Raw genomic sequence first — 57671 nt, forward strand, 5'->3', positions numbered from 1 at the left:
CCTGATAGTTGTCCTGCACGTACTGGATGGCCCGTTCCATGATGGCCTTGGTGGAATCCGCCCGCTCCCGGCGGATGGCGTGGCGCACCTTCATACAGATGTCCAGCATCCAGCTGCCCACCGCCTCCGGGGAATCCAGCTGATACAGGTTCTCGTACAGGTTCGTCTTCGGCGGGAAAATCTGGTTCATGTCGATCTCGTAATTGCGCCCCAGCTTGTAGATCTCCGCCACCAGCTCCATGAGGAAAATCTGGTACTGAGACAGGGCCATCTTGGAGTTTTTCAGATTTTTGACAAACACATGGATGACGCCCTCCAGGTCTTCCCGGGTGCCCAGCTTCATTTCCCGCAAAATATCCTGCACGCTCGTCTGCTCGATATCCGGCATCGCCTCCGCTTTGGGCTCCACATCCTTGATGTAAATGGCCTGGTTGGCGTCCACCAGTACCCGGTAATCCAGCGCACTCTTGGCCTCCCGGTAGGAAATACCCAGCTTGGAGCGCTTGTCGCAGGGACTGCCGATGCCGATGGACGTGTTGGCATCCAGCACCCGTCTGGCGATCTTGCACACCTGATCCATCAGGTAAACAAAATAGGGGAACTTTTCCTCATCGTCAAACAGGGCGATGGTCACCACCCGATCCAGATAGAGGAAGGTGCGGTGGCCGATGGTGCCCGCCATATTTTCATCCAGAATCTGTTTCAGCGAAATGTTCAGAAGTCGCGCATCCGATACCGGCCCCTGGTGTTCCTTCCCGGCCGCTTCCGCATCCGCTCCGGCGCCCTCTCCTGCCCTTCCGGCAGCCTCCTCCGTGCGCTCCACCGTTCCCACGGCCACGGCGTAATGGCCCGCCTTGAATTCCATCTCATAGGAGGCCATCGTCTTGTCGATCTCCTCGTCCGGGATCCGGCCCTCCAGAAGGCCGATGAGAAACTGCTCCCGCATGATGGGTAAGCTCTCCTGATAGTAGGCGTTGAGGCGGCTCTCATTGCGCTTCTGATCGATTTCCCGGTCCAGATTTTCCCGGATCCGTTTGAATACCGTCTCCAGCTCCGCCGCGTTCAGCGGTTTTAAAAGGTATTCCTCCGCCTCCAGCTTGATGGCCTCTTTCGCATACTCAAACTCATCAAAGCCGGAAAAAATAATGACTTTGATATTTTTCAGCCGTTTTTTCAGCGCACGGCCCAGCGTCAGCCCGTCCATAAACGGCATCTTGATGTCTGTCATGACCACATCCGGGTGCAGACGCTCCGCCAGCTCCAGCGCCTCCTGCCCGTTCTCCGCAGAAGCCACCACCTGAAAGCCGATCTCCTCCCAGTTGATCTTGCGTGCGATCGCCTGGCGCACGTCTTCCTCGTCATCCACCAGCATTACCCTGTATAAGCCCATTCTCTCTTCTCTCCTGTTATTTCAGCACTGCGTAATAGACAAAAATAGCGATCAGCACGCCGATCAGTACCTTGCAGAAAATATCCACCTGCCGGTATGTGAAAGGCAGCCGGTCGTAGAAATTCTCCTTCGCCACCGTGATCGGATCGCGGTCGTCGATGTCCTCTGTGTCAGCCGTATCGTCGCCGCTTTCCATCTCTTCCTTTGGATCTGTGGGTGCTTCCATCTCCCGATCTGCCAGCGCCTCGGCCCTGTCGTTCGGTGCTGCCGCATCCTGTTTCTGTGTCATCTCTTCCTGTTCTTTTTCCATTGTGTACCCCGTTATATGAAAAATTAATTTGTTCGTTTGCTGCTTTTCAATCTCACGAACCCGCACTGTCGTGCTCTACTGCCTGCTATCGCAGGCTGTTCGTTCGATGATGGAGCAAGAAAAGTAAATGCCGCCTTCGGCGTCGCTTCCTTTTCTTTTGCTCTCATCATAGTATACCATGATTCCTCTGATCATTGCAAAAAAAACAGCCCAGACATACAATTTCTGCATGTCCGGACTGTTTTATTTCTATGATGGAATTTCGTATGAAGCAAATCTTATTTCTTAGCCAGGTATTTCCGAAGGTCAAGTGCTACTGCAACGATGATGACGAGACCCTGTACAATGTACTGGAAGGAAGTATCGATACCAAGGAACTGCATGGATACTTTCAGAAGCTCGAACACCAGCACACCGATGAGGATACCGGAGATCTTACCAACACCACCGTTGGTGGATACACCGCCGATGGTACAAGCTGCGATTGCCTCCAGCTCGTAGCCCTGTCCTGCATTTACGGTTGCGCCGCCGGCCTTTGCTGCGTACATGAAGCCGCCCAGTGCGTACAGTGCTGCTGCCAGTGTGTAGATGATGATCTTTGCTTTCTTTACGTTGACACCGGATACCTCAGCTGCGTTCTCATTACCGCCGATGGCATACATGTATTTGCCGTGTCTTGTGTAGTTGTACAGGAACCACATGCCAAAACCGATGACAAATGCGATAACGAAGAAATACGGAATGCCCAGAAGTTTACCGCTGGCTACGTTGGTGAAGCTCTTCTTGAAGCCGCCCAGCGGGGATGCACCGGTGTACACCAGGCAGATACCATATACGATAGTCTGCATACCCAGGGTGGTGATGAACGGCGGTACCTGGAAATAAGAGATTACCAGGCCGTTCAGGCATCCGAAGATGGCACAGATCACAACAGCGATGAGCAGGGCTGCCACTACCGGCACATTGCCCAGGTTCGGGAAAAACTTATCGGAATAGTCTGCCTTCTGCAGCAGGGTTCCGGAAATACAAGCGCCCAGTCCTACGATACGTCCTGCGGACAGGTCAGTACCTTTGGTGATCAGACAGCCGGATACGCCCAGGGCGATGATGAAACGAAGGGCGGTGTTGATGGAAACGTTGGAAAAGTTGTTCCATGTAAAGAAATTATCTTTCGTGATTCCCACATATAATGCCATCAGAAGAAGAATAACGATGATGGCATTGTCTAACAAAAATTTCTTGATATCAAAATTTTTGGTCTTATTCATGATGATTTCCTCCTTAATTAAACTGTGTAGCGTAATGCATGATATTTTCCTGCGTGGCTTCTTCGCCGGATACTTCGCCGGTCACACGGCCGTCGCACATGACGACGATCCGGTCAGACATTCCGATCAGCTCGGCCATCTCGGAGGAAATCATGACGATTGCCTTGCCCTGCTTTGCCAGCTCAATCATAATCTGGTAAATCTCATATTTCGCACCTACGTCGATACCACGGGTAGGCTCATCCATGATCAGGATATCCGGATCGTTGGCCAGCCATCTGGAAATGATAACCTTCTGCTGGTTACCACCGGATAAAGACTGGATCAGCGTCTTGGAGCTGGGTGTCTTGATGCTCAGCTTTGCCACGTTCTCCTGTACCAGATTTTCGATCTTTTTCAGATTCAGCTTTACGCCGTACTCCACGTATTTGTCCAGAGATGCGATGGATACGTTGTCCGCGATGGACAGCACACCGAAAATACCGGTGCCGCGGCGGTCCTCTGTGATGAGGCCGATGCCGTTGCGGATCGCATCCTGGGGTCTCTTGATTTTCAGCGGTTTTCCTTTATATATTATCTCGCCGCTGGCAACATGACGGATACCGAAGATTGCTTCCATCAGCTCGGTACGCTGTGCGCCTACCAGACCGCCCAGTCCGAGGATTTCTCCCTTTCGCAGCGTCAGGTTGACGTCCTTGAAGGATTTCGGCAGAATGCTAGTCAGTCCTTTGACTTCCAGGATCACGTCTCCCGGTACATTATCCTTCGGCGGATATACGTTCGTCAGTTCCCGTCCTACCATCTTGGCGATGATCATGTCCGTAGTCAGGTCTTTGGATTTCCATGTTCCGACGTACTGTCCGTCACGCATGATCGTTACCTCGTCGGAAATTCTTAAAATCTCATCCATCTTGTGGGAAATATAAATGATGGATACTCCCTTATCTCTTAAATCATTGATAATCCGGAATAATGCCTCTACTTCATTATCCGTCAGTGAGGATGTGGGCTCATCCATGATCACGACCTTCGCATTCATGGAAACTGCCTTTGCGATTTCTACCGACTGCATCTGGGAAATAGAAAGGGTTCCCAGCTTCGCCTTGGGATCATAAGGCATCTTGACTTCCTTCAGAAGACGATCCGCTTCCTCATACATTTTCTTGTGATCGATGACCTTCACAGGTCCGACCTTCTTCATCGGATACCGGCCGCAGAAAATATTCTCCGCGATACTTCTCTCCGGAATCGGCTGAAGCTCCTGATGCACCATGGCGATTCCCTTGTGCAGCGCATCATCCGCATTGATGATGTTCACTTTCTCACCCTGATAAATGACCTCGCCCGCATCCATCTTGTAAATACCAAACAGGCACTTCATCAGTGTGGATTTTCCCGCACCATTTTCTCCCATGAGTGCATGAACGGTGCCTGGTCTTACTTTCAGAGAAACATTGTCCAGTGCTTTTACGCCCGGGAAGCTTTTACATATCCCGCGCAGTTCCAACATGTACTCTTGTGCCATCCCTGTAACCTCCCTTATTCTCTCTCATCAAAACCGGGTGTGCGCACTGCACACCCGGTAAGCTTGCTTATTTGTGTCCCGAAGGACGGGCCTTTCCGGTAATGATTACTGGAGAAGAGCCAGGATATCAGCTGCGTTGTCCTTGGTAACTTTGATGTAATCAACCATGTTTACAGTCTCAACGGACTCGCCTGCTGCCATCTTACCAGCGATCTCAGCTGCTGCATGAGACTGGCCGATGTGGTCGTTGAATACAGTACCGGTCATCTTGCCGTCCTGTACGTTCTGCAGAGCCTCTGTCAGAGCGTCAACACCGAGTAAGAGGATATCTTCGCCAACTTTTCTGCCAGCGGTCTCGATTGCCTGAAGAGCACCAAGAGCCATTGCATCGTTGTTGCAGAATACAACCTCTACAGCATCGCCGTGAGCGGTCAGAGCGTTAGCAACGATCTCCTGACCTTTTGCCTGATCCCAGTCACCACGCTGCTCGTCAAGCTTCTCAACTTCCATACCGCCGTTGGTCAGAGCCTCGATGGAGTACTGTGTTCTGTATTTTGCGTCAACGTTCTCAGGATCGCCCATTACCATAACGTAGCTAACCTTGCCGTCGCCGTTGAAGTCACCCTTGTTGTCTGTAGCCAGAACGATCTCGCCCTGGTAAGTTCCGGACTGTCTTGCATCTGCGCCTACATATGTAGCTGCGATGCCGTCAGCTGCCCATCTGTCTTCCTCTGTTGCATCGGGCTCACGGTTGATGAATACTACCGGGATGTTTGCTGCTGCACACTGGTCAGTTACCTGCTCAGCTGCAGAAGACTGTACCAGGTTGATGATCAGGACGTCAACACCCTGTGTGATGAAGTTCTGGATCTGGTTGGTCTGCTCTGCCTGGTCGTTCTTTCCGTCCATAACAGTTACAGTAGCGCCGCCTGCTTCCAGATATTTCTGAAGCTCGGTTCTGTAAAGGGTCATAAAGTTATCATCGAATTTGTAAATGCAGATACCGATGTTTAATCCATCAACACCCGGGCAAGCCTCTGTGGATGCATCTGCAGTATCAGCAGCCTCTGTGGTCTCCTCAGCTGCGTCAGTTGTCTCTTCTTCTGTGGTCTCCTCTTCAGCAGCCGGTGCAGCAGTCTCTTCCTGCTTGCTTCCGCAGCCTGCCAGAAGGCCGGATACCATTGTTGCGCACAGTAATACGCTTAACAGTTTCTTTTTCATATTCCTATTCCTCCTTTTTTTCTCTTGAAGCACTTTCGCACTTCATGATCTGATTATAACAACGGGTTTTGTGAAAATACATACGAAATTCTTCTCAAAGTCTTTGAAAATCTTCACTCTTTTTTTACAGAGTCAAAAAACGACCGGATTTTTTGTGTATGTTGCACAAAAAAAGAATCGCTCCGCATGTTACAGATCGATTCTTTCCAGACATATTCCTATATACATATTTAATTTAACGCTCCCAACGAAGCGCTCCGTGCTGCGCACTCCCACGCTTCTCCCCCCATTCGCATATCGCGAAGCTAACGCTTCTCTTTTATGCTCATAGTGGGGCAGGTCATGAAGCTATCCGCCCACAGATACGCCAGCGTATCGTGGTCTGTAGCTTATGACCTTGGGAGCTATACGATGAACTCCAGGGCCTGCTTCCGGTCTTCGATGACCGCTGCCCTGTGGTCGCCGCCATACTCGCCGTCCAGTGTCCAGGGCACTTCGCCCTCGGCCTCCACCTCCAGCCGGTTCGTCCGGAAAGAATACATGTACCGCTCGTCGATCTCCGCCAGCAGAAGTGCCGTCAGCGTCTCGTTCAGCTCCAGAAGGTTTTTCGGGCGTTTGATGAACGTCACCTCGAACACACCGTCATCCAGCACCACCTCGGTGCCGATGATGGACTTGAAGCCGCCGACGGAGCGGGAGTTGGTCACCATGCCGAAGAGGAAATCATCCTCCACCTCCCGGTCTTCCCAGCGAAGCTTCATTTTGTAGGAAACGATGTTGGTGAGCCGCTTCATCCCCTCCAGGATATAGGCCATATGTCCCAGCACGTTTTTCATCTGCTGGTCAGTCTGGTAGGACACATCGGTAAAAATACCGAAGGCCGCGATGTATACAAAATAGTCCCCGTTAAAAGCGCCGATATCGCAGGGGAACCGCTTTCCCGCCATGATCCGGGCCGCCGCATCCTCCATCTTCTGGGGCAGTCCCAGACTTTTTGCGAAATCGTTGGTGGAACCCGCCGGGATATAACCGATGGGAATCCGTTTTTCCTCCGGGCGGCGCATCATGCCGGTCACCACCTCATCCAGGGTGCCGTCCCCGCCGCTGCACACCACCAGCTCATAACCGTCCTCCAGCGCTTCGATCCGCAGCACCGCCTCCCCGGCGTACTGGGTCGGGTAAGCCGTCACCTCATATCCTTTTTCCGTAAAGATATTCAGAATATCTGAAAGCTTTGTCTTGATACGGGCTTTTCCCGCATGCATATTAAACACAAAGAAAATTCTCTTTTTCATCTGCATCCAACCTCCCTTTAACAAAACTTCCCCTCAAAAGTTTTTATCTCTCTTTTTTGTTCGCACCGCTTACCCGATCAACCAGGGATTCTTCTTTCCGTCTGCCTCCAGACGGCAGCTTTTCAATGAAGAATATACCATATCCCGGATTGCCTCGTTGGTGTAAAATGCCATATGAGGCGTTACCACCACATTATGGAAGCTTTTCAGAATGGCCAGCTCCCGGTTGTCCATCACATCGGTTTTCTTATCATAATAATACATGCCGAACTCATTTTCCACAACATCCAGTCCCGCGGCGCCGATTTTTCCACTTTCGATGTGATCGATGAGCGCCCGGCTGTCGATGAGGGAGCCCCGGGCCGTGTTGATGAGGATGACGCCGTCCTTCATGGTGTCCATGACCTCCCCCGAGATCATGTGGTAATCCTTCTCACTGGCCGGAATATGCAGGGAAATGATATCACTCTCCCGATACAGTGTCTCCAGGGTCACATAAGATGCATACTGCTTCACTGCATCCTTCTCATACAGATCGTAAGCCAGAAGCCGGCATCCAAAGCCGGACAGATGGCGGATGAGTGTCTCGCCGATCCGGCCGGTGCCCACGATACCCACGGTCATGTCCGGCAGCTCCTTGCCGATGTTGCCCGGCAGGGAGAAATCCTGGATCGCCGCCTTGTTCATGATCATCTTCATTCGGCGGGTGGTCATGAGCATCAGCATCAGCGCATAGTCCGCCACGCTGTTGGGAGAATAGGTGGCATTGCTGATCTTCACGCCCAGCTCCTTCGCTTTTTTCAGATCGATGTGATCATAGCCGATGGTCCGGGTGGAGATCATTTTCACGCCCAGATCATGAAACCGCTCCACCAGGGCTGCGTCGATCTTCGTTGTGATGACGCTTAAGTAGTCGCACCCTTCCGCCAGCGCCGCATTTTCCATGTCCGGCGCATCGGGGCAGAGCACCAGCTCCATCCCCAGCTCCTTTGCGATTTTTTCAAAATACAGGCCCTCATCGAACGCCCGATAACTGTATACTGCAACTTTCATTTTCTCGTCTCCCCATGTAACTTTTCTTACTTACTGCTGTACTTCACCCGCCGTCACCTGGCCGCTCCTTAAAAGCTCCAGTGCTTTCTGCAGCTGGGCATCCTCGTCCTCGGTGACTACACCGTCGTCATATGCCTCCGTCGGGATCTCCACCTCCACATCCGGCTCAATGCCGATGCCGTGGATATTGTTGCCCGCAGGGGTGTAATACTTGGAAATGGTGATCTTTGCCGCGGTACCGTCGCCCAGATCAAAGATCCGCTGCACGATGCCCTTGCCGTAGGTAGTGGTACCCACCAGCGTTGCCCAGTGATAATCCTTCACCGCACCGGCAAAGATTTCCGAAGCACTGGCACTGTTGCCGTTGACCAGCACCGTCATGGGCAGGGAAAGATAATTTTCTGCATCGGAGGTTGCCTCTTCCCGGTTGCCGTATTTATCCTCCGTGTATACCAGCAGTCCCTCCGGCAGGATCTCATCCAGCATCTGGATCACCGTGTCCAGGCTGCCGCCCGGATTATCCCGCAGGTCGATGACCAGCTGCTCCATGCCCTGGCTCTTCAGATCCTCCAGCGCATCGTGGAACTGATCTGCCGTTACCTCGTCGAATTCCATCACATAGATATAGCCGATCTTGTCGTCCAGCATTTTGCTGTTCACAGTAGGCACCTGGATATCCGCCCGCTCCACGGTGAAATCCAGCTCCTCCCGGTCACGGTATACGGTGATGTCCACCGTTGTCCCGGCTTCGCCCTTGATCATGGCCACCACCTCGGACAGCTCCATGCTTCCCACGTCCTGGCCATTGACCTTTGTGATAATATCTCCGGCGATGATGCCCGCCTGCTGGGCCGGACAGCCCTCAAAGGGGCGGGTGATCGTAATGATCCCTGTCTCGATATTCTGGGACATGAGTGCGCCGATGCCCTTATATTCCCCTGACGTGGATTCCATCAGGGCGTTGAACTCCTCTTCTGTATAGTAGACGGTGTAAGGATCACCCAGACCGTTTAGCATGCCTGCATACATGCCCTCCACCATGGCACTCTCATCCACATCGTCCAGATAATACTGGTCGATGAGTGCTTTCAGCCGTTCGGTTTTCTGCTCCACCTGGCTGCTGCCCACCGAAGCACTGCCGCTGTTTTCCGCTGTACGAAACCCTGCGCTGCCCAGATTGAGCACCGTGTACACCAGAAGACCGGCTGCCGCAATAAAAGCCACCGTCAGGATCCCGCTGAAAAATCCTCTTCTCCAGTGTCTTTTCTCCTCATACGCATCATCCATGGAATATTCATCCCGGTTATAATCCTGCATATCATTCCTCCTCTGCATTTCTGCTTCCTATCCTGTCATACCAAACAGGGCTGCCACAGATTTCCTGTCTGCAGCAGCCCCCTTCTCTTTTATTCTAGTTTACATATCCCGAAGGATTTACATAGCTGCCATTGCTGATCACACCAAAATGCAGATGCGGTCCGGTGGAATACCCGGTGGAGCCCACAGCCGCGATCGTCTGTCCCTGAGACACCTTCTGTCCCGCCGATACGCTCAGGCTGGAGCAGTGCATATATACGGTGGAAAGTCCGTTTCCGTGGGAGATTACCACATAATTGCCCGCAGACGAACTGTAGGTTGCCGTCGTCACCACACCGTCAGCCGCCGCCACGATGGCACTTCCCGAAGATGCCCCGATATCAATGCCCTTATGGTATGTAGATGCCCCCTGCCGTGGGCTGGGATCTGGGGCCAAAGGTACTGGTGATCCGATGGCTGGACGGGCAAGGCCAGATAAATCCCGATGAAGAAACGACCGTTCCTGCTTTTTCCAGCTCCGCTGCCTTCTTCGCCGCTTCCGCTGCGATCTGGTTCTCGATCTTCTCCAGAAGCGCTTCCTGCTCGGCAAGCTGATCCGCATAGTCATCCGCCTCTGCCTCCGCATTGGCGATCTTCTGCTGGTACTGGGAGATCTCACTGGTTTTGGCGTCGATGAGAAGATCCAGAGCGTCCTTCTGTTCATTCACTTCATTCTGCATGTCTTCCAGTTCCTTCTCTTCCTCTTCCAACTGTGCCTTGGTATCCTCTACCTTCTGTCTGGCCTCCTGAAAGCTGATCAGCATCTTCCGGTCATAGTCCACCATCTGCGTGGCAAACTCCGCCCGGTTCAGAAGCTCCGTCATGCTGGACGCCTCCAAAAGCATGGTCACATAAGAGTAATCACCATTCTCATACATATACTGTATGCGCTTCTTCATGGCTTCATACTGGGTATCGACCGTGTCTTGTGCCTCCTCCAGCTCCTGTTGGGTCTGGTCGATCTCGGCGTTCTTCTCCTCGATAGACGCATCCAGCTCCTTTAGCTGGGCATCCAGCTGGCTGGACTGGGCATCCAGACTGCTGATGTAGCTCTGGAGATTGCTCTTGGAATTTTTCAGCTCCGTCAGCTTATTTTTCACAGAATTGATATCTGCCTTGATGTCCTTGATCTGCTGCTGTGCATTCTGTCTCTGCTGTTCCAGGCTTTTCGCCTGTGCGCTGCCTCCCGGCACAGCGAGGGAAAGACACAGCGCCGCGGCCAGGGCCGCCGACAACTTTTGTTTTTTTCTATACATAGATAGATCCTCCAACAGCTGTTCCATCCTGCCTGCATAAAAATCTGTCCACGCGTAAGGATGTGCTGCTCTGCGAATGGCACGACCAAACGGTTGTTCCGTAAATGGCGCGCCTGCATCTGCGGTACTGTGATTACACTTTCAAGTGCTTTCTGATCGTAATAAAGCTTCCGATAAATCCGATGCCGATACCGAGCAGCAGTGCCACCGGCAGCAGCGTATGGTAAAGCTCTTTCACCGGAAGGAACTGCAGCAGGCTGCTTAAAATGCCGAACTTCTCTTCCACCACAAGGATAGTCTGCTTGTACAGGAAGTAGAAGACAAACAGCGGGATGGCTGCACCGATGAGACCGATGATCAGTCCTTCCACGATAAACGGTGCCCGAACGAAAAAGTCGGTGGCGCCGATAAGCTTCATGATGGCGATTTCTTCCTTACGCACCGCAATACCGATGGTAACGGTGTTGTTGATGAGGAAGATGGATACCAGCAGCAGAACGCCAATGATCGCCACGGATACATAATACAGCAGGCTGTTAAATCCGCCCAGCGTATTGGCCACCGCCTCCGACTGGTTGATCTGTCGCACTCCCTGATCCATCAGCGTATTCAGATAGTCCACCAGCGACTGCTGATCCTCTACGCTTTTCAGGTAAATCTCATAATGGGAAGAGTTTGCCAGCGGGTTATCCTGCTCAAAGCCCTCTGCCAGCTCTTCTGCGCCCTTTAAATATTCTTTCTTATACTGCTCCCAGGCTTCCTCTGCGGATACATACACCAGATGATCCACCTCGGGCCGCTCACTGATCTGTGCGCCCAGCGCCTGGATCTGCTCTGTCGTCATATCGCTGTTGAAAAACACCGTAACGCCCACACCGGATTCTGCCTCACGCACCATGTTGTCCAGGTTGGACACGATGGCAAAAAACAGACTGAACATGAAAATGCAGGCAGCCATCGTTGCCATGGAGGCCAGGGAAAACATCTTGTTGCGGTAAATATTTTTCAGACCCTGTTTCAGCGTGTATACAATCGTACTAGCCCTCATAGATATAGCCTCCCTCTTTCTCGTCGCTGATGATGACACCGCGGTTCATGGTGATAACACGCTTCTTCATCTCATCCACGATCTCCCGGTTGTGGGTAACGACCAGTACGGTGGTGCCCTTCTCATTGATGGATTCCAGAAGCTTCATGATCTCCCAAGAATTCTTCGGATCCAGGTTGCCGGTGGGCTCATCGGCCAGCAGAAGGTCGGGATGGTTCACCAGCGCCCGGGCCAGGGCAACCCTCTGCTGCTCTCCGCCGGAAAGCTGCTTCGGGAAAGACTTATATTTCTCTGCCAGTCCGATCAGAGAGAGCATCTTGGGCACCTCTCTTCGGATCTTTCGCGTCGGCGTCATGATGACACGCTGGGCGAAAGCAATATTCTCATACACATTCCGGTCCTTTAACAGACGGAAATCCTGGAACACCACGCCGATCTTCCTGCGGTAACGGGGAATCTGCTTGCGCTTCAGACGCCCCAGATTCTGGCCGTTCACCGTAATCTTGCCGCTGGTGGGCTCCAGTTCTTTCAAAAGAAGCTTGATAAGTGTAGATTTACCAGACCCGCTATCTCCTACAATAAATACAAATTCCCCTCGATCAATATGCAAGCTGATATTCTTGATGGCCGGTATGCCCTCCACGTACGCTTTGCTCACATTTTCCATTGTGATCATTTAGCTTAAGCCTCCTAAACATAAAATATAACAGCAATACGCCGGGGAACAGACCGGACCCCGGCGTTACTTATTTAGTTATATCATGGTTTTTTCTAATAATCCAGTGTTTCCATGTATTTCATATATTTTACGACCATCAGCGCGATCTTGAACGTGATGGCATCCTCGAATACCCGCAGATCCAGCCCGGTGCTCTTCTGCAGCTTGTCCAGACGGTAAACCAGCGTATTCCGGTGGATATACAGCTGTCTCGATGTCTCGGATACGTTCAGGCTGTTCTCGAAAAACTTGTTGATGGTCGTCAGCGTCTCCTCGTCGAACTCGTCCGGGGACTTGCCGTCAAAGATCTCGCGGATGAACATCTTGCACAGCGGGATGGGCAGCTGGTAAATGAGACGGCCAATGCCCAGAGAGCTGTATGCGATGATATCCCGCTCCTCGAAGAAGATCTTGCCCACATCCAGCGCCATCTTTGCTTCCTTATAAGACCGGGAAACCTCTTTCAGCTCCGGCACGATGGTGCCATAAGCGATATGGATCTCCTCGCCGGTCTCGCCTTTCAGCAGGTTCAGCATCATCCGTGCGGTCTTGTTGATCTCCGGATAGCCCTCACCCGGTGCGATCTCCTTCACCACGATGAGGTTCTTCTCATCCACAGCGGTGATAAAGTCCTTGGACTTGCCGCCGAACAGGCCGCGCACGCTCTCCAGCACGGTGTTGTCCTTCTCCCGGTTGATCTCGATGATATAGACCACACGACGGACATCGGTCTCGATATGCAGCTTCTTTGCCCGGTTGTAAATATCCACCAGCAGCAGGTTGTCAAGCAGCAGGTTCTTGATGAAGTTGTCCTTATCGAACCGCTCCTTGTAGGCCACCAGCAGATTCTGGATCTGGAAAGCGGCGATCTTGCCTACCATGTAGACATCGTCATTGTCCCCGTTGGCCAGCAGCACATATTCCAGCTGCTGCTCATCATACACCTTGAAAAACAGGTGGCCCTGGATCACCTGGCTGTCCGCCGGTGACTCCACAAATGCCAGTACCGTACTCTCATAATTCTCCGCGCCCGGCACCGTCGTTGCCAGCACCTTACCCTCTGTATCCAGGATGCTGAGATCAATTCTTGCAATATTTTTCAGGCCATCGATGGTCGTCTGCAGTATCTGATTCGATATCATATTCCTCGCCTCTCCTTTTCCGTTCTATACAACATTCACAATTTCTGTGACTCTTTTTTAAGCAAAACGAATACTCCCTATTCAAGTTAATGCAATTATACATAAAAATCAAGAGGAAATGCAACTATTTTTATGCATTTCCTCATATCTTTCACATATTTTTTATATTTTGCGAATGGCGCGTGTGAACGGTAAGTGCTTTATTTCTCAGCGCCTGCCTCTCCGTCTTCTTTTGCAGGCAGCTCTTCTGCCGCTTCTTCCGCCAGCGCCTCCTCGTATTCCTCTTCGTCTTTCACCATATGATTGTACTGCTGTACCTTCCGGTGAAATACCGTCTTGCCGATGAGCCTTGCCAGCCAGTTTTCCTCGCCGAACCGTCCGCCACTGCCCATGGGGCCAAAACCAAACCACACCCGGGCACCCATCTTCGCCCGCTGCTCATGGAGGAACAGCTCCTGGAAGGGCTGATCCAGCGTGGAAAATATCACATCCGGCAAAATGCCGTTGATCTCGTTGACAATAACCTCCGGTTCGTCCCCAGCATCCTCCGCCGCGTAAGCCCCGGCGATCACCAGATCCGGGAACTTCTCCTGCAGCGTCTCCCGGAACTTCTCCAGATCGTCTGCTGTCTGTGCCAGAAGGAAACAGCTCTTGTGCTCCTTCACCACCGTATCGATGAACAGCTTCCACAGCTGCCTGTCATCCGCCTTCTTCAACCGCTCTTCTCCGGTGATGCCTGCCGCAGAGAAAATGTCACTGTCCACCACCACATGAATGTCCATGGCTTCCAGACATTCCCGGTACTCCGGATTCTCGCCCGCATACACAAGCATCTCCTTCGTCACAAGGCACATCGTATTGAGAACGTCATTGTTCAGATATTCTTCTATCACACGGGCTGCATCCTCCATGGAATAATCCTTCAGTTCCACGCCCAGAATGCTGATTTTCTCCGTCATATCCATCACCTGCAATTCTGTTTCAGTATAACAATGATCTGTTTCTTTGTCCAGACATATCTTTCTCACTAAGCACATAGGATGTAGAAAAAGAATCGCGGAGGGGGTCTATGAGTTCCAGAACAAGAATCATTGTGTTACATAAAAAAGAAGTCATCTATACGGTTATTTTTGCCGTTTTCGGCGTTGCACTGCTGTGCCTTCTGTTTCTAATGTTTTCCTCCGGCCAAAAGAAAGAAGAGCAGCAGCCCGACACGTACACCGCCGGGGTCTACTCCTCTTCTGTCCAGTTGGGGGATCAGATCCTTGACGTGGAGGTATCCGTGGACGCCGACCACATCAATGCCATCCGATTTACCAACTTAAACGAAACCGTCTCAGCCATGTACCCGCTCATGCAGCCTGCCTTAAACGATCTGGGGGAACAGATCGTGAAAAAAACAGTCGCTGGATGACATCAGCTACAGCCAGGACCGGCAGTATACGTCCATGGTGCTGCTGGAGGCGATACAGAATGCGTTGAACAAGGCAACTTTATAGTTTTTCCAGCTCGTCCAGCCACAGTCTGGCACTGGCATCGCTGGGCATCCGCAGATCTCCCCGGGGAGAGACTGCCACAGTACCCACCTTGGGGCCGTCCGGCAGGCAGGAGCGCTTGAACTGCTGGGAGAAGAATCTTCTGTAAAATACCTTCAGCCATTTCAGGATCGTCTCCTCGTCGTACTGGCCTGCGAAGGCTTTCTTCGCCAGCCGGTAGATCTTGGCCGGTTCGAATCCGAGACGCAGAATATAATAGAGATAAAAGTCATGAAGCTCGTAAGGGCCCACGATATCCTCGGTCTTCTGGGCGATCTTGCCGTCCTCCGGCGGCAAAAGCTCCGGGCTCACCGGGGTATCCAGAATGTCGTAGAGCACCGCTTTCAGCTCCTCGTCACCGCAGGTGTCCGCATAATAGTGCACCAGATGACGGACAAGAGTCTTGGGCACGGAGGCGTTGACGCCGTACATGGACATGTGATCGCCGTTATAGGTGGCCCAGCCCAGAGCCAGTTCGGACATGTCGCCGGTGCCGATGACCATGCCGCCGCTCTTGTTGGCAATGTCCATGAGCACCTGGGTACGCTCTCTGGCCTGACCGTTTTCGTAGGTCACATCATGGCAGGCCGGATCCTGCTCGATATCCCGAAAATGCAGCGTCACTGCCTCTTTGATATCCACCTCTTTTAAGGAAGCGCCCAGCTTTTTCGTCAGCGTGCAGGCGTTGGTGTACGTCCGGTCGGTGGTGCCGAAGCAGGGCATGGTCACTGCTGTGATCAGCGACGGGGACAGGCCCAGCAGGGAAAAGGCGCGGGAGGTGACAAGCAGCGCCAGCGTGGAATCCAGGCCGCCAGAAATACCGATGACCGCGCTCTTGCAGCCGGTATGCTCCAGCCGCTTTTTCAGGCCCATGGCCTGGATGGTGAAAATCTCCTCGCAGCGTTTCCGCCGGTCTTCCTGCCGGGACGGCACGAAGGGCGCCGGATCGATGAACCGCTCCAGCTCCAGATCCCGCAGAGGCAGGGAAAAGGGAATCCGCACATAGTCTGCGCCATCCGCCATCTCGAAGGTGGTCATCCGCCGCCGCTCCGCTTTCAGGCGGCTCACATCCAGATCAGCACAGATCATGCCGTGGCCGAACCGGGGGGATTCTTTCAAAATGCTGCCGTTTTCCGCAATGAGATTATGGCCGGAAAATACCAGATCGGTGGAGGACTCTCCCCTCCCCGGCGCTGCAGTAGATATAGCCCGCCAGCAGTCTTGCTGACTGGCTTTTGATCAGCATCCGGCGGTACTCATCCTTGCCTGTGGTCTCATCACTAGCAGACAGGTTCACCAGCACCGTGGCCCCGGACAGGGCATGGCGGACGCTGGGGGGCCCTGGCGCCCACACATCCTCACAGATTTCCGCTGCCAGCACCAGATCCGGCAGTTCCTGACAGGCCAGCAGAACGTCAGTGCCAAACCAGCATGTCTGTCCCGGCATCCAGGTGATCTTCCGGGGCGCAGCCGGGCCTTTTGTAAAATGCCGCACCTCGTAGAATTCCGAATAGTTGGGAATGAACGTCTTGGGAATGAATGCCTTCACCTCTCCCTGATCAAGCACGGCAGCCACGTTATACAGCCGCCCGTCCACCTCCAGCGGCAGTCCCACGAACGCCAGGAAGTCTTTTCCCTGGGTCTCAGCCGCCAGCGCCAGCAGTTCTTCCTTTGCCCGGCGCAGCAGCACCTCCTGCAAAAACAGGTCGCTGCACGTATAGCCGGTGAGGCAAAGCTCCGGGAACACCACGATGGATGCTCCGGCACGTTCTGCCTCTTCCATTCCCTTTCGGATCTGGTCTGCATTGTATGCCACGTCCCCCACCCGAATGGCCGGGGTCACCGCAGCAGCCCTTACGAATCCATGTCTCATTGGTGTCCTCCTATTTTCTCTTCAAAATCGCTTTCAGCTCGTCTACCGTAAACGTATAATTGGTGTTGCAGAAATGACAGTTGACCTCGATATCCTTGTTATCAGCGATCATTTCTTCCAGATCCTTGCGGCCAATGCTGCAGATCACCTTTTCCACCCGCTCCTTGGAGCAGTTGCAGGCAAACTGGGTGGGCAGCTTTTCTGTGATCTCCAGGCCGAAGTCCCCCAGCAGCTCCTCCAGGATTTCCTCCGGCGTTTTTCCCGCATCCAGCAGGGCCGTCACAGAAGTGACCGTGGACAGTTTCTGCTCCAGTTTGTCAATGATGTCATCCGGCGTAAAAGGCATGAGCTGAATGATAAAGCCGCCGGCGCATTTTACTGTGTTATCCTTATTCATGAGCACGCCCAGTCCCACGGATGAAGGCACCTGCTCAGACGTTGCAAAATAGTAGGTCAGATCCTCGGCGATCTCTCCGGTCTGCAGGGCCGTCTGCCCCACATAGGGCTCTTTCAGGCCCATATCCCGGATGACGCTCAGCAGGCCGTTGCCCAGAGCGCCGCCCACATCCAGCTTTCCTTTGGCATTAGGCGGCAGCATCACATCCGGCTGGTTGGCATAGCCCTTGACGTTTCCTCTGGCATCCGCCGTCACCGTCAGGCCGCCGATGGGGCCCTCGCAGCGGATCTGCAGCGTCAGCATATCGTCGTCCCCTTTTTGCATCACGCCCATCATGGCGCCCGCCGTCAGCAGCCGTCCCAGGGCAGCTGTCACCACCGGGCTGGTATTGTGGGCCTTTCTGGCCGTCTCCGCGATCTCCCGCGTGGTTGCCGCAAACGCGCGGATCTGGCTGTCCGCCGCTGTGGCTCTAATGATATAATCAGACATGTTGTTTTCCTTTCTCTCTGGCGATCACATAGATCCGGTCGCTGTCCGGCCGGGGCGCATCCTTCGTGAATGCGTCATAGGTGGTGACAAATTCCATGCCGCCCGCCTCCAGGCAGGCTTTCACCTGTGCCAGCGTGTAGGCCCGCTGATAATGGGTCTCCGTAAATTTCCGGTACAGGTTTTCTTCCTCCCGGATAAAAATGGACAGGTCGTATTCGTTGATCTGTTCCTCCGGATCATAAAAATTATCCCAGATAAAGCTTTTATCCTCCCGGTCCTCCGCAATGGTGGCATCCCCCAGGAGCTCTTCATATTTATAAACGGTATTCAGGTCAAACACGAAAATGCCGCCGGGATCCAGATAGTTGTTCACCAGCCGGAACACCTCCGTCAGATCTTCCTCTTCCAATATATAGTTCATGGAATCGCACACGCACACCACCGCAGCCACCGTGCCGTACAGCTCAAAGCTCCGCATATCCTGCTGCAGGTACAAAATATCGTGACCGGACTGCTGCCGCTTCTCCATGGCGATCTCCAGCATATCCGCCGACAGATCCACGCCGATCATGTCATAGCCGTACCCGGCCAGCACCTCGGTCATGCTGCCGGTGCCGCAGCCCAGATCCAGCACCAGCCCTTCCCGGACACCATATTCCTCCAGCAGGGATCGGATATAGCGTCCCCATTCTTCATACGGAATATTATCCATGAACGCGTCGTACACCCGGGCAAAACTCGTATAAGCATCCATCAGTGCGTCTCCACGTATTTCTTCAAAAATGCCAGCAGCTCGTCCATCTCTGCATCGGTGCCCACGGTGATCCGCAGATAATTGTCGATCCGGGGCGATGCAAAATACCGGACAAAGATATCCTGCTGCTTTAATGCCTCAAACAGCTCTTTTGCCGGGATCCGCGCATGGGTGACGAACAGGAAGTTTGCTTTGGACGGCGTCATGGAAAATCCTAAGCTTACCAGTTCCTCTGCCGCCCGCTCCCTCGTTGCCACGATTTTCGCTGTGGTTTCGGCAAAATATTCTGTATCACGCACGGAAGCCGCGCCGCAGGCCAGAGCCGCCGCGTTCAGCGTGTAGGAATTGTAGGAATATTTTACATCGTTCATGTATTTGATGAGCAGCGGACTGCCGAAGGCATAGCCGATGCGCATGCCCGCCATGGAGCGGGACTTGGAAAAGGTCTGCACCACCAGAAGATTGTCGTATTTCTCCAGCAGCGGCAGTGCCGATGCCCCGCCGAAATCAATGTACGCCTCGTCCACGATGACGATCACGTCCCGATTGTGGGACAGGATATCCTCAATAAAGGAAAGGGGTTCCGCAATGGCCGTGGGCGCATTTGGATTGGGAAAAACAATGCCGCCATTTTCCCGGTAATAGTCTTCCTTGCGAAGCCTGAAATTCTCATCCAGCGCCGGGCGCTCATAGGGAATGCCCAGAAGATCGGCCCAAACCGGATAAAAGGAGTAGGTCACATCCGGGAACAGGATGGGTTTCTTCGAATTGAAAAAGGTCATAAATGCCATGGCCAGCACATCGTCAGAGCCAACGCCCACGAACACCTGCTCCTTTTTCACCCCATACACATCCGCAATGGCCTCTGTCAGCACGTCGCAGGCCGGGTCAGGGTAACGGCGCAGGCTGTCTGCCGGAAGCCCCCGCAGGGCAGCCTCTCCACGCCGGGAGCCGGGGGGTAAGGATTTTCATTGGTGTTCAGCTTGATCATCCGGGCACGCTTGGGCTGCTCGCCCGGCACATAGGGCACGACTTTCCGTATATTTTCCTCAAATGCTCTCATCTGTTTTTCATCCTTTCACTCCGAACTCTTCTGCCAGCGCCGCAAATCCCGGCATGGCGTTCTGGATCGTCTCGTAGCTCACACAATAAGCGATCCGCACAAAGCCCGGGCAGGCAAAGGTACTGCCGGGCACCACCAGAATGTTGTGCTTCTTGGCCGCCGCACAGAATTCGTTCTCATCGGCAGTGGGTGTCTTCACAAACAGGTAAAACGCGCCCTCCGGCTTGATGCAGGAATAGCCCAGCGCCTTCAGACCGCCGTACAGCGCTTCCCGGTTCCGGTTGTAAAAGGCAACATCTGTTTTCGCATCCACACAGCGGGCCACCACCCTCTGCATGAGGGACGGTGCGTTGACAAAGCCCAGGATCCGGTTTGCCACAGAAGCGGCAGCGATCACATCGTCCGCATCGCTCAGCTCGTCGGGCATGACCAGATAGCCGATCCGCTCGCCGGGCAGGGACAGGGATTTGCTGTAGGAATAGCCCACAATGGTGTTGTCATAATATTTTGTCAGGTAAGGCACTTCCACGCCGTCATAGGCCAGCTCCCGGTAAGGCTCATCGGAGATCAGATAAATGTCCGTGCCGAATGCCTTCTGCTTTTCCTTTAAGATCTGTGCCAGCTTCTGGATCGTCTCCTCCGTATAAACCACACCGGTGGGATTGTTGGGGTTGTTGACGATGACTGCCTTCGTTTTCGCCGTGATTTTCCGGGCAAACTCCTCCAGGTTCGGCTGGAACGTCTCGGTATCCGGGGATACCACCACCAGCACGCCGTCATAGTTGCCCACATAGCTTCTGTATTCTCCAAAGAAAGGGGCAAAGGTGATGACCTCATCGCCCGGGTTCAGCAGCGTCTTGAAGATCACGTTCAGGCCGCCGGCCGCACCCACGGTCATGAGAATGTTGCGCTGGCCGAACTTCGTGCCAAACCGCCGGTTCAGGGACTGGGCGATGGCCTCCCGCACGTCCTCGTAGCCGGAATTGCTCATATAGCCGTGGAGCACCACCGGATCCTCATGATCTGCCAGATCCTTGATGGCCTCTTTTACACAGTCCGGCGCTGCCACATTGGGATTGCCCAGGCTGAAATCATATACATGATCGGCGCCGTAAATGGCCGCCATCTTCTTGCCTTCCTCAAACATGGCCCGGATCACGGAGCTGTTTGCCACATAGCCCTTCATTTTCTCAGAAATCATCGCATACTCCTCCTTATCTTACGTGTATCAGATCATCCGCTGTCCTTTACAGCAGCAGGATTCACACACACCTGCTTTCTTCTATATAGAAAGAACGCTCTTCTGTTCTTTATCATAGCACAGTGTGACATTCCCTGCACCTTAAAATTTATTTTTCCGTCACATATCCTTTATCCACCATGAACGCCGGATGATAGGACAGCTTTGCCTTGCGCAGCCCTTCCGCGCCCACATCATCCTCCCGGTTCACATATTTATATTTTCCCAGCAGCGCATGCCGCACAAACTGCTGGTTGATCATGGTGTAGGCACCATCAATGTCCGCCCGGGCTTTCTCGATGTGCACCACGAACGTATCCTCGCAGGCCTGCTCGCCCAGAGTGAAAGCCACCACTTCACCGCCCACCCGCAGCACGCCGCCCTCCATGGAAAGCTCCGTAAACAGCCGTAGGGCATTGAGCGCCACGCACATCTCCGCGTTTTTCTCCACGTCCTCCTCGCAGCCGTTTTCCCGCCGCCAGATCAGCGCCATCTGGAAACAGTCCTCCAGATTGTCCGCCGTCATGGGTTCATAGCTCCAGTCCGGATACTGCTTCTGAAACTTGTTCACATGATTTTTCTTCCCATGATACTTCTTGCCGGAAAGATTTGCAAGTTTCTCTGCGTCATAAACATAGTCTGCATAATCTCTGTCATATTCTATCTGAAATCTGCCGGGAAACAGCGCTTCCAGCTGTGCAAACTGCTCTCTCGTCACACACTGGAAGGCCAGCGCCTGCCCGCGCTCCCGCTGATAAGCATCCAGCGCCTCCACGATTTTCCGCAGATTGCCGGTACCTGCCGGGAAAGCAAACACTTCCTCCTCCAGACTTTTCATCACAAGAAAATCCCCCACCACCGCATATCCTGTGGGATACTGCCTCGACCACAGATACAGATTGGCAAATGTGGTCTCCGCACTGCGGGAGGCAAGGCTGTACAGGTAAGGCAGAAACAGCGCCCGATCCTGTACCTCTATCTTTTTCCATTCCAGTTCCATACAATACCTGCCTTTAAAATCTCAGAAAGGCCAGTGCCCGCCTGCGGCGGTCTGACCCTCATTTTTTATTTTCTTCCTATAAACAATTTCATGCCATCATTCCAACAGACACATTTTCGCTGATCATATTCCGTTTCTCTCTGATCGCTGACAACAATCTTGATAGATTCACATCTCACGCTTTGTGTCCAAATCAGTACCACACATGACTGTTGATGGCACTTATACCGTTCTGCGCCGCCGCTTTTTCTTCGTGCACAGCGGCCGGAAGATGGTCTTCCTTCCCATCCAGCCAATGATCCGGGTGACGATGATCCCGGCAAAGATGCCGATGCTGTCGATGGCCACATCCCGCTTGCTGGCGCCCCGGCCGGATACGAACAGCTGATGATATTCGTCCAGGGCCGCAAAGCCCACGCAGATGGCCCCGGCCACCAGCGTCAGCCAGATGCCCCGCAGGCCGTACACATACAGCGGCAGTGCCAGAGACACCGCCAGCAGAAAATATTCCGTCACATGGCCGCATTTGCGGATGAGATGGTGAAAATGGTTGGCGTAATTCTCGATCTCCGTCTGGGACAGGTCGAGATTGGCCACCTGATCCACCGTTTCCACGACTTTTACACTGACTTTATACGTAAAAGCCGCCGACGTCTTCCCGTCCTCCGCCGAGAAGCTGTATATCATTACCATCATGCAAAGCGCCGGCACAAAGGACAGGGGCTTGAGCATGGATCTTAAAAATACACGAATCATTTTACTCCTCGTTCATCTTTGCCAGCTTGGCTGCCTGGTCAGCGGCGATGCAGGCATCAATGATCTCCTGGATATCGCCGTCCATGATTTTGTCCAGCTTGTACAGCGTCAGGTTGATCCGGTGATCGGTCACACGGCCCTGGGGGAAGTTGTACGTCCGGATCTTCTCGGAACGATCACCGGTACCGATCTGGCTCCGGCGTGCCTCCGCCTCCGCATCGTGGGCTTTCTGGCACTCAATATCGTATAATTTGGCACGCAGCAGGGCGAAAGCCTTGGCCTTGTTCTGCAGCTGGGATTTCTCGGTCTGGCTGTACACCACGATACCGCTGGGGTAATGGGTCAGACGCACCGCAGAGTCTGTGGTATTGACACACTGGCCGCCGTTACCAGACGCACGCATGACGTCAATACGGATATCCTTTTCATCGATCTGCACATCCACTTCCTCTGCCTCCGGCATCACAGCCACAGAAGCGGTGGACGTATGGATCCGGCCGCCGGACTCGGTTTCCGGCACACGCTGTACCCGATGCACGCCGCTCTCATATTTCAGCACAGAGTACGCGCCCTGGCCGTTGACCATGAAGTTCACAGACTTCATGCCGCCAATGCCGGTCTCATCCACTTCCATGGTTTCCACCTTCCAGCGGCGACTTTCCGCATAGTGCACATACATCCGGTAAAGCTCTGCCGCAAACAGGGCAGCCTCGTCTCCGCCTGCACCCGCACGGATCTCCACGATAACGTTCTTGTCATCGTTGGGGTCCTTGGGCAGCAGCAGGATCTTCAGCTTCGCCTCCAGCTCCTCGATGCGCTTCTTGGCATCCGACAGCTCCTCTTTTAACAGTTCCCGCATTTCCTCATCAGACTCTGCCTCCAGCATTTCCAGGCTGTCCGCCTCGGTCTGCTTACATTCCTTATACTCTTTGTAGGCATCCACCAGCGGCTGCAGATCGCTCTGCTCCTTCATGAGCTTGCGGAAACGGTTCTGATCGTCGGTCACATTGGGCTCATTGAGCTCACTCATAATTTCTTCAAAACGGATCAGCAGATCCTCCAGTTTATCAAACATTTCTATTCCTCCTGTAACATCCCGACACGACCCGGTCAAGGCCTGCCAGATCCTTTATCACTGAAACAGTTGCAAATCCCCGCGCTTCCATGAGCTGCCGCACCGCCGCACCCTGATCGTAACCGATCTCCATGCACAGCCAGCCGCCCTCTTTCAGATACGAAGGGCTTTCCTGTACGATTCTCCTGTAAAAAAACAATCCGTCCGCGGTGCCGTCCAGCGCCATCCGGGGCTCATGCTCCCCGCACCTCCGGGGCCAGCGTCTCAATCTCCGCCGATGCAATATAGGGCGGATTGGATACGATGAGATCAAAGGTGCCGGTCACCGGTTCGAACAGATCGCCCTGCACCAGCCGGGCCTCCACACCGTTCGCCTCCACATTGCCCTTCGCCACCGCCAGGGCCTTCCCGGAAAGGTCGGCGCCCGTTCCAAAAGTGCCCTTCGCGTAATGCAGAAGGCTCACCAGAATGCAGCCGGACCCGGTACACAGATCCAGGAAAATATTTCCCGGCGCCAGGTGTCTGAGGCATTCCTCCACCAGCACCTCCGTGTCCTGTCTGGGGATGAGCACATCCGGTGTCACTCGAAAGGGCAGTCCCATGAATTCCTGCTCCCCGGTGATATGCTGTAATGGCACCCGTTCACACCGTCTGGCAATGAGTTTCAGATACGCCTCCTGTTCCTCCCCGGAAGCGCGCTGCGTCCGGTTCAGAAGATACCAGGTGCGATCCACCTTTTTATCATAGGAAAAAAGAAGCCACGCATCCACTGCGGCTTCTTCCACCCCGGCAGCCGCAAGCCGCCGCTGTCCTTCCTCCACCAGTTCCCCGTAGGAAAATGTGTTACCATCATTCATATGCGTTCTCCGCAGCAGGCGTTCCTGCCACCTTACAGTCTGCGCCCTCCGCACCGGCCAGGAACTTTCGCCAGTCAAACACAGCTTCCACAGCAGCGATGGCCACCTCCACCATGTCGTCCTCCGGCTCTCTCGTGGTCAGCTTCTGCAGCCACAGGCCCGGTTTGCTCAAAGTCAGCACCACCGGATTCTCGCTTTTGCCTGCCAGCCGGATGAACTCATAGGATACCCCAGCGATCACCGGCACCAGCAAGATCCGCACCACCACCCGCAGCAGCGGGGAATTTACCCGGATAAACAGAAAGAAAATGATGCTCACCACCATGACGATGAGCAGGAAGCTCGTCCCGCACCGGCGGTGCAGCCGGGAACTCTTCTGTACATTTTCCACGTTCAGCTCCATGCCGTGTTCGATGCAGTTGATGCATTTGTGTTCCGCGCCGTGGTACTGGAATACCCGCTGGATATCCTCCATCCGGGAGATCAGCGCGATATAGCCTAAGAAGATCACCAGCCGCAGCACACCCTCCAGCACCGAGATCACCAGCGCGGAATCCGTCAGCCGCCGGAACAGGCTCGCCGCAAAATAAGGCAGCAGCATGAAAATGCCGATGGCAAGTACAATGGAAAGTGCCACCGTGCCACCCATCATCAGCGCCTCAGACTTCTCGTCCTTCGGCTTGCCCGCGTCTTCTTCGTCCTCGTAAAAGCTGGCCGAATAAGTCAGCGTCTTCATGCCGATGACCATGGAATCTATAAAATTAAATACGCCCCGCACAAAGGGGATCTTCGTCAATGTCTTGCACGGGATGAAGCTTCTGTAATCCTCCACCTTCACCTCGATGCTCTTGTCGGGCTTGCGCACGCCGATGGAATACCTGTCCTGGTTGCGCATCATGATGCCTTCGATCACAGCCTGCCCGCCAATACCGGAATTTCTCATTTATTATTCTCCATTGTCAAAAAACATTATAAATGAAGTGCTCTTCACACTCTGCCCTTTTCAAACGGTTCAGAGCGCTGTCCACTCCCAGCTCTTTGCTAAACAGTTCACCGCGCCATTCGCAAAATCGCGCTGACGCGCTCTCCGCCTGCGACCGCAGGCTATTTTTGCTCATCATCCGGCGCTCAACTTATGCTTTTCGGTGCACTGCTTTCCATGCAAGCATGGCAGCAGCACGCCGAAAGCATAATTGAACTGTTTATAAGAAATAAGGTCGAGATTATGCAACCTCAACCTTATCGTTTATTACAGCTATCTTATTTCGCGTTCATGCCATACTTCTTGTTGAACTTATCGATACGTCCGCGTGCAGCAGCAGCCTTCTGCTGACCGGTGTAGAATGAATGGCACTTGGAACAGATTTCTACGTGGATGTCCTTCTTTGTAGAGCCTGTAACAAATGTGTTGCCGCAGTTGCAAGTAACAGTTGCCTGGTAGTACTCCGGATGGATTCCTTCTCTCATGATTTTCACCTCATATAAAATATTTTATGTGAACTTCACCCCGCATGCATCTTCGGCATCCGGCGGCCTGGTTCCCGGCCAATACTGCTCTGATCTTGCCACAGTAAGATATCCCGGGCGATCCCTGCAAGTCCCTGCAGTTCCCCACTGAGCCACATATACTCAATAGCTTATATATTGTAGCATGCCATTTTCCAAAATGCAAGAAATTTCTTTTGCAAAATCGCTCTTTAAAAATCTCTGTTGTAATCCGGGAAATATCCTTTTATAATAGTATCGTTACAGTTCACTTGTAGATTCATGCGGACAGATTTCATGCTTGCATAAAAAGCTGTCTGCATGAATCTACGAAGGGAGCGCCTGGATATGAGCAAAAATGAGCTGCGAAGCAGCGGAGAGCGCGTCAGCGTGATTTTGCGAATGGCGCGTGTGAACTGTAATAAAATGAGCATAAAAGTGGGATGTAAATCCCACGATATGCGAATAGCGGTTGAATTGTGAGAGTGCACAGCACGGAACAATTCACAGGTATCATACTCGATTAATTATTTTGCTGGAGGAATCGTAATGACGCTGAACGAGAAAGCACTGATGCTGCACGAACAATGGCAGGGCAAGGTGGAGACCGTCTCCGCTTCCCCTTTAAAAAACCGGGAGGATCTGGCCATGGCCTACACCCCCGGTGTTGCAGAGCCCTGCCGGGCCATCGCCCAGCATCCCGAAGCTGTGTATAAATATACGATGAAGGGCAACACCGTTGCCGTTATCTCGGACGGCAGCGCCGTTCTGGGGCTGGGCAATATCGGCCCCTATGCGGCCATGCCTGTCATGGAGGGAAAGTCCTGCCTGTTCAAGGAGTTCGGCGGCGTGAATTCCGTGCCGATCTGTCTGGACACCCAGGACACCGAGGAGATCATCCGCGTGGTAAAAGCCATTGCCCCGGGCTTTGGTGGCATCAATCTGGAGGATATCTCCGCGCCCCGCTGTTTTGAGATCGAAGAACGGCTGAAAGCAGAGCTGGACATCCCGGTGTTCCACGATGACCAGCACGGCACCGCCATCGTGGTGCTGGCCGCTGCCATCAATGCCCTGAAAGTCACCGGCCGGAAGAAAGAGGACTGCAAGATCGTAGTCAACGGTGCCGGAAGCGCAGGCATTGCCATTACCAAACTGCTGCTGTCCTACGGTTTCCCCTACGTGATCATGTGTGATAAATCCGGCATTCTGCACAAGGGTTCGGAAAACCTGAACTGGATGCAGCAGAGGATGATGGAGACCACCAACCCGGAGGGCCGCACCGGCACCCTGGCAGATGCCCTGAGGGGTGCGGATATTTTTGTGGGCGTCTCTGCGCCTCACATTGTTACCCCGGAAATGGTTGCTTCCATGAACAGGGATGCCATCATTTTCGCCATGGCCAACCCCGAACCGGAAATCATGCCGGATGTGGCTAAGGCAGCCGGTGCCCGGGTGGTAGGAACAGGCCGTTCCGATTTCCCGAACCAGATCAACAATGTGGTGGCTTTCCCCGGCATTTTTAAAGGGGCGCTGGAAGGCCGTGCCCGCCAGATCACCGAGGAAATGAAGCTGGCTGCAGCGCTGGCCATCGCCGGACTGGTTCCCGAGGAAGAGTTGAACGAAGACAACATCATGCCGGAAGCGTTTAATCCTGCCGTGGCTGAAGCCGTCAGCCAGGCCGTGAAAGATCATATTCCTGCATGAATACAGACATGATACACCCAATAAAGCCACACGTGAACCATCAAACGCAGACGGGCACACTGCCAGCTTCGGGGACCTGTGGGCAGCCAAGGCAAACTTGCCAGTCCAGTTGCGAAGAACATCCGCAGGCTCACCAGCAGCAAACGTCCACTGTCCGCCCTGATTTCGGTCAAAAGCGCTACCACTCGCTGGATTTTGCCTTAAAGCAGCAGTTCGGACAGAAGCTTTACAAGATTTCTCTGGACGGCGGCATGACCTGCCCCAACCGGGACGGCACCCTGGGCACCGGCGGCTGTATTTTCTGCAGCGCCGGAGGCTCCGGGGAATTTGCTCCGGCGCCAGGGCTTTCCGTCACGGAACAGATCGAGGCCGGTAAGCGGGTGTTCTGCGAGAAGAACCTGAAGGATGCGGCAGATACCGACACCCGTGGGCAGCAGTTTATCGCCTATTTGCAGTCGTTTACGAATACCTATGCGCCCACAGCTCGCCTGCGACAGCTTTTCACAGAGGCCATTGACCATCCGGACATTGCAGCCCTGTCCATCGGCACCCGGCCGGACTGTCTGCCGCCGGATGTGATCGACCTGCTGGCAGAACTGAACCAACAAAAAACTGTCTGGGTGGAGCTGGGCCTGCAGACCATCCATGACCGCACCGCCAGCCTCATCCGCCGGGGCTATCCGCTGTCCGTGTTTGAGGACGCCCTGGCCCGGCTGAAAGCAGCCGGTCTCACCGTCATCGTCCATGTCATCCTGGGCCTGCCCGGGGAAACCGCCGATGATATGCTGGCCACCGCAGATTATCTGGCCCACGCCGGCATCGACGGCATCAAGCTGCAGCTCATGCATGTGCTGCGGGGCACAGATCTGGAACAATTTTCCTTCCCGCTGTTTTCCATGGAAGAATACGTGGACATCCTCATCCGCTGCATTGAGCATCTGGATCCCGCCATCGTCATCCACCGGATCACCGGCGACGGCCCCAAAGACCTTCTGGTGGCACCGCTGTGGAGTGCCGACAAGCGAAAGGTACTGAACACCATCCATCACGAAATGAAAGTCCGGGATTCCTGGCAGGGGAAACAGTTTTTCCCCGGATAACGGCTTCGCCCTGCGGCATACAAAAAATTCTGAAAGTAAGGAGTGTGACATCGTGAGTGATTCTCTGACCCTCTATAAACTGATCATTCTTTTCATGCTGGACAAGGTGGATTTTCCGCTGACCACCAGCCAGATCTCCGAATTCATCCTGGAGAAAGAATATACGAATTATTTTACGATCCAGCAGGCGCTCAATGAGCTGACCGACAGCCATCTAGTCCGCGCCGATACCATGCGCGGCACTACCTACTATCAGAACACCGATGAGGGCAAAAATACCGTCACCTATTTTGGCGACCGGATCCCCCAGGCCATCGTGGACGACATCATGAGCTATCTGGATCAGAACCGCTACACCCTGAAAAACGAGGTGTCCATTCTGGCCGATTACTACCGGGCCACCTCCCAGGATTTTGCCGTGCGCTGTCAGGTAAAAGAAGGCGAAGTGAACCTCATCGACCTGACGCTCACCGTGCCGGACGAGCAGACCGCTGCTGCCATCTGCAACAACTGGCATAAAAAAAGCTCCGCCCTGTATGGATATCTCATGGAGGAGCTCTTATAACCTTATTTTAACTTCATGTACAGCAGCGGATAGGGATTGCCTTCCTCGTCACACGCGGTTCTCTGATACGTTTCAAAACCCATATGTTCGTAAAAGCCCACTGCCTGGGGATTCTGTTCGTTGACGGTCACTTCCCGGACGCCCTGCTCCCGGATGCCGTATTCCAGCAGCTGCCTGCCAAGCCCTTTCCCCCGTTCATCCGGGGAGAGGAACAGCATTTCCAGGCGGCCATCTTCGGTTCCCATGAAGGCCACCGGCACGCCGGTCTTGCTTTCTGCCACAAACAGGTTCGCCACACCCGTCAGCGCCTGGGGCACATATTCTCTGATCTGTTTTACCTCTGCATCCGAAAGGAAATGATGGGTGGCCCGGACGGAAGCCTCCCAGACCTGCAAAAGAGCAGGCAGACGCGGTGCTCTGTCCGGTTGTTTCACCTCATGAATTCTGATCGTCTCCATACCCATCTTCTCCTCTTTTTCTGCACTTTTCATCCATTTACTTTACTTATTCCATCAGACATTCTGTAGCGCAGGTTATTCCGCCTCTTCTTTTAATTTTTTCATATGGGCCGCAATGGTTTTCTCGTAGCCGTTATCTGAAGGCCGGTAGAATACCCGCCCTTCCAGCTCCGACGGCATATACTGCTGCTTCACATAATGGTTGGGATAGTCGTGGGCATACTTATAGCCGGTGCCCCGGCCCAGGTTTGCCGAGCCCGGATAATGGGCATCCTGCAAGTGAGATGGCACCGTTGTCCGGGTATGCTTCACCGCATCCGTGGCTTCGAAAATGGCGTTCACCGCCGCGTTGCTCTTGGGCGCCGTTGCCACATAGGCCACCGCCTGAGCCAGGATGATCTGGCTCTCCGGCATGCCGATACGCTCCACCGCCTGGGCCGCCGACACCGCCACGGTCAGCGCCATGGGGTCTGCATTTCCCACATCCTCGGAGGCACAGATCATGATCCTTCGCGCAATGAATTTCACATCTTCCCCGGCATAAAGCATTTTCGCCAGATAAAAAACAGCCGCATCGGGATCAGACCCCCGCATGCTTTTGATAAATGCCGAAATCGTGTCGTAATGGTTGTCCCCTTTTTTGTCATAGCCCACGGTGCGCTTCTGGATGCATTCGGACACCACATCCAGCGTCAGATGAATCTTGCCGTCCGCCGCCGGGTCGGTGGTCAGCACACCCAGTTCCACCGCATTCAGCGCGGTACGGGCATCCCCGCCCGCCAGATCCGCCAGAAAATCCAGGGCATCCTCATCGATTTCTGCATGATAGGCCCCCATGCCCCGCTCGGTGTCGTACACCGCCCGATGGATGATGGTGCGCATATCTTCTATAGAAAGGGGCCGCAGCTCAAAAATGGCCGATCGGGATAACAGTGCCCCGTTTACCTCAAAATAGGGATTTTCCGTGGTGGCGCCGATGAGGATGATTGTCCCGTCTTCCACAAACGGCAGAAGATAGTCCTGCTGGCCCTTGTTGAACCGGTGGATCTCGTCGATGAACAGGATCGTCTTTTTCCCGTACATGCCCCGGTTCTCCTTGGCCTGCTCCACCACCGCTTCCATGTCCTTTTTCCCGGCTACCGTGGCGTTGATCTGCCGGAAATCCGCACTGGTGGTGTTGGCGATGACCTTGGCCAGCGTGGTTTTGCCGGTGCCCGGCGGGCCGTAAAAAATCACGGAGCTGATCTTGTCCGCCTTGATGGCCCGGTACAGCAGCCGGTCTTTTCCAATGATGTGCTGCTGGCCCACCACCTCGTCCAGCGTCCGGGGACGCAGCCGGGACGCCAGCGGACTCTCCTTTTTCATCGTATTTTCCCGCATATAATCAAATAAATCCATGACATTCTCTTCCTTTCACACGATCGCATTCACTCCACGATGAGCTCATCCGCCGTCACAAAGGTGAACCCTGCTGTCTGCAGCTGATCCACCACCTGCAGCGCCGCTTCCACGCTGGAAGCGTAATAATCGTGCATTAAAATAATATCATCTTCTTTCACCTGCGTCACTACCCTTCGGACAATTTCCGCCGTATTTGTGGTGGTCCAGTCCAGGGAATCCACCGACCAGAGCACCGGCAGCATGGATACCTCCCCTTCCAGCTCCCTGTTCCAGCTGCCAAAGGGCGGACGGACGTAAAGGGGCCACTCCCCGGTGATCTGTTCCAGCACCTCCTGGGTTTTCGTCAGCTCCTGCGTGGCCGCTTCCTCCGAAAGGGTGGTCAGCTGCTGATGGGAATAGGTGTGATTGCCGATGAGATGTCCTTCCTCATAAATCCGCTCCACCAGTTCCGGATTGGCCGCCGCGTTTTCCCCCACCATGAAAAAACTGGCGTGGACGCCCCGCGCTTTCAGACCGTCCAGGAGCCTGGGCGTATATACCGGATGCGGGCCGTCGTCAAAGGTCAGGGCAACGCGCATCTGTTCTTCGTGATCAATCGGATTGTCTGCGTTGTCCTGCCGTATGCCCTGTTCCTGCTCGCTGGCCGGATCAGATACTTCGTTTTCTGCAACACCTGTGACACATGCTACCACTACTTCCTGCTCCTCCTGGCTGCCTACCCGCAAAAGCAGAGCTGCTGCTGCCGCAAGGAGCACTACGGCCCATTTCTTTTTCCTCATTTTCACTTTTTCTTCCATGTCCGTTCCACATTCCTCCCTCGCCTGACCGTCCCGTATACGCGTCATTCGCATATCCGCCTCTTTCCTGTCCGCCATATCTGCACGGCGTACTTTTCGCGTCTGCCAAAGCCTGATTTTGCAGGAACTATATCCTGGTGATTGACAATTATTTTCCTTCTCACTATAATAAAAAGACTAACGTCTATTTTTCATTTTATTGATGGGGGGATTCTGATATGCCTGCTGAACAGGAAAACAAGATGGGAACCATGCCGATCAGAAAATTGCTGATCACCATGTCCCTGCCTATGATTATTTCGATGCTCGTCCAGGCCATGTACAACGTGGTAGACAGTATCTTTGTATCCCGCCTGGGAGAAAATGCCCTGGCTGCCGTTTCTCTGGCGTTTCCGGTGCAGAACCTGATGATTGCCGTGGCCTCCGGCACCGGCGTGGGTATCAACGCCCTGCTGTCCCGCAGCCTGGGGGAGAAGAATTTTGACAATGCGGACAAGGCTGCCGTCAATGGCCTGTTTCTGGCACTGCTGAGCAGTCTTGCCTTTGCTGTTTTCGGTATCTTTTTCTCTGAATTTTATTTTTTCCGCGCAGATCGCCGATCCGCAGATCATCCAGTATGGCAGAGACTATCTGTTCGTCTGCTGTACCTTTTCCGTCGGCCTGTTTTTCTCAATCACAAGCGAGCGTCTGCTGCAGTCCACCGGCCGCACGATTTACAACATGATCACCCAGGGACTGGGAGCCATCATCAACATCATTATGGATCCGATCCTGATCTTCGGCCTGTTCGGATTTCCCCGGATGGAGGTAGCCGGTGCCGCTGTAGCCACGGTCGCTGGGCAGATCATCGGCATGCTGCTTTCCCTGTTTTTCAACTTTACCAAAAACAAGGACATCCATATCCGGCTCCGCGGCTTCCGCCCGCACGGCGAGACCATTACCAACATTTACCGGGTCGGCCTGCCATCTATCATCATGATGTCCATCGGCTCCGTCATGACCTATGGCATCAACAAGATCATGCTCATGTTCTCCGCCACCGCAGTGTCGGTGTTCGGCATTTATTTTAAGCTGCAGAGCTTTATCTTCATGCCGGTGTTCGGCCTGAACAACGGCATGGTACCCATTATTGCCTACAACTATGGCGCCCGAAGACCTTCCCGCATTTTGCAGACCGTCCGGTTCGGGGCCCTGCTTGCTGAGATCATTATGTTCATCGGCACAGTCATTTTCCAGACGTGCCCGGCATTTCTTCTGGCACTCTTTGATGCCTCAGACGACATGCTGGCGCTGGGTATCCCTGCACTTCGGATCATCAGCATCAACTTCCTGTTCGCAGGTCTTGGCATCAGCTTTGGTTCCGTCTTCCAGGCCATGGGAAACGGCATGTACAGTCTGATCGTTTCTGCCTGCCGCCAGCTTGTTGTATTGCTGCCCGTCGCCTATCTGCTGGCCGTGACCATGGGCGTCCACTTTGTCTGGTGGGCATTCCCCGCATCAGAGCTGGCATCCATCGTTCTCAGCGTGGTGCTGTTCCTGCGGATTTACAGAAAGAAAATCCAACCGCTGTACGAAGAAGCGGAAGTCTGATGAAAAGGAGACTTTTTCATGCTGCCACAGGATCCGGTCATTCTTTTGAGTTATATCAATACCCAGCTGCGAGATCATTACACATCGTTGGAAGATCTGTGCAAAAGTCTGGGAGCTGACCCCCGGCCTTTGGAGGAAAAGCTTGCAAGTATCGACTATACTTATGATGAGAGAACGAACCAATTCGTCTGATCTGACATAACATATGAAAATCCCCGGCACAGCGATCCGGGATCACCAGTATTTTTCTGATGATCCCCTCCGCCATGTCGGGGATTCGTTTATATCTGTTATTTCTTCACCTGTGCTTTGAGCTGTCCTGCACCATCCACATAGATCTCGATGGTGTCGCCCTCGCCGACCGTTCCCGAAAGGATCAGTCTCGCAGACAGCGTCTCCACATATTTCTGCAGATACCGTTTCAGCGGACGGGCACCGTATACCGGGTCATAACCGCCATCAATGACTGCCTTCATGGCCTCATCCGTAAGCTCTACACAGATCTGCCGGTCTTCCAGCCGTTTGTTCAGATCCTCCATCATCAGCCGTACAATAGAGCTGATGTTGTCTCTGGTCAGCGGCTTGAACATGATCGTCTCATCCAGACGGTTCAGGAACTCCGGACGGAAGTGGGCACGCAGGTCGTTCATGACCATATCCTTACTTTCTTCCCGGATGTTGCCGTTCTCGTCGATGCCCTCCAGCAGATAGGAGGAACCGATGTTGGACGTCATGATCAGAATGGTATTCTTGAAGTCCACCGTTCTGCCCTGGGAATCCGTGATCCGGCCATCATCCAGCACCTGCAGCAGCACGTTGAACACGTCAGGGTGCGCTTTCTCGATCTCATCAAAGAGGACAACGGAGTAAGGTTTTCTCCTGACAGCCTCTGTCAGCTGGCCGCCTTCCTCGTATCCCACATATCCCGGAGGCGCTCCGATCAGTCTGGACACGGAGTATTTCTCCATGTACTCACTCATATCGATACGCACCATATTCTGTTCATCGTCGAACAGGCAGGCTGCCAGCGCCTTGGCAAGCTCTGTTTTGCCGACACCGGTCGGTCCTAAGAACAGGAACGAACCAATGGGCTTGGACGGATCCTTGATGCCTGCTTTGGAACGGATGATGGCATCCGTTACCTTCTGCACGCCCTCATCCTGGCCGATGACCCGTTTGTGCAGCTCTTCGTCCAGATGCAGCGTCTTATTCCGCTCGCTCTCGGTCAGCTTTGCCACCGGAATGCCGGTCCAACGGGAAATGATCCTTGCGATCTCCTCATCCGTCACCGCCTCGTGTACCAGAGAAAGATCCCGGTTCTTCACCGCCTCTTCCTCCTGCTCCAGCTGCTTCTTCAGCTGCGGCAGACGGCCATACTGCAGCTCCGCTGCCTTCTCCAGGTCATAGTTCTGCTGGGCGGTCTGGATCTGCTTGTTCAGGCTCTCGATCTCCTCACGGATCTTCTGCAGCTTCTCCACCGAGTGTTTCTCGTTGTCCCAGCTTGCCTTTTTCGCATTAAACGTATCCCGCAGCTCTGCCAGCTCCTTCTGCAGATCTGCCAGACGCTCCTGGCTCAGTTTATCCGTTTCTTTTTTCAGTGCAGCCTCCTCAATCTCCAGCTGCATGATCTTTCTGCGCATCTCATCCAGCTCTGCCGGCATGGAATCCAGCTCCGTCTTGATCAGGGCACACGCCTCATCCACCAGGTCGATGGCCTTATCCGGCAGGAACCGGTCGGAAATATACCGATGGGAAAGGGTTGCCGCAGCCACCAGGGCCGCATCGGTGATCTTTACTCCATGGAATACCTCATAGCGCTCTTTCAGGCCACGAAGGATGGAAATGGTATCCTCCACTGTAGGCTCATCCACCATCACCGGCTGGAAACGACGTTCCAGAGCCGCATCCTTTTCAATATACTGCCGATACTCATTCAGCGTGGTGGCACCGATACAGTGCAGCTCGCCTCTTGCCAGCATGGGCTTTAACATATTGCCCGCATCCATGGCACCATCCGTCTTACCTGCGCCCACAATGGTGTGAAGCTCATCAATAAACAGAATGATCTGCCCATCGCTGTTTTTCACTTCCTCCAGCACCGCTTTCAGACGTTCCTCAAACTCGCCCCGGTATTTGGCGCCTGCCACCAGGGCACCCATATCCAGTGCAAATAATTTCTTATTCTTTAATCCCTCCGGCACGTCGCCTCGGACAATACGCTGGGCCAGACCTTCCACAACGGCCGTCTTACCAACACCAGGCTCACCGATGAGCACCGGGTTATTCTTTGTCTTACGGGACAGGATCCGCACCACGTTACGGATCTCGCTGTCACGGCCGATCACCGGATCCAGCTTCTGGTCTCTGGCCCGCTCCACCAGGTCGTAGCCGTATTTGTTCAGTGTATCATAGGTTGCTTCCGGATTGTCACTGGTCACCCGCTGGTTGCCTCTCACTGTGGACAGGGCCTGCAGGAAACGCTCTCTCGTGATGCCATATTCCCGGAAAATGTCCTTCATGGCCGGACTGGGCTCCTTCAACAGTGCCAGGAACAGATGCTCCACGGAAACATACTCGTCTCCCATCTGCTTGGCCTCATCCTCAGCCCCCAGCAATGTCTTGTTCAGGTACTGGCCGATATACGCCTGGCCGCCGGACACCTTGGGCCGTCTGCTCAGCGCATTCTCCACACGCCCTTTGAAATGCTGCTGGTTAATCTCCATTTTCTCAATCAGTTTCCAGATCAGGCTGTCCTCCTGGGTCAGCAGACTGTACAGCAGGTGCTCCTGCTCGATTTCCTGATTGCCATATTCATAGGCGATTTTCTCACATTCATTGACTGCCTGAAGCGATTTCTGCGTAAATTTACTGATGTTCATAAAATCTCCTCCCTGAGTCTTCTATTGCACAATCATTTTCATGATATCTGTTTTCTTGTTCTATTCGCACTATAACGCATATTGTTAGCACTGTCAAGTATTGAGTGCTAATTTTATATTTATTTTATTCTTCCATGGTTTCTTCCAAAATGGCAAGGCATTTTTTCATGGAAGCCTCAAATTCCTCATCATTATTATTCTGAAAAGTGATCAGATCATCCTTCACGGCCGGATCATCCAGATTCTCGGGAACGGAAAAATTGCACCCGGCAATATACTCATCCCAGTGCGCCAGTTTCCACGTATCCCGGTCGGAATTCCTTGCGATCATCCGCTGGTGGACAACCTCCGGGGATGTCTCCACCCATACCACCACCAGGGTGGCGTTCTTCTCAGCCAGCTTTGCTTTCAGCCGGTTGATATAATCCATATCCCGGATCTCTCTTGTAAACGGTGCGTTGATCAGCACGATATCATCATAATTCAATGCTTCCAGTGCAAGGTCAACCACACATTCGTACTCATAATCTCTGATGTTTTCTTCAAAGAACTGGCTGCTGCGGTCGTAAGGCTGTCCTGCCACTTTAAAAATCTGCCTAGAAAGAGCAATCAGCGTATCCTTGTCCAGATACACCACGTGCTGCAGACGTTCTGCCAGCGCTTTTGAAATAAATGTCTTTCCGCATGCCGGCGGGGAAGTTACCAGGATCAGCTTCTTTACCATAACAGTCACTCCTTTATTTCACATCTGTTAAAAATATCTGTCAAAAAACCGGAGGAGCCGGTAACTTCTGCCGGCTCCCCTAGGAAAATCAGCCTTCAATGGCAATGGTGCTCTTCTGTTCCACTGCCTTTGCTTCCTTCTTCGGAACAAACAGCTTCAGCACACCATGACGGAACTCGGCCCTGATATCCTCCTGCTCTACATTGGCTCCTACATAGAAGCTTCTGCTGCAGGCTCCGGCATAACGCTCCCGTCTGATGTAACGGCTCTCCTTCGCCTCATCCTCCTGATCCAGTCCCTTGCTGGCACTGATGGTCAGATAACCGTTATCCAGGACTGCCTGGATCTCTTCCTTCTTGAATCCCGGAAGGTCAACCAGCAGTTCATAGCCATCCGCTTTCTCACGGATATCGGTCTTCATCATCCGGTCACCCTTGCGGCCGTAAAGCTTCTTCTCCGCTTTCTTCAGATCTTTGTCATTGTAGAAAAACGGAAACGAGTCATCAAAAAAGCTATCAAATAAATTTTCTCCAAAAATACTGGGCATCATCATAAGTCATTTCTCCTCTCAAATATATATGCTTGTTTATGGTCTGCATCTGTGGGTTTTTCTATCACCCGCAGATGTTATTTCCCGGAACTGGTACCGGGATACATGTAGATCTTTTGTATCCCTTTCCTTGTTCTATGTGTACTATATCACGCATTGTTAGCACTGTCAATAGGTGAGTGCTAACTTTTTTGTGAAGATTTTGTGAACGCTACAAGCCATGCAAAATGGTGAAAAAAGACGCCCTGCTAGTTTTGGGGAGCTACTATTCTTTTTTTTTTAATCTAATGCTCTTCTACTATATGTATTTTTCATCACTCTGCCGCTTTATATCCAGCATTCGTAATTACATAAATTGCTTCGCCTTTTCTTTCAATATATTTTGCTTGTAAACAAGCATTAAGCGCTTCTTCCCAAACAGCATATTCACGTCTATCTGGATACTCCTTAGCAACTACTTCGCTACCTATCTGAATATATGTGCCTGATTCCAAATCAAAGGCTATCAAAATCTGTCCTTCTGGTACAGCTGCCGCTTTTTTAAGGAGTTGCTTCATTTCCTCTGTAATTGAGACAGATGCAATGCCGACATTCTCCTTTTGGGTTGATACATCGCCGTTTATTTCACGAATAAACTTGTCCCTTGCTTCTTCCCAAATAATATCTTCATTATCTGAAATATCAAATTCTGATTCTAATTCCCGTCTTAACTGATTCAGACGATCTTTTACTTCTGAACGATCACCATCTAACTTAATAGCAATACAGGCACTTCCAATTACACCTTTCATTTCTGAAAAATCAAAGCCTGGAAGAAGAAGTGACGTTGCATTTGCTCTTAGTACCCATGCTGCGCCCATTTCATTTAAGCTGACTGGACTTTCGTAATATTCTGGCGAATGTACGAAAATAATATGTAAGGCATAATTAAGAAACCGTTCCCTTAAAAAGTCAAAAATATTGGCTCCATTTGGTATTCCATATCCCGGAAGGGAACTACAAAAAATATCTCTGCGAGGACTTAAATTGATTGAACGAAGTAAATCCGCAATTTTTGCAACTTGATCCTTATTCTTGGAAGAATGACTTATAAATATAAGCGGTTTCTTTTTCATACCAGAAGCACCTCCTTGTAAGTGTGACAATTCTGACTCTTTTTTTTCGTCTGGATAATATCTATCAATATTTTTTCTAATAGCCTGAAGTTTTCCAACAAGCTCAATAAAATACTTTTTCTCTGTAAAACCATCCAGGCGCTTGCCACACAAATTAATAGTTTCCCATACAAAAGTGTCATGAGTTCGATCATAAATTCCCTGTAATTCCAATTTTATTTCTTGAAGCCAATTTTGAAATTCAGGCACATCACTGATCCGTTCAAATGATGTTCCCATGCCGCCATCAAACGGATGAAACATCTTTTCTATTTCTTTTCGTGAATCTATAAGTTCAATTAAGTCTTTCTTCAATTACTCTACCCCCAACGCCTTAAACACCGCATCTTCCGCACTCTGATATGGAATCAACTGAAATGCACTCATCAGATCAGCCGGAACACTTGCGAAATCAACAAATGATGTACTCGGAATTAGCACCTTCTTTGCGCCACTATCCAAGCACACCTGAAGTGTATTGGCAAGTTCATCCACCTTTATCATTGTGCCACTAATTGTTATATCTCCCAACACTGCCAAGTTGCTGACAACAGGCTTTCCAAGGGCAATCGAACAAAGCGCAATCAACGTAGGAAGTGCCAGTTTATCTGTCATGCCGATGCCCTGCAAATCCTGATAATTGATGATGTAGTCTTTGGTCGATGTACTGATAGCGCCACTGATCCGATTGCCGTTGGCTTTCAGATAATTAAATGCCGTGTTCACCGCTTCCTTGCATTTAGAATCACTGCCTAATCCTGTCCGTTCAATTTTGCCATTGCCCGGAAGCATCTGGCTTTCCAAACGGAATACACCAATCATGCCGCTTTTTCCTCTGGATACGGTATAAATCTGTCCCGGATTACACATTCCATCCGGTATCAGCTTACCGCCACCCTGTTCTGGTACGGAAACATAATGTTCTGACATATCTTCTAGATCTATATAGGAGAAGTTCACATCATAAAACTCCATACCACCCAGCTTCTTCAACTGCTCCTTGACGCGGCGACGCATTTCCAATGCAATTTGAATAATTTCTTCCAGTTCTTCTTTGGTAAACTCACCATTTGGATACATCAACTTCAGATAACCGTCTATCATACGACGAACCGCAATTGTGTCACGCTGATTCAAATTTCTTCCTAAACGGAAATAATGGTCAAATGCATCTCCATATTGCTCCTTGCGAAGTTCTCGGATGAACTCTGCCAAATAGTCACTGATAAAACCGTAATCATCGGTAAAATGCTCCGGTCTGAACTTCGGTATCTCCCATCCTGGAAGATAACAGTGCATACGATCAAGAAATGCTGTATCTGTTCCCATTTCCTGCGGAAAAGGTGCAAACAGACTGGATGTTTTCAACAGCACGTCCACACTTTGATTGATATTTCCCACAAATACCATGGACGCAGTAGCAGCTTTTTCTTCTTTGCCACGGGCAAAAGAGCCGGATGCCATGTAATCCTTCATAATCTGAATGCCATCTTTATCTTTAAACTTGATACCTGCCACTTCATCAAAGGCTACACAGTCCCATAAGCCGACCAGTCCGACCGTTTTGCGTCCCATATTGTAAAACAGGTTTGCAACCGTCGTCTGTCCACCGGAAATCAAAATACTGTTTGGTGAAATCTCTTTGTAAAGATGAGATTTACCGGTGCTTCTCGGTCCAAGCTCACAAAGGTTAAAATTATTCTCAACTAATGGAATCATACGGGTCAAAAGTAACCATTTCTCACGGTATGTAAATTCATCCGGTTCCATTCCGATAGAACGAAGAAGGATATCCAACCATTCATCTTTCGTAAAAACTTTTCGTCCCTGCTTCAGTTCATCAATATCAATGTGCGGCATCTGGATCGGTGTCAGCTTACGGATACTGATTGGTGAAATATCTTTCTGCTTTTTCTGTTTGGAACGAAGTGGATTTCCATCAATGTCCTCAATCCCAAAATTATTGTCGCCTTCAACCTCATAATCCAGCTGAACAATACACCAGATACCGCCACAGAGCAGGCGATCAAATTTTTCCGGATATTCGTCGGCAATTGGTACATTACCAACGCCCAAATTAGAAAACTCTGCAAAAAAGCAATCCTTTTTCATATCCAGTCGAACAGTCACCATATCAATGATTGTGTGACTGCCTTTTTTTACGCAGCTGAGACAGAATTTTCTGTGATTCATCCGGGCGTACAAAGTTGTCAGCAAGAATACGCTTCACATTCTGTACGCCTTTCTCTATAACAGTCTCATCATCTGAACTGCAATACTGTCCCAACAAGAACTCAAGAACATACACTGGGACATTCGCCCCTTCTTTAATTTTCTTTGTCAGGTCTTTCCGAACAATCTTACCGTCAAAGTTCTGACGGAGCTTGTTCTTTATTTCTTCGCGGGTACTTTCATCCTCTGCAAATTGCTCCATCTTTCTCTCCTCCTGCGGCATTAATTAAAAAAATCAAACTCGTCCACCGCAAAGGCGATGTCAATCTGAAATGGCTCTCGCTGTGGCATCTGTAATCCCTGTTCATCTGCAATTACTAGATAATAAGTAGCTGTATTGCTGTATTTTAGAGATTTTAGATTAAACTGACAACGGAAAGTTCTTTCTGCACCATTATCGCTGGTCTTATCTGCAATAATCTTCTGAATATCACTAATCTGCTTGCCGTCCTCATCTGTAAAGTAAACCTGATAGTTTGCAGCTTCACGGTTTGTACTTACCGCATCTTTTTGATAGAAGTTCAACGAAAAAATCATATTGCTGATTTTACGGTTTGCGGACAGTAAATTGACCGTTACCGGCTTGGTATCATATTTCTGTTTATTACGCTTGTATTCTATAGAATCATTGCGGAGATAATGATACTCAATCACCGGAACAACCATTTCCTGTAAACTGATACCACCATGCACAAAATTCATACCGCCGCCATTCATTTTGATACGAATACTTTCTCTCGGTGCAAATCCATCAAATTCTGTATTTCCGCCCAGGAATTTTACAGGCATCAAGTAATCTGGTTGCACACCCTTCTGCATAATTGCATATCTTCTGCCATACTCCACACATCGCTTGATACTTTCTTTTTTTTGTAATGTCAGAGTTTGTTACATCCACATCAAAAAAGCCTCTTTTATCTACTTTGTCCTCTTCCTTCAAAGGACTGTATGTATAAAGAAATCCATGATCTGCCGTAATTAGAATATTCGTTCCACCAAATTCATTTACAATGATACGCACAAGATTCTTCAATTCTGAAATTGCCTTGTCACACGCAGCAAAAACTGCAGTATCCGAAGTGTGGCTGGCTTCATCAATGGTATCGTGGTAAATATAGACCACATCCATACCTTTTACCAAAGCACTTCTTTCCGCTCGTTTCATAGCAATGATGTCATTATACTTTAAGGCCACGCTTGCTGAATCTTTTGTTTTCAGAACCTTGTCCCTATAAGTACTTGCCGTAGACTGTCCATCTGCCAAAACCGTCAAAATATCGTTCCGAACCTCTACTGTCAGTTCTTTGTGCGGCAACAAAGCTGCCATACCAAACTTTGTAGTAGAAGGGAAGATACTCTGCATACTGCTGATAGAAACCTTACTTTGCGTTTCTCGCTGAAGCTGATCTGCCATCGTAGCTGCCACTTCATAACGCATGGCATCTGAGATAATTACAAATACTTTCGTATCCGAGGTTTGAATACGGGAACGGTAAAAATCCTCCTGTTGCGGTACTTCCAGAACTTTACCGTAAGTTGCCAGTTCATCCGCACATACATCTGACCAGTTGTTGCCCAACTCACCTAAGAACCAATGATTATAGAGTCCTTCCACTTTATCGACAACGTGCTTGAATAGATCATCCAGCAGAATATTGGAAGTCTCCAAACTCTTTTGAAAACTAAGATGGAATAAACGGTAATAAGTATCCATCTGATAGTAACTCTCTGTATATTCTTTCCAGATACTTTTCGCTTCTGCGGTATGGAATCCGGCAGAATGTTCCTTAAAGAAACTTTGCATATTCGCCACTTGTAAGATACCGTCATAAAAATTCTCAAATGGCTCATACCATACACAAGTTCTCCGTTCTTCAACGGTATCCGTAATGGTATCCACATCAATGATATGGTCACTAATCTCTGTCATTATCTTTGTCAGAATCACTTCATTAATACACGGAAAGCACTCTGTTCCTACCAAATCCTCTACTGCCAGCTTTTCAAAGCGCTGATGCAGATGAGCTTCATCCTCAACATAACGTGCCACATCATATAATTGCGGAATGTTATCACTATGAAGCCATTCAGAAATAAAATCATAGCAATATGCCTGATGTGGTATGGAAATAAAACCGTCCAGTCCGGCAAGATATTCCTGCCGCATGGTACGGGTCGCCGCGGTTAAAAGCAGATGAATTGCCAACCGCCCAAGGTCTGGTTCTTCCTCCACAAATCCGCATCTCTGACGAACCATCGCCCAAAATGCTGCGTCTGCATGATATTTTACAAGATCCTGATAAACCGTGTTATTATTCAAATCCAGTCCCGCCTGGAACACACTACGGAGAATCATATTAGGCTGTGCATCTTTCAATCCACAGATTACCGCCATGACAGCCATGTGTAACTGTGCCGGTGTTTCCGGAACTTTATTCTGTGTACTGACTTTCAAACGACGGTCTTTCGCATTGAAATAAGCACGATAATTTTTAACCTGTTTCCTCATTGCCGGATTTGATATAAGTCCCATCTCATCCATCCAGATAGAAATCAGATCCGCCCGAAACTCTTCGCTGTAAAGCTCCACATCCAGAAGCCAGTTATCATCAGGGCGGTTATAGACACACGGACTGTAAACCAGATAATTTGTGGTCAAATCATCTACTGAAAGCAGTTTTTTTACAGAAAACGCATTATTTCCAGTCAGTGCAATCACCTTTGCATTTTCCAAAACCACTTCATCCAGCTTATCCTCAAATTCCTTATCTTCATCGTACCAGAAAATGATACGACGCTGATAAAACTCAGGAAGAGGTGCAGCAAACCTGCGATTTAAATCTTGTATTATTTTATCTGTATCCATGCTGTCCTCCTACCTTATAATTTTCCAATTTGCTTTTCGTTTTGTTCCGCTCTGTACCAATCTACCTTTTTCCTGTAAAGAAGCAAACATTCGAGAAACCGTTCTTTTCGATATACCTATTTCTTCCGCATAATATGCCTGTGTTGCAGACGGATTCTTCTCTATAATCTGCAACAATTTTTCTATCTGCGTCTGTTCCTTATTAAGTGGCACTTCAGCGCCATTAGTGCCATCATCAGCGCCACAATTAACGCCATTAGTGTCATTTTTAGTGCCATTGGCGTTAATTATGGCGTTATTGGTATCAACCTGACCTCGATAAATATTGATACGCAAATCAACTTCGCCACCAATAAACTCCGGCTCCCGCAGTCCGGCAGCTTTTACTTTATCAATAATTCTCGGAATACCGCTTCCCCAATGCTCAATCAGGTTCATATAAGCAAACGCATGGGCAAGGGCTTCATTTCTGATTTTGGAATAGCCTTCTTTCATACGCTCCATCGTTTGTCCCATTGGCAGCTTTCCTGGAGAAGTAATTTCCAATCGGTTGTCATATACCGCAACCTGTATCGTACCATGATCCAGATAACTACGATGTACCATGGCATTGATAATCAACTCACGAATGGCATCCGGTGGAATCTCATAAACATCCTGCCGATAAATTCCCACAATGGTAGCACCCAGATGAATATTTCTCAGAACAAACTGAAATGCTTCATCTATCTGCTCCCAAAGCGGACCGGTATATTCTCTACGGTCAACAAATACCGCTTTCGTTGTACCTTTGAACACACCACATTGCGTTGCAACATGAAGTCCTCCGTTGCCTGTCAAAATAGCAAAGGCATTGGACGGATAATCTTTTCCATCACGCTCAATCAAAACACCCCAGGAACGCAGCTGCTGTCTACCGACATCTTTGATGTATGCTTTCTGTTCCTCAGTATGTGCGTTTTTGATTGCCTGCTCCTTCATAGCTTTGCAAAGAGCATCAATATCTTCATCCGTGATATTCAGTCCTGTACACAAAACCTGATCGTAGTAGCGGTTACTGCCCTCAAACAACAGCTCCTTGACCATATACTCATCGGCAAGGCGGGTGGTTCCGGCAACACGGACATATACACCGCCATCTCTGCCAAGGGCTTTGATATAATACGGACGCTGTCTGCCCTCAGAAACCTCTACCACAATGACAGTCTTACCATTAACCGTCTGTAAAGTAATATCCGGGATAATTGCCGGTTCACAGCTGTCTGATACGGCATTGGCAATGGCATCCATTTTCTTGAATACATCTTCCTTGTCAAAGCCAACAACCTCTCTGGTTTTATCGGCAATTCCGAAAATGATTTTTCCTCCAGTTCCATTTGCAAAGGCAACCACAGACTTCATATATTTGATGCTTTTCTCCGGCAGGTTCTCTTTGAACTCTACATTCTTCGATTCTCCTGCAAGAATTTCTTCTATGGTCATCATAACACCTCGCTCTCTTTGGTAGCATTCGCCACCCGATTATTTTAAGTCACTTTCTGTTTCCGAAGAATCCGCTTTTTCTACTATTGCTGATAACGCTGATTTAGCAGAAATGATTGCTGTAATATCACTAATATCACCAATATCCAATTCGATATGATCTATATTTTCATCACCTGGCGTAAATACAAATCTTACTTCCTGCTGATAGCTATACGAATCACGTTTCCAAAAAGCAATATTCCACATTCCTGCAAGCAATGAAATTAACATATTCCCGCCATCAATAGTTGGATCATAGTATTGAACTGGCTTGAAATAAACTTTATAACCTGCTTGTTCAGCCGCAACTTTTACCCTACGAATAAATTCATCATGGTCTAAAACGATCAATGCCGTATCGCCAAATGAAAGCATTTTTTCTTTTTGTTTATCTGTAAATCTAAATTTTTCTTTCTTTGGATTTACACCAAACATACAGAAAACGAAATCGTTTGATTCAGATGTTTTTAACAAATCATCATTAACTGCAACTGTTTCTCCAGTATCAGGGAAATAGATAGTAGCTTCGTTAATATGAATCATGGCTTCATACTTGTCGCCAACTTCACAATCACCGGTTTCTTCTTCTCTTTTACGATAATATCCAAGAGTTTTCGCATAAATTTTCCCCGCTTGCAAACTTTTAATCTTGTCTGCATCTTGAAATTTTATTAGTGGCATTCCTTTTGCTTGAAAATGAAATTTTTCTCCCTTCGAATCTCTCCCTTCGTTGTTAATTGATATATTTTCACGTCTACATAAGTAATTTAACTTTTCAATTCATCATAAAATCCCTTATAATCAGGATATTTTTCTTGCATATGTATATAATCTCTTATTTCCTCAATGCCTAAAATATTTTCCGGTGGAACATCTCCCACTGTCATTCCTGTAAATTTAAATTCATAATCAAAGCCAAAAATATCTTTCATTATGTTGTATTTGACTATTTCAGCAATTAAACTATTGCGATCTGTCTCATAAATATCATCTAATTTAACCTTAAATGTTATTACACATGGAGTTCCCATAATCCATAGACGCTTATAAGGTTCTTCTTTATACAGATCCCTATCCATCGCTTTCAAAGACCATCGCAAAATTTCGCCCCCTAAATTGACAGCAAAATAATTTAATTGATCATTCTTATATACTTGACTTTTATCAATAAAAAAGTGTACCGATTTTGTTTTGGATTGTTTGTTACAATTCCACAAATAATATACATGTGAAAAAACTTCTTCTATTTTATCTTCATCTAAGCCTATATCGACAAGGAGTTTTCGTAATCGCCTCTCTCCAGCATTATTTTTCCCTCCAGCAGTCACAAGACCATGTTTCCAATATTCATTCTCGTCTAAAATACGCGCACAATGACATACTACAATTTCTATATCCATATTTTCTTTAACAAAATCAGTAACCAACTTCGATTCACCAACTCTAATCCCCTGCAACTGATGTTCAATTTGCCACCCCTCTTCAATGTTATTCGTATTTACTTTTCTTAGAATCATCTTTTCAAATTCAGTTCCCCAATTTTTCAATTCTTTTGGGAACGTGTTCGGATTGTCAAAATCAATCATTTTGTAGCACCTCATCACGAATAAATACCAAACTCACATTTCAGTTATTGGCAATTTTCCAGAAACTTCTCTGTATATTCCAGTCTTAATTCCTCTACAAGATACAGATCACTCATACAGTGCATATCAGAAACACCATCTCGCATTAGCTGATAAACTTCAGAATGATAAAATAATCCCAATGCCTCATCCAGAGAAAGTCCCTGCTGTTTGGCAAAGCACTCAATGACACGGGCATATTTTTTCTGAAGTAAAATCGGGTTTGCAGTCATCATACGCAATCCCTCCTTACTTTATTTTAGCCAAAACATCCTGGATAATTGCATAATTCTTCTTTACACCATCGTCCAGATCAATGGAAATCATCTGATCGGCAAGGTGATGAATCTTTTCCTCATAGGTTCTGATTTCAGTATCCTGTGCCTGCAAGGTGGTCAGCTTTTTGTTCAGCTTCACACGCTCGCCAGTAGAAGCATTGGCAATACGTTGTTCCAGATCGGCAATGGCAGTGCGATAACGAGCCTGCTGCTCATGCACATAGTCGGTACGGATACGGGCAATGGTGTCCGGCTGGTAGCGGTGCATATAGATCAGTGCCTTGAAGCCATTCTTTTTGCCGCTGTCAAACAACCAGTAGATCGGACGTTTCTGATACATCTTGCAATGGTCGGAGTAAAAGTCACTCAGGAAATAATTCCGAATCACATCCTTCGGCTGACCCTTGCCGCCGAGAGCATCCGCAATGAATTTCAGGTTTTCGTCCAGCGTATCTGCACCATAAACCGTTTTCACAAACTCCACGAACAGACCGACGATATCATCCTCGAAGTATTCATCGTCGCAAATCGGGATAATGTTATCCTTATCCGCAGCGAAAGAAGCGTACTTGCTGTTGTCCCATTCGCCACCTACATAGGCAAGCCCGTCCACATCCAGAGAGTAACGACCAAACATACAACCAACCGCATAGGAAATGAAAGAGCGAATATCTCTACCAAGGTCAGCCTTGCGGACAGTAACATCCTTATCCTCAACCTCTGGTGTCAGCTCATCCTGCAAACCATAAATGTCAATGAAGATACGGTTCAGTTCTTCCTCATTAGCTTTCAACTGGTTGAAGCGGTCATCACATTCAGTCTGCCACTGGTCAAAGGCTTCGGCAATGGTAGAAACTTTACGAAGTAATGGATGGTGCTGGAAATCCCATGAAGTTTCAAAGGAATCCCAATCATTCTTTGACATTTGTAAATTTGCTGATACTATAATATTTACTTCGCTTTCTCTATTCAATATAAACGGGATATTAGGTATATGTCCGGTACTATAATGAAGTCCTTGACATATTACATTCAAAAAGGTTTGCGCCACATTTGAATTTAAAAGTCCAAGCAAATACTTCTCATCTCCTGTATAAAAGCAGGTTGGACCAGCAGCATCAAACACAAATCCTTTATCCACATATCTCGCACAATATAACGCTGTTGATAAATCGTTCCATGTAATTCCACTTTGAAAATAGTATTGCCTTGATGGTAGATGATTTCCCATTGTTAAGAGTAAATTATAATTTGTATAATCCATTTTTATAACATACTCTCTATTTCCAAACCATCTTCTAAATGATCCCCCTTTATTATATGGTACAAACAATTTTTTACTTTCAAAAAATTGTTCTTGGCTTTCAATACTAAATCCAATTTTTCCATACTCAACTTCATGCCAAAAACGCAAAAACAAATCATTATTTCCCGTTGCGATTCCCTGGCGACAGTCAACAGCACTTCCAAGTAAATGTGTATTTGAAAAATGATAGCCAATTTTCTCACTTATCCAATATGCAATAATATTATCAACCATGTGCAAATAATTATTTTGATGGCAGCAATATATCAACTCTTTATTATTATAATTTTTTATCTTCTCTTGCGAATCCGATAACTCAGTTAATTTTTCAAATTTTCCAATATAATCAAACAGATGGGACTTCCTAATTACAAATGAAGCCGTCTGTACAACTTCTCCACCAATATCTTCAAATGCCCTTGCTCCTAAATGCAACACATTTTCCAATGTATAGTTTAATAATTGTAATCGTAAGGATTGATAACGTGAAAGGAACATCCAAGAATGCATCGTTATCATACCGATAAATCCATTCTTTTTTGTTAATTCCATGTTTTTCTGCATAAATACAGAAAACATATCATTTTTACCATCGGCATACTGCTTTTTTACATATTTCAGTAAAATAGCCCCCATATTAGAACTACTCATATATGGCGGATTCGTCACAACCGTATCATACTTCTGTGCTAATGCCTCTGCTACCTGCACCAACGGCAGTAATTCTCTCAATACCGTATCACGGGACATATGTATATCTTCCGTAATCTCTGCAAAACGGTCATACAGCATCGACCAATCCTGCGGTGTTACCGTCAGAATCGAGCCGTATTCCTTTGCATCATGTAATTCTTTGATGATAGTATCCATAGCGGCTGTGAGCTTCATATCGCCATTACAGAAATAATCTACTGCAAATTTGTCTACATGGTTACTCTCCACAATAGCATATACATGTGGCTGAATGCCACGTCTGAAAAAGCGTCGGTCATACTGACGGGCTTTCATCATTACCGCAAAATAAGCCAGCTGTGCCGCACGGTCATCAATATCCAAACCATAAAGATTATTCTCCACAATGCTTGCCACTGCTTCACGGGTGGTATAGCCGTAGGATTCATAAATCTTCATCAGCACATCAAACATATATGCAAGAATATGACCGGAACCAGAGCAAGGATCAATGACCTTCAGCTGATCTGGTGTCAGTGCGGCGTATTCCTTGCGAATCCCGGCAAGCTGTGCCTGCACTTCTGGCTCCTGCTCGGCTTCTTCCAGATAGTAGTGCCATTTGGTATCTTCCGGGTCACGGTTTCCGGCAACATAGGCAGACTGTTCTTCCTCTGTCGGCAAAAGCTGTTCTTTTACATCCGGGTGTCCCTCCAACCACAGGCGACCAAGGCTGTTCTCTACCATGTAGCGAACAATCCAGTCCGGTGTGAAAAGCTGGGTTGCTGCAGGGATGTTTTCTTTTGTGATTTTCACATTCTTTTTCAGTGCTGTGAAAACGTCATCCTTTTTCTCACTGTTATAATACTGATACAACCAGCCGATGATCTGGACAGCATCCTTCCAATCATCCTCCGGTATCAGCTCAATCATCTGCTGAATGACGCTGCCTTCACGGAGCAGATTGTCCGGCAGAAGAAGCTCGGTGTAATCTGCAATCTTCTGGAACATTTCTGGCAGAATCTTATTCAAGGCGTTACACTGCACGATCAGCAGATATTTATACAGTTCTTCGGTCTTTTCGGCATCTTTCAGTTCATAGACCTTTTCCATATCCAGTCCATCCAAATCCAAATGAATGGCTTCGGTTATAATCTGCGGCTTAAAGTTGTTTTCCTCGTCCGTGAACACACGCACATGAGAAGGAAGATAGCCATTGACTTCCATGAATCGCAGAGCAGAGAAGCGGTTGAACCAAGTGTAGGCAATCTCCTCCATGACCTGCCTATATCCTTTATCGTTAATCTCAGCAATCAAAGCCTGACGCTGTTTCTTTTCATCGGCAGTGAGGACTTTGCCGCCAACACTGTCCGCATTGGCATCCTCAATGTTGTCCTCTGTGATACCGTATTCCACACCTTTCAGGGAAACACGGGCGATCAGCTCTGTTCTTGCCCAGACAGCAAACTTTTTTATCGCATTTTTATCCATATATCATTCCTCCGGCTCCATAATAACTGCTTTGCAGGGATTCTCCTCCGTTATCTTTGTTCCAGCTGTAACCGTTATTTCTTTCATTGGAATTGCGTACTCAAAATCAAATTGCATATTTTCTATTACAACTCCCATTGATGGATTCTTTAATCCGACAGGAACTAAATAATATTTTCCTGTCTTGTTATACATATCTAAAAACTGATCTCTATTACCTGATCCGTTATTTTCATCCATCCACTGGTAACGTGAAACCGTTGCCAAAAGTAGTTGTTGCATTTCTATTCCGCAATTATTAGCTCGACTAATGCTTTCATCAATATTTGCGCCTATATGCAGAAAATATCCTTTTCCATAATTTCTGTCATACGATTCATATATCCAACATGACTTAGGAAACGGTGGAACAATATAGTCAACCTTCAAAAAAGTATCTGCGAATGCCATATCTTTGTATTTTTTCTTCCACTCTTTGAAAATTTCTTTACCCACTGAGTAATTTGTAAAAAACAAGCCTATGGCAGGTGCATCTCCACCCCAAAAATATACTGTTCCTCTCCACTTTGCAACATTCCACTTTTCAAGGTTAATTGGTGAAGAAAAGAACATTGTTTTTCGCTTCTTTTCCGGTAATGGTTTCAACTCACCTAATGGAGGCTTTTTACTATTGGTAACACCCCTAAAACGCCAATACAGCCTTTCATATTGTCTTTCATCCGAAAGATTATAATATGTGTATGGTTTCAGCGGTGTGGGTATATACTGCTGATCATCGTCATCAAAAAATGCCGCAATGAATTTATTTGTTTCTGCTGCTGAATCATATAACATTTGATAAACAATATTAGCTTCCCAAACCACACCTTTACCTTTTTTGTCAGAATAGAGTTTTCGATTATACGTTTCTTCGCACAAGACAAGAACAAATTCTGACTCCGTTATTTGATGTTCCATCCACCGTGGCCATCCTTCAGAAGGTGCTTCCTCATACTGATCTATCATTGCATCAATGCCTTCTGAACGTAATCTATTTGCTAACTTTAATACTTTATCTTCATATGCTTGATTTTTATGTGCATACGAAATAAATACTCTTGGGTTATTATCCATATTTATCTCCTAATTTTCTAAACCACTATCGTATCTCTGATATTTGCCCGTATTGCAAACAATGGAACTGGCAGTATTCCCTTTACCTTTTTTTGATCAACACTATATGCTGTCACTTGACATTTATCAAAGTGTTCCTTTTGGCAATGCCATTCCAAAGCATCTACTTCCTGATCTGACAAAGTATATATGATATTATGAAAAGGTAATATAATCCGATCACTTTCAGCTATATGGCAATCTACTAATAATTTCTTCTTGTGGCAAATCACAAAGCTCTCCAAAATAAAAGGCTTTTCTCCCACATTAAAGATTTCTATTCCATGTTCAGATGGACTTTCTTTTACACGGTATTCCTTTTCTGTCAGTTCATCATCTGGTGTAGACACCATTTGAAAGCAGAGCTTCGGTCTTTCCCTAAAAGTAGTAGTCAGCTCATTCAATACCCAGCCAATGACAACTCCGATAACGCCAATCCCTGCACTTATTAGTTCTATCATGGTTTGGCTCTCCTGTTAATTCAGCTTAATCTCGTCGCAATTCTTCAGCAACTGTTTCAGCTGAGAACGAATCTTCTCTACATAATCATCAATATCCGCATCCGTCTGTAAGGTCTTTGCCTGAAATACAACCTGACGGTTATAAGCACGGACAACCTTTTTCTTTGCGGTCGCTTGTTCTTTTTCCAGGCTGTGTCGGCTGCACTGGCGGCTTCGGTGCAGGCGGAGCCAGAACAGTCTCGATATTGCTGACGGTATCATCCTTGTACTGGCACATCGGCAGGAACATGGCATCCAGAAGGGCAAGGCTCTTTAATTCTGCGATTTTCTCCTTGCACTGACTGAAATATTTATCCGATTTTTCAATCAGATGAGATGCCTTGGAATCGCCGTTTGCGGCAGTGTGGGTTGCTTCCATACACTGACGAACCGTTTCCAGAACCTCGGCACGTTTTTCTTCCAGCATCTTATCATGGGCAGTACGAACCGTATCCATCAACGGATTCAGTTCACGAATCCGGTTATAATTGAACTTGCTTCCGGTCTGAACAATCGTAATCAAACGAATGGTATTCAGCGCTTTATGTGCTTCCTCATTTTCTGCAATACGGTCGAGATCGTCGTGCAGAGATTTTTCAAACTGCACTGCCTGGTCGAATACTGTTACCTGGGTCTTGAAAAAGTTTTCAATGCCGTTGCTCATGGCTTCCTTGTTATCGAAAAGAGCATCCTCTTTTTTCAGTACACGCTCAATCAGAGCAATATTGTCTTTCTTCTGAGAAAGTACATCATCCATCAGATGAATAGCTTCCTGCACCAATGCACGATCCGGATATTTATGTCCATCATAACGGGCATCCAGAGAAGCATAGTAATCACGCTGTTCACTGAATTTCTCAGTCACAAAGCGAATCAGACCATCTTCATCATCCGGTACATCCATAACATCGAAATAATCCCGGAGCATTGATTTCACATCACGCATCATCGTTGCGGAAATGGTTTTACGCTTGCTGATGGAAGTCTTACCAATCTCACTCTTTTTACGGAGCATATCCGGCAGTTTCGGGTCATCCGGCTGAATGGTATTGCCTGCATACTTGATGGTTACTTTCTGGGAATAAATCAGCTGTGCCGCAACCGCAGCAATGTCGATTTCTTTCCAGCCATACGGAATCGCACTGTATTTGCTTTGCACATCTGCCATAGACGTCGGCAGCTTTTTCGCATCCTGCATTTCCAGATATTCTTCCATAGCAGAAGCAGCATCACGGTTCGGTTCCATGCCCGGAAGTGCTGTTACCGCACCTGTCAGAATCGCAATAATATCTGCGTCACTGCCTGCATTATCTGTAATCAGGTCGAGCTTGCTATACACATGAGCAACCAGATATTCAAGAGACTGGTCAATCTTGCTCTTGGCATTTCCGGCTTTGATTTCCAAATGCTCACCATCTACATAGAACTGTGCCCCTTCAATAGCATTTTGCAATTCGGTCATAGCGCTCAGCTCATATTTTCCGGCTTCGTCCTGCTGATCGCTGATGATTTTCTGCACAGTTTTTGGAAGCTGGCTTACGTTTCTCTGCTTTACATACTTCCGAATCTTCATGGCGGATTCCAGAGATTCATAGTAAGGCGTATCAGCCAGAACAACAATTGCTTCGTTGCCTTTGGATTCTGCCATCAGACGATAATCTGTTTTTTCAATGGCATCCGTTGCCACGGTTAGGAAACGCAGACGCATACCGCCTGTTGCCACACCAACCGTAATGCCGTCAACCATCTGATCGAAAGCAAAGTCATATTTTCCATAACGGAACTTCTTAGTTGTGAAAATATCGCCGTAAATCATCTGGGCGATACGCTCTACGATAGATGCGGTATCCACATTGGTATCTCGGATTTCACGCTGAATGTCCTGTTCTTCATCAGTCAGGAAGTTATAGGTGTCGCCGGTTCTGCCGATATAGTTCTGGCTCATCAGACGGTCAAGGCATCCACGGACAGCTTCACGCATAATAATCTTATCCACACGAATATCGTCCGCCATAAGGATCACGATATTGTCCAGATTAGAAGGAATATCATCAATATATCGAATCAAGTACAGAAGTTTCAGTACATCCACATCCTGCTGTTCGATGCCGTCCCCATTGTCAGCAGCTTTCTGGCAACGCTCAATTACTCGGCGAATAGAACCGTCCAGGAAAGTATGTACGGTATCGTAAAAACGGAAGAATGGAACAAGTGCGTATTCATCCTTCTCCTGAATTTTCTGTGCAGCTTCCTGGAAACCGGACAGCATGGAACGCTCACCACCGGACAGGTGTTTACCGGAATTTCCGTGTTTTCGGATTTCAGCAAATACTTTCTGCATGATAATAAACTGATACGGCACGAATGGGAAGTTCTCTGTAAATTCTCTCGGACCGGAGTAGCCTTTAATGTCCAGAATAGAGCCACTGAAGCTGAATAGGTTACGAAGGACAGAATCATTCTGCTCATAAACACCTTCCAGGTCTTTGGCTGCTTCTGTTTTCTTTTTTAGAATACGCTTCTGGATGACTTCATCCACGGAGGAAGAAGATAAGCTCAGTCTTGTTTTGAAACGAGCCTGGATACGGGAGAACTCATCGGCACGAACTTTGATGATTTCATCAATGGCTTCCTGTCCGGTACAGATCACCCAGATCTTACCTTCGCACTCACTTCCGATTTTCTCGGTCAGAGACTGGAGGTTCAAAAGCATATCGGTATCCGTACCAACATACTGACCAACCTCGTCAATCATAAACAGCAGACGGAAGTTGGCAGGCTTGGTATCTACATAGGCTTTCATATCTTCCACAAGCTGTGCGATAGAAATTTCTGTTGCAGTTTTATCATTGAACCACGTCTTGGCATCGTCCTCACTCATATCCAGAACTTCCATCAGTGTCGGGATGATGAACTTTCCATTGAAAGCAAAGGCACGGCGCATTTCAAGCCAAGGCTTGCCTTTCTTTTCTTCAAAAACTCTGCGGAACTCCTCTGTCTTACCCTGCTGGTCAATATAACGCTCCATCATGGCAACTTTCAGATTTTCACCGTAAAATCCCAGATGGTTGTAGAACATCTTTGCAAAAACACGAAGTACAGCAGTCTTGTCTTTATTGCTGAATCCCTCAATATCAATATTAAACAGAATTGTCTCCGTTGTTCCCTTTGTAGCACGGTCAATCAGCATAAAGGTTGCCGGATCGTCCTCAAACTTCTTACGAAAACGTTCTACACTCCGAATACCTTTTACCTCTTTATTTTCCAGAAGGTAGGAAAGCATTTTCAGAAAGTGAGATTTACCACTTCCAAAGAAACCGGAAATCCAAACACCCATATCAGCCGTAGGCTGGTCAAAGGCATCCCCATAATAGTTGAAGAAAGTGATGAAGTGTTTCTTCAATTCTCTGGTAATGACATATTCATTTAACTCCTGCTCGATTACATCATCAGCAGCCTGATCTACTTTAATTACACCATTGATTTTGCGGTTAATGTCATCCGCAAACATATCTCGAATCATCATGGCTTTATCCCCCTTAATCTATGACATTGAATGCCCGATAATAATCATTTGGTGTCAAACGGTTGAACAGTTTTACATGACGACCATCAAACTCCCCCGGATACATCACCAAAATCGGAACATCCGAAAAATACGGTTGCAAGGCTTCCAGTAACGTATGGATTCTCATAAACGGGAATACCTCGCCTACACCTGTCAGCATCAGCACGTCACCCAGTTCGTGTGGCTCATACTGGATTTTTTCAATAAACTCTCCATTGCCGATTGCAGAATTAAGCTGCTCCAAAAGATAAGCACTCCCGTCAGCTTCTTCCATATCGGGAATCGCATCTGTGATGTCCATATCATCGCAGATAGAGAGAAATGTTTTATATAAATTACAAACGATCAAATGGCAATCTAAGAACTGATCGGTTTCCAGCTGATTCACAAAATGGCGGACAACCATTTCATTCTCCGGTTCATAACAGAAGATTCTGATATTCACCTCATTGCTGAGTCCTTTGCCTTCCAGGAACTCCGGTTCCTGAATCAATGCCCGAACTTTGTCCAAGCGCTCTTTTATTTCACTCATCGGGTTACCTCCTACACAAAGCAATTAAACGCCGGCAGTACCGCCGTGTCGCCATTGCTTCTGATGGCATTCTCTAAAATAGGATGCAGCCATACTGGATTCAAATGATCTGCCTTGAGGTTGTCGAGATATTCTGTTTCGACAAGCACTCTGGCAATAATCTGTTTTAACTTTGTTATCGTACTATCGCTCCAGGAAGCTACGGTATCATTTTGTTCCTGTAAACGCATAAAAAATGTATTCAAATCTATTTTACCAAAAGACGTGTCCCTTAATCTGTACTTCTCACCAATGATGGTCAGCATAAATTCCCAAACCAGTCGACTCTGCTTCATCAATGCATACAGACAAATCTGTTTTGCCACATCCGTCGGCTGTGACGCAATCGCAGAAATCAGAGAATCATCTTCTAGCGCATGGAGTCGTTTGATACAGGCTTTCGCCATGCGTGTGATAGATTTTTCCGTTGGATACTGGAAAAGATTCTGCTCTACAATTTCTTTAACAATCGTATCATCGGAAATTCCTTCTGACATAAGCTTTGCAGTGGAACGCATTTCATAAAAAAGGAACGGCTCTCTGGTCAAAGATGCAATATAAGGATAAGAATGATCCATGTTCCCGCACCTCCTTACTGCTCTTCTTTTTTATCAGGAACAAATTCCATGATATCTCCCACATCACAATTCAAAGCAGAACATATCTTTGACAGAATCTCTGTACTTACATTTTCATCTTTTGATAATCGAGACATCGTTGTTGTACTAACTCCTGTCATTGCACGCAAATCTTTCTTCATCATTTCTTTATCAATTAACAATTTCCACAATTTCTTGTAACTAACTGCCATTTTTTCACCTCAATCTTATTTGCTTGAAATATCTGTTCACATGGTATTTA

General features: G+C 49.1%; 45 protein-coding genes and 6 pseudogenes (1 of these 51 cut by a window edge). 6 read left to right on the plus strand and 45 right to left on the minus strand.

Features of this window, described 5'->3' with window-relative positions; translation table 11 throughout:
* The 14 genes from RJD28_13610 to RJD28_13675 form a co-directional block, all read right to left on the minus strand.
* On the minus strand, positions 1 to 1390 hold the 5' portion of the coding sequence (locus RJD28_13610) for a response regulator (protein ID WNV57302.1). The gene continues 284 nt to the left of window position 1, outside the view; the window shows 1390 of its 1674 coding nt (coding positions 1-1390); it begins with the start codon at positions 1388 to 1390; the stop codon falls past the left edge of the window.
* A gap of 16 nt (positions 1391 to 1406) precedes the next feature.
* A complete protein-coding gene (locus RJD28_13615) occupies positions 1407 to 1700 on the minus strand; it encodes a hypothetical protein (GenBank protein ID WNV57303.1) in 294 nt (97 codons plus the stop codon).
* A 278-nt stretch (positions 1701 to 1978) separates the two neighbouring features.
* The gene (locus tag RJD28_13620; GenBank protein ID WNV57304.1) at positions 1979 to 2968 is read right to left on the minus strand and encodes a beta-methylgalactoside transporter; all 990 of its coding nucleotides are present in this window, start codon (positions 2966 to 2968) and stop codon (positions 1979 to 1981) included.
* 13 nt (positions 2969 to 2981) lie between these two features.
* Positions 2982 to 4493 carry a sugar ABC transporter ATP-binding protein gene (locus RJD28_13625; protein ID WNV57305.1) on the minus strand — a complete coding sequence of 504 codons (1512 nt, stop codon included), beginning with the start codon at positions 4491 to 4493 and terminating at the stop codon, positions 2982 to 2984.
* Between the two features lie 105 nt (positions 4494 to 4598).
* Entirely contained in the window at positions 4599 to 5714 is a 1116-nt protein-coding gene (locus RJD28_13630) for a galactose ABC transporter substrate-binding protein (protein WNV57306.1), read from the minus strand.
* Between the two features lie 404 nt (positions 5715 to 6118).
* Positions 6119 to 7009 (minus strand): YegS/Rv2252/BmrU family lipid kinase, encoded by an 891-nt coding sequence (locus tag RJD28_13635; GenBank protein WNV57307.1) that lies wholly within the window; start codon positions 7007 to 7009, stop codon positions 6119 to 6121.
* A gap of 69 nt (positions 7010 to 7078) precedes the next feature.
* Positions 7079 to 8062 carry a D-isomer specific 2-hydroxyacid dehydrogenase family protein gene (locus RJD28_13640; GenBank protein ID WNV57308.1) on the minus strand — a complete coding sequence of 328 codons (984 nt, stop codon included), beginning with the start codon at positions 8060 to 8062 and terminating at the stop codon, positions 7079 to 7081.
* 30 nt (positions 8063 to 8092) lie between these two features.
* A complete protein-coding gene (locus tag RJD28_13645) occupies positions 8093 to 9379 on the minus strand; it encodes a S41 family peptidase (protein WNV57309.1) in 1287 nt (428 codons plus the stop codon).
* Between the two features lie 94 nt (positions 9380 to 9473).
* Positions 9474 to 9815, minus strand: coding sequence for a M23 family metallopeptidase (locus RJD28_13650; protein ID WNV57310.1), 342 nt, complete (start codon positions 9813 to 9815; stop codon positions 9474 to 9476).
* Positions 9769 to 10674: a hypothetical protein gene (locus RJD28_13655; GenBank protein WNV57311.1), complete on the minus strand. Its 906-nt coding sequence runs from the start codon at positions 10672 to 10674 to the stop codon at positions 9769 to 9771. Before RJD28_13655 ends, RJD28_13650 begins: the two co-directional genes overlap by 47 nt.
* A gap of 133 nt (positions 10675 to 10807) precedes the next feature.
* The gene (gene ftsX, locus RJD28_13660; protein WNV57312.1) at positions 10808 to 11722 is read right to left on the minus strand and encodes a permease-like cell division protein FtsX; all 915 of its coding nucleotides are present in this window, start codon (positions 11720 to 11722) and stop codon (positions 10808 to 10810) included.
* Positions 11712 to 12398, minus strand: coding sequence for a cell division ATP-binding protein FtsE (ftsE, locus tag RJD28_13665; protein ID WNV57313.1), 687 nt, complete (start codon positions 12396 to 12398; stop codon positions 11712 to 11714). The genes ftsX and ftsE overlap by 11 nt, the downstream gene beginning before the upstream one ends.
* A gap of 95 nt (positions 12399 to 12493) precedes the next feature.
* Positions 12494 to 13582: a helix-turn-helix domain-containing protein gene (locus RJD28_13670; protein ID WNV57314.1), complete on the minus strand. Its 1089-nt coding sequence runs from the start codon at positions 13580 to 13582 to the stop codon at positions 12494 to 12496.
* Between the two features lie 200 nt (positions 13583 to 13782).
* A complete protein-coding gene (locus RJD28_13675) occupies positions 13783 to 14541 on the minus strand; it encodes a WecB/TagA/CpsF family glycosyltransferase (protein WNV57315.1) in 759 nt (252 codons plus the stop codon).
* 110 nt (positions 14542 to 14651) lie between these two features.
* On the opposite strand from RJD28_13675, the gene RJD28_13680 reads away from it, so the two are divergent.
* Positions 14652 to 14996, plus strand: coding sequence for a hypothetical protein (locus RJD28_13680; GenBank protein ID WNV57316.1), 345 nt, complete (start codon positions 14652 to 14654; stop codon positions 14994 to 14996).
* Between the two features lie 79 nt (positions 14997 to 15075).
* Here RJD28_13680 and RJD28_13685 read toward each other — a convergent pair.
* From RJD28_13685 to rpmE, 11 genes and pseudogenes are all read right to left on the minus strand, one after another.
* A pseudogene (locus tag RJD28_13685) lies at positions 15076 to 16990 on the minus strand (NAD(+) synthase).
* A gap of 10 nt (positions 16991 to 17000) precedes the next feature.
* Positions 17001 to 17876 carry an Hsp33 family molecular chaperone HslO gene (gene hslO, locus RJD28_13690; GenBank protein ID WNV57317.1) on the minus strand — a complete coding sequence of 292 codons (876 nt, stop codon included), beginning with the start codon at positions 17874 to 17876 and terminating at the stop codon, positions 17001 to 17003.
* Complete coding sequence (locus tag RJD28_13695; protein ID WNV57318.1) at positions 17869 to 18630, minus strand: class I SAM-dependent methyltransferase; 762 nt, start codon at positions 18628 to 18630, stop codon at positions 17869 to 17871. Before RJD28_13695 ends, hslO begins: the two co-directional genes overlap by 8 nt.
* Positions 18630 to 19693, minus strand: a pseudogene (hisC, locus tag RJD28_13700) (histidinol-phosphate transaminase). The gene RJD28_13695 and the pseudogene hisC overlap by 1 nt, the downstream one beginning before the upstream one ends.
* A 7-nt stretch (positions 19694 to 19700) precedes the next feature.
* Complete coding sequence (locus RJD28_13705) at positions 19701 to 20894, minus strand: pyridoxal phosphate-dependent aminotransferase (protein WNV57319.1); 1194 nt, start codon at positions 20892 to 20894, stop codon at positions 19701 to 19703.
* Between the two features lie 148 nt (positions 20895 to 21042).
* Complete coding sequence (locus RJD28_13710) at positions 21043 to 21933, minus strand: phosphatidylglycerol lysyltransferase domain-containing protein (protein ID WNV57320.1); 891 nt, start codon at positions 21931 to 21933, stop codon at positions 21043 to 21045.
* A gap of 222 nt (positions 21934 to 22155) precedes the next feature.
* Positions 22156 to 22689 (minus strand): VanZ family protein, encoded by a 534-nt coding sequence (locus tag RJD28_13715; GenBank protein WNV57321.1) that lies wholly within the window; start codon positions 22687 to 22689, stop codon positions 22156 to 22158.
* A 1-nt stretch (position 22690) separates the two neighbouring features.
* Positions 22691 to 23764, minus strand: coding sequence for a peptide chain release factor 1 (gene prfA / locus RJD28_13720; GenBank protein WNV57322.1), 1074 nt, complete (start codon positions 23762 to 23764; stop codon positions 22691 to 22693).
* Positions 23757 to 24621: pseudogene (gene prmC, locus RJD28_13725) on the minus strand (peptide chain release factor N(5)-glutamine methyltransferase). Before prmC ends, prfA begins: the two are co-directional and overlap by 8 nt.
* Entirely contained in the window at positions 24614 to 25564 is a 951-nt protein-coding gene (locus tag RJD28_13730) for a DUF1385 domain-containing protein (GenBank protein WNV57323.1), read from the minus strand. Before RJD28_13730 ends, prmC begins: the two are co-directional and overlap by 8 nt.
* A 317-nt stretch (positions 25565 to 25881) precedes the next feature.
* Positions 25882 to 26088, minus strand: coding sequence for a 50S ribosomal protein L31 (gene rpmE, locus RJD28_13735; protein WNV57324.1), 207 nt, complete (start codon positions 26086 to 26088; stop codon positions 25882 to 25884).
* 567 nt (positions 26089 to 26655) lie between these two features.
* On the opposite strand from rpmE, the gene RJD28_13740 reads away from it, so the two are divergent.
* The 3 genes from RJD28_13740 to RJD28_13750 all read left to right on the plus strand — a co-directional run bounded on the left by RJD28_13740 (position 26656) and on the right by RJD28_13750 (position 29475).
* Positions 26656 to 27810 (plus strand): NADP-dependent malic enzyme, encoded by a 1155-nt coding sequence (locus tag RJD28_13740; GenBank protein ID WNV57325.1) that lies wholly within the window; start codon positions 26656 to 26658, stop codon positions 27808 to 27810.
* A gap of 188 nt (positions 27811 to 27998) precedes the next feature.
* Positions 27999 to 28910 (plus strand): TIGR01212 family radical SAM protein, encoded by a 912-nt coding sequence (locus tag RJD28_13745; GenBank protein WNV59628.1) that lies wholly within the window; start codon positions 27999 to 28001, stop codon positions 28908 to 28910.
* 52 nt (positions 28911 to 28962) lie between these two features.
* Entirely contained in the window at positions 28963 to 29475 is a 513-nt protein-coding gene (locus RJD28_13750) for a DUF4364 family protein (protein WNV57326.1), read from the plus strand.
* A 2-nt stretch (positions 29476 to 29477) separates the two neighbouring features.
* On the opposite strand, the gene RJD28_13755 is transcribed toward RJD28_13750, so the two are convergent.
* From RJD28_13755 to RJD28_13765, 3 genes are all read right to left on the minus strand, one after another.
* Positions 29478 to 29933, minus strand: coding sequence for a GNAT family N-acetyltransferase (locus RJD28_13755; protein WNV57327.1), 456 nt, complete (start codon positions 29931 to 29933; stop codon positions 29478 to 29480).
* A gap of 75 nt (positions 29934 to 30008) precedes the next feature.
* Positions 30009 to 31331, minus strand: coding sequence for a replication-associated recombination protein A (locus tag RJD28_13760; GenBank protein WNV57328.1), 1323 nt, complete (start codon positions 31329 to 31331; stop codon positions 30009 to 30011).
* A gap of 29 nt (positions 31332 to 31360) precedes the next feature.
* Complete coding sequence (locus RJD28_13765) at positions 31361 to 32179, minus strand: polysaccharide deacetylase family protein (GenBank protein ID WNV57329.1); 819 nt, start codon at positions 32177 to 32179, stop codon at positions 31361 to 31363.
* Between the two features lie 170 nt (positions 32180 to 32349).
* Between RJD28_13765 and RJD28_13770 the strand changes: the two are divergent.
* Positions 32350 to 33721: pseudogene (locus RJD28_13770) on the plus strand (MATE family efflux transporter).
* 18 nt (positions 33722 to 33739) lie between these two features.
* Complete coding sequence (locus RJD28_13775) at positions 33740 to 33913, plus strand: DUF4250 domain-containing protein (protein WNV57330.1); 174 nt, start codon at positions 33740 to 33742, stop codon at positions 33911 to 33913.
* A 98-nt stretch (positions 33914 to 34011) separates the two neighbouring features.
* Here the strand turns inward: RJD28_13775 and clpB are convergent, their stop codons facing one another.
* From clpB to RJD28_13860, 17 genes and pseudogenes are all read right to left on the minus strand, one after another.
* A complete protein-coding gene (gene clpB, locus RJD28_13780; GenBank protein WNV57331.1) occupies positions 34012 to 36600 on the minus strand; it encodes an ATP-dependent chaperone ClpB in 2589 nt (862 codons plus the stop codon).
* Between the two features lie 124 nt (positions 36601 to 36724).
* The gene (locus RJD28_13785) at positions 36725 to 37324 is read right to left on the minus strand and encodes an AAA family ATPase (GenBank protein WNV57332.1); all 600 of its coding nucleotides are present in this window, start codon (positions 37322 to 37324) and stop codon (positions 36725 to 36727) included.
* Positions 37325 to 37412: 88 nt separating this feature from the next.
* Positions 37413 to 37877: an Hsp20/alpha crystallin family protein gene (locus RJD28_13790; protein WNV57333.1), complete on the minus strand. Its 465-nt coding sequence runs from the start codon at positions 37875 to 37877 to the stop codon at positions 37413 to 37415.
* A 311-nt stretch (positions 37878 to 38188) separates the two neighbouring features.
* Positions 38189 to 39343 carry a toll/interleukin-1 receptor domain-containing protein gene (locus RJD28_13795; GenBank protein ID WNV57334.1) on the minus strand — a complete coding sequence of 385 codons (1155 nt, stop codon included), beginning with the start codon at positions 39341 to 39343 and terminating at the stop codon, positions 38189 to 38191.
* Positions 39344 to 41462: pseudogene (brxL, locus tag RJD28_13800) on the minus strand (protease Lon-related BREX system protein BrxL).
* A gap of 20 nt (positions 41463 to 41482) precedes the next feature.
* A pseudogene (gene pglZ / locus RJD28_13805) lies at positions 41483 to 44126 on the minus strand (BREX-1 system phosphatase PglZ type A).
* Between the two features lie 9 nt (positions 44127 to 44135).
* On the minus strand, positions 44136 to 45608 hold the full coding sequence (locus RJD28_13810) for an ATP-binding protein (protein ID WNV59629.1): 1473 nt from the start codon (positions 45606 to 45608) through the stop codon (positions 44136 to 44138).
* A gap of 39 nt (positions 45609 to 45647) precedes the next feature.
* Complete coding sequence (locus RJD28_13815; GenBank protein ID WNV57335.1) at positions 45648 to 46331, minus strand: hypothetical protein; 684 nt, start codon at positions 46329 to 46331, stop codon at positions 45648 to 45650.
* Between the two features lie 86 nt (positions 46332 to 46417).
* Entirely contained in the window at positions 46418 to 47236 is an 819-nt protein-coding gene (locus RJD28_13820; GenBank protein ID WNV57336.1) for a hypothetical protein, read from the minus strand.
* Between the two features lie 44 nt (positions 47237 to 47280).
* Positions 47281 to 47508, minus strand: coding sequence for a DUF3791 domain-containing protein (locus RJD28_13825; GenBank protein WNV59630.1), 228 nt, complete (start codon positions 47506 to 47508; stop codon positions 47281 to 47283).
* Between the two features lie 16 nt (positions 47509 to 47524).
* Positions 47525 to 51019 carry a BREX-1 system adenine-specific DNA-methyltransferase PglX gene (gene pglX, locus RJD28_13830; protein ID WNV57337.1) on the minus strand — a complete coding sequence of 1165 codons (3495 nt, stop codon included), beginning with the start codon at positions 51017 to 51019 and terminating at the stop codon, positions 47525 to 47527.
* 3 nt (positions 51020 to 51022) lie between these two features.
* Positions 51023 to 52132 carry an SEFIR domain-containing protein gene (locus tag RJD28_13835; GenBank protein ID WNV57338.1) on the minus strand — a complete coding sequence of 370 codons (1110 nt, stop codon included), beginning with the start codon at positions 52130 to 52132 and terminating at the stop codon, positions 51023 to 51025.
* Positions 52133 to 52149: 17 nt separating this feature from the next.
* Entirely contained in the window at positions 52150 to 52632 is a 483-nt protein-coding gene (locus RJD28_13840) for a hypothetical protein (protein ID WNV57339.1), read from the minus strand.
* Between the two features lie 139 nt (positions 52633 to 52771).
* Positions 52772 to 56197, minus strand: a complete 3426-nt coding sequence (gene brxC / locus RJD28_13845) for a BREX system P-loop protein BrxC (GenBank protein WNV57340.1) — start codon at positions 56195 to 56197, stop codon at positions 52772 to 52774.
* A 13-nt stretch (positions 56198 to 56210) separates the two neighbouring features.
* Positions 56211 to 56771: a DUF1788 domain-containing protein gene (locus RJD28_13850; protein ID WNV57341.1), complete on the minus strand. Its 561-nt coding sequence runs from the start codon at positions 56769 to 56771 to the stop codon at positions 56211 to 56213.
* A gap of 11 nt (positions 56772 to 56782) precedes the next feature.
* Entirely contained in the window at positions 56783 to 57388 is a 606-nt protein-coding gene (locus RJD28_13855) for a DUF1819 family protein (GenBank protein WNV57342.1), read from the minus strand.
* Between the two features lie 14 nt (positions 57389 to 57402).
* Positions 57403 to 57621, minus strand: coding sequence for a helix-turn-helix transcriptional regulator (locus RJD28_13860; protein WNV57343.1), 219 nt, complete (start codon positions 57619 to 57621; stop codon positions 57403 to 57405).
* Positions 57622 to 57671: the final 50 nt, after the last annotated feature.

The organism is Oscillospiraceae bacterium NTUH-002-81, from assembly GCA_032620915.1.
Classification (GTDB): domain Bacteria; phylum Bacillota; class Clostridia; order Lachnospirales; family Lachnospiraceae; genus JAGTTR01.

What these genes read in the sequence shown, in the direction of transcription:
- RJD28_13775 (WNV57330.1), top strand. Translation starts at nt 33,740, where the DNA reads ATGCTGCCACAGGATCCGGTCATTCTTTTGAGTTATATCAATACCCAG.
- RJD28_13640 (WNV57308.1), bottom strand. Translation starts at nt 8,062, where the DNA reads ATGAAAGTTGCAGTATACAGTTATCGGGCGTTCGATGAGGGCCTGTAT.
- RJD28_13705 (WNV57319.1), bottom strand. Translation starts at nt 20,894, where the DNA reads ATGATTTCTGAGAAAATGAAGGGCTATGTGGCAAACAGCTCCGTGATC.
- rpmE (WNV57324.1), bottom strand. Translation starts at nt 26,088, where the DNA reads ATGAGAGAAGGAATCCATCCGGAGTACTACCAGGCAACTGTTACTTGC.
- hslO (WNV57317.1), bottom strand. Translation starts at nt 17,876, where the DNA reads ATGTCTGATTATATCATTAGAGCCACAGCGGCGGACAGCCAGATCCGC.
- RJD28_13815 (WNV57335.1), bottom strand. Translation starts at nt 46,331, where the DNA reads ATGCCACTAATAAAATTTCAAGATGCAGACAAGATTAAAAGTTTGCAA.
- ftsX (WNV57312.1), bottom strand. Translation starts at nt 11,722, where the DNA reads ATGAGGGCTAGTACGATTGTATACACGCTGAAACAGGGTCTGAAAAAT.
- prfA (WNV57322.1), bottom strand. Translation starts at nt 23,764, where the DNA reads ATGTTTGATAAACTGGAGGATCTGCTGATCCGTTTTGAAGAAATTATG.
- RJD28_13855 (WNV57342.1), bottom strand. Translation starts at nt 57,388, where the DNA reads ATGGATCATTCTTATCCTTATATTGCATCTTTGACCAGAGAGCCGTTC.
- clpB (WNV57331.1), bottom strand. Translation starts at nt 36,600, where the DNA reads ATGAACATCAGTAAATTTACGCAGAAATCGCTTCAGGCAGTCAATGAA.
- RJD28_13825 (WNV59630.1), bottom strand. Translation starts at nt 47,508, where the DNA reads ATGACTGCAAACCCGATTTTACTTCAGAAAAAATATGCCCGTGTCATT.
- RJD28_13645 (WNV57309.1), bottom strand. Translation starts at nt 9,379, where the DNA reads ATGCAGGATTATAACCGGGATGAATATTCCATGGATGATGCGTATGAG.
- RJD28_13840 (WNV57339.1), bottom strand. Translation starts at nt 52,632, where the DNA reads ATGATAGAACTAATAAGTGCAGGGATTGGCGTTATCGGAGTTGTCATT.
- brxC (WNV57340.1), bottom strand. Translation starts at nt 56,197, where the DNA reads ATGATGATTCGAGATATGTTTGCGGATGACATTAACCGCAAAATCAAT.
- ftsE (WNV57313.1), bottom strand. Translation starts at nt 12,398, where the DNA reads ATGATCACAATGGAAAATGTGAGCAAAGCGTACGTGGAGGGCATACCG.
- RJD28_13785 (WNV57332.1), bottom strand. Translation starts at nt 37,324, where the DNA reads ATGGTAAAGAAGCTGATCCTGGTAACTTCCCCGCCGGCATGCGGAAAG.
- RJD28_13835 (WNV57338.1), bottom strand. Translation starts at nt 52,132, where the DNA reads ATGGATAATAACCCAAGAGTATTTATTTCGTATGCACATAAAAATCAA.
- RJD28_13810 (WNV59629.1), bottom strand. Translation starts at nt 45,608, where the DNA reads ATGACCATAGAAGAAATTCTTGCAGGAGAATCGAAGAATGTAGAGTTC.
- RJD28_13620 (WNV57304.1), bottom strand. Translation starts at nt 2,968, where the DNA reads ATGAATAAGACCAAAAATTTTGATATCAAGAAATTTTTGTTAGACAAT.
- RJD28_13760 (WNV57328.1), bottom strand. Translation starts at nt 31,331, where the DNA reads ATGGATTTATTTGATTATATGCGGGAAAATACGATGAAAAAGGAGAGT.
- RJD28_13715 (WNV57321.1), bottom strand. Translation starts at nt 22,689, where the DNA reads ATGATTCGTGTATTTTTAAGATCCATGCTCAAGCCCCTGTCCTTTGTG.
- RJD28_13820 (WNV57336.1), bottom strand. Translation starts at nt 47,236, where the DNA reads ATGATTGATTTTGACAATCCGAACACGTTCCCAAAAGAATTGAAAAAT.
- RJD28_13755 (WNV57327.1), bottom strand. Translation starts at nt 29,933, where the DNA reads ATGGAGACGATCAGAATTCATGAGGTGAAACAACCGGACAGAGCACCG.
- RJD28_13765 (WNV57329.1), bottom strand. Translation starts at nt 32,179, where the DNA reads ATGACGCGTATACGGGACGGTCAGGCGAGGGAGGAATGTGGAACGGAC.
- RJD28_13625 (WNV57305.1), bottom strand. Translation starts at nt 4,493, where the DNA reads ATGGCACAAGAGTACATGTTGGAACTGCGCGGGATATGTAAAAGCTTC.
- RJD28_13680 (WNV57316.1), top strand. Translation starts at nt 14,652, where the DNA reads ATGAGTTCCAGAACAAGAATCATTGTGTTACATAAAAAAGAAGTCATC.
- RJD28_13695 (WNV57318.1), bottom strand. Translation starts at nt 18,630, where the DNA reads ATGGATGCTTATACGAGTTTTGCCCGGGTGTACGACGCGTTCATGGAT.
- RJD28_13675 (WNV57315.1), bottom strand. Translation starts at nt 14,541, where the DNA reads ATGACGGAGAAAATCAGCATTCTGGGCGTGGAACTGAAGGATTATTCC.
- RJD28_13655 (WNV57311.1), bottom strand. Translation starts at nt 10,674, where the DNA reads ATGTATAGAAAAAAACAAAAGTTGTCGGCGGCCCTGGCCGCGGCGCTG.
- RJD28_13710 (WNV57320.1), bottom strand. Translation starts at nt 21,933, where the DNA reads ATGGAACTGGAATGGAAAAAGATAGAGGTACAGGATCGGGCGCTGTTT.
- RJD28_13790 (WNV57333.1), bottom strand. Translation starts at nt 37,877, where the DNA reads ATGATGATGCCCAGTATTTTTGGAGAAAATTTATTTGATAGCTTTTTT.
- RJD28_13670 (WNV57314.1), bottom strand. Translation starts at nt 13,582, where the DNA reads ATGATATCGAATCAGATACTGCAGACGACCATCGATGGCCTGAAAAAT.
- RJD28_13630 (WNV57306.1), bottom strand. Translation starts at nt 5,714, where the DNA reads ATGAAAAAGAAACTGTTAAGCGTATTACTGTGCGCAACAATGGTATCC.
- RJD28_13615 (WNV57303.1), bottom strand. Translation starts at nt 1,700, where the DNA reads ATGGAAAAAGAACAGGAAGAGATGACACAGAAACAGGATGCGGCAGCA.
- RJD28_13860 (WNV57343.1), bottom strand. Translation starts at nt 57,621, where the DNA reads ATGGCAGTTAGTTACAAGAAATTGTGGAAATTGTTAATTGATAAAGAA.
- pglX (WNV57337.1), bottom strand. Translation starts at nt 51,019, where the DNA reads ATGGATAAAAATGCGATAAAAAAGTTTGCTGTCTGGGCAAGAACAGAG.
- RJD28_13635 (WNV57307.1), bottom strand. Translation starts at nt 7,009, where the DNA reads ATGAAAAAGAGAATTTTCTTTGTGTTTAATATGCATGCGGGAAAAGCC.
- RJD28_13730 (WNV57323.1), bottom strand. Translation starts at nt 25,564, where the DNA reads ATGAGAAATTCCGGTATTGGCGGGCAGGCTGTGATCGAAGGCATCATG.
- RJD28_13850 (WNV57341.1), bottom strand. Translation starts at nt 56,771, where the DNA reads ATGAGTGAAATAAAAGAGCGCTTGGACAAAGTTCGGGCATTGATTCAG.
- RJD28_13740 (WNV57325.1), top strand. Translation starts at nt 26,656, where the DNA reads ATGACGCTGAACGAGAAAGCACTGATGCTGCACGAACAATGGCAGGGC.